Here is a 55,425-nt window from a genome sequence, read left to right as displayed (position 1 = left end):
ACCTGGCGGTTGACCACGGCGACGTGCTTCTGCCCGGCGAGGGCGCGGATGTGCTCGTCGGGCATGCGCGGCGTGGCCAGGAGCAGGCCGTCGACCATGCGCAGCATCCGCTCGGCGCGCTCGTACTCGCGCTCGTCCGACTCCTCCGACTCGGTGAGCACCAGGGTGTATCCGGCGCGGGTGGCAGCGGTCTCGGCGCCGCGGACCACGTCGAAGAACACCGGGTTCGTGATGTCGGAGACCACCAGGCCGATGATCGAAGTGCGTCCGGTGGGCAGCGCACGCGCCATCGGATTCACCTGGTAGTGCAGGGTTTCGGCGGCGGCGCGGATGCGGCGCTCGGTGGCGGCGCTGACGCGTCCCGGACGGTTCAGCGCGCGCGAGACCGTGGAGGGGTTCACGCCGGCGAGGCGGGCGACGTCGTAGATCGTCGCGCTCTCACCGGGGCGCACGTGCTCGCCCGCGGGCGCGCCCGTCGCGGCGTCGACGGTCTCGTCGTCGGCCATCGTCAGCTCCTCACTGCGCCGGCGCGCGGAACCGCGCCGGCGGACATCTCCCCCAGCCTACGGATCTCGCGCTCGATCGCCGCACGCATCGCGGCGGCGACATCGGCATCGTGCCCGGTGAGAAGGGCGTCGAGCGGATGCCCGGATGCTCCGCTCCACCGCATCCACGCGGCGATGGCGGATGCCGGTGCCGACACGCTCGCGCCGGTGCGCACGGCATGCGCGAGCACGGGGACCACGCGATGCCGCAGCTTGATCTCGCCATCCAGGGCGATCTGCGCCAGCGCGTGCCGGATCCGGGGGTTCGCGAACCTGCGGCGGGTCGCGTCGATCGCCTCGTCGAGCTCGTGCCCGGGCAGCGCGCAGCTGTCCGCCGCGGCGACCCAGTACTCCTCGACCTGCTCGCGCACTGCCGGATCGGCGAAGGCGCCGGCCACGTGCTCGTGCCCGGAGAGCAGGCCGCGGTACGCCAGCAGCGAGTGGGCGCCGTTGAGGATGCGCAGCTTGCGCTCTTCGTAGGGCGCGAGGTCGTCGGTCAGGCGCACGCCCGCGCGCTCCCAGTCGGGGCCGGTGAAGCCGCGCTCGATGATCCATTCCGAGAACGGCTCGGTGACGACGGCCGCCTCGTCGCGGAAGCCGGTGGCGCGCTCCACGGCGTCGATGTCGGCGGGCACCGTGCGCGGCGTGATCCGGTCGACCATGGAGGAGCGAAAGCCCACGTTCGCGTCGATCCAGGCGGGCAGTGCGGGGTCGAGCTCGGCGGCGGCCTGCAGTACGACCGTGCGAGTGATCGCGCCGTTGCCCGGCAGGTTGTCGCAGCTGATGACGGTGAGCGACCCGGCATCCGCCGTGCGTCTGGCCGCCAGCGCGGTGGCCAGACGCACGGGGGCCGTCGTGAGCGCGGCATCCGCTCCGCTGTGCGCCACCCGCAGGTCGGCGGCGACGGCGGCGTCCGTCAGGTCGAGGTTCCCGTGCGCATCCGAGCGGTACCCCGCCTCGGTGACGGTCAGGGTGATGAGCCGGGTGTACGGCGCGGCGACGGCGCGCTCCCAGGCGGGTCGGTCTGCGCCGTCGTGGGCGGAGCGGATGCTGTCGATCCGCTCGAACTCGTCGCCGTCGGGGCCGCGGGTGATCAGCGTGTAGACGCCGCCGGATGCCTGCAGCAGCCGCGCCTGCTCGGGGGAGCGCCCGGTGAACGCGACGATGCTCCACGGGTCGTCGGAGGTGGAGGCGCGATGCGTGTACCAGGCCTGATGCGCGCGATGGAAGGCGCCGACGCCGAGGTGCACGATGGTCGATCCGCGGTGCCGATCCGGTCGCTCAGTCATACCCGCCCTCCCCGCGCTTCGAACCGTTTCGAGACGCCCGATGCCCATCCTAATGGCAAACGGTTGCCAAGTCGGAGGATGACCGGTAACGTGCAACCAGGCGCGCGGCCCGCCGCCGCCGTGCACGACCCAGAAGGACCTCATGCTCAGCACCAAGATGCACCCCGACCGCCTGCTTCCCAGCGATCCCTCCACCCGCGGCGTCGCCCGTGAGCTCTACCGGCGGGTCGCCGATGCCCCGATCGTGTCCCCGCACGGGCACGTGCCGGCTTCGCTGCTCGCCGAGGACCGGCCCTTCGCCTCGCCCACCGAGCTGCTGCTCACCGGCGATCACTACGTGACCCGGGTGCTGCACGGGGCGGGGATCTCGCTCGGCGGCGTGCAGGCGCCCGCGGGGGAGCCCGCCGTCGACCCGCGGGAGGCCTGGCGGGTGCTCGCCGCGAACTGGCACCTGTTCCGCGCGAGTTCGGTGCAGTACTGGTTCGAGTACCAGCTCAGCGAGCTGTTCGGCATCGACGAGCGGCTGACGGCCGACACCGCGGATGCCGTCTACGACCGCATCGCCGAGCTGCTGACCGACGACGCGTACCGCCCGCGCGCGCTGTTCGAGCGCTTCGGGGTCGATGTGCTCGCCACCACCGACGACCCGGCAGCCGATCTCGCCGACCACCTGGCGCTCGCCGCCGATCCGACCTTCACCGGGCGGGTGCTGCCGACCTTCCGCGCCGACCGCGCCATGGACCCGTCCGCCCCGGGCTGGCTCCCCGCGCTGGAGCGCCTGGCCGTGGCATCCGAGATCTCCTGCGGCACGTACGCCGGCCTGCTCGAGGCGCTCCGCGCGCGCCGGGCCTGGTTCCGTGCAGCCGGCGGCACCGCGACCGACACCGGGGTGCCGGATGCCTGGGCCGTGCCGCTGCCCGCGGGCGAGGCCGAGCGCATCCACGCCGCAGGGCTCCGCGGCGAGGCGACCCCGGAGGAGGGCACCGCCTACCGGCGCGACATCCTCTACCGCCTGATCGAGATGTCGGCGGAGGACGGCATGGTGATGCAGCTGCATCCGGGCATCCACCGCAACCACCACGTGCCCACGCTGCGGCGCTTCGGGGCCGACACCGGCCACGACCTGCCGGTGCCGATGACCTACACCGAGCCGCTGCGTCGCGCGCTCAACGACTTCGGCACGGGCACGCAGCTGCGCCTGGTGCTGTTCACGGTGGACGAGACCTCGTTCTCGCGCGAACTGGCGCCGATGGCGGGCTTCTACCCCAGCGTGTACGTGGGTGCCCCCTGGTGGTTCCTCGACACCCCGGATGCCATCGAGCGCTACCGTCGCGCGATCACCGACAGTGCCGGCTTCGCGAAGACCTCGGGCTTCATCGACGACACCCGCGCGTTCTGCTCCATCCCCGCCCGGCACGACATGGCCCGCCGCGTGGATGCCGGATACCTGGCGTCGCTGGTGGTCACGCACCGCCTCACCGAGGAGGATGCCGCCGAGATCGCCGACGACCTCGTGCGCCGCGTGCCGTACGAGACGTTCCGCATCCCGCGGGAGTGACCCGGTCTCGCCCGGTGGCCTGTCCGGTCCGTTGCACTCCGGGGGCCGACAGGCCACATTTCGGACGTTTCCCGCGAAATCGTCCGCGATCTGGCGTGTCGGCCCCCGATCTGTGCCTGCCCCGATCCGTGGGCGAGCGCGATTCGGCCTCAGGCCCCGGCCTTCTCCGCGCACGGCACGCACAGCTCCGCCGAGGGCCTGGCTTCCAGGCGTCCCTCCGGGATCGGCCTGCCGCAGGACGCGCAGATGCCGTACGTTCCGGCATCCCAGCGCTGCAGCGCCTCGTCGAACTGCCGCACCTCCAGGTCAGCGGCTTCCGACAGCGCGGTCAGCCGCGACCACTCCGACGACAGGGTCACGCCCTCCGGGTCGTGCTCATCGTCGTCGTTCGAGTCCTGACGGTCGTGCACGAGCACGGCCAGAGCGGATGCCGCGGAGGCGGCGCGCGCGACGGCATCCGCTCTCCGTGAGACGAGCGCCTCGCGACTGATCCGGCTCATCGACTCACAGTAGCGTGAGGGGTGGAAGGGGAGGCAGGATGGCACGACGAGGCGCGGAGCTGCCGCCGACGGCGCGGATGGCGTGGTCGCGCAGCATCGCGGATGCCGTGATCGCCGCCGCCTCTGCGGGTGGGATCGGCATCGCGCTCAGCTGCGTGATCATGCTCATCGCCGCGCTGGGCGGTGCGTCCGATGCCCTGCAGCCGATCGCGCTCGGCATCCTCGCCGTCAGCGCGATCGCCGCGGCGCTCTTCTCGGCGCTGCTCGGGCCCGCGCTCGCGGCCGTGAACCTGGCGCGGATGCGCATGTATCTCGGAGCCGTGCCCGGGTCCGGCCCGCTGCGCAACGCCGTCGAGTTCCGTGGGCAGGCGAGCTCTGCGCCGCTGTTCCCGCTGCAGGTGACGCTGGTCTGCGTCGCCGGGGCCGGGGCGCTCGCGGCGGTCGTCTCCGGGATCCTCTGGTCGCAGGAACCGGACGCTGCCTACCGTGGCGCGACACTCTGCTGCATCGCGCTCGTCGTGCTGGCCGTGCTCGGCGTCCTGATCTGTCGCGGCATCACGCGGAGTCGGATCGCGTCGGTGCTCGCCGACCTGCCTGCGGGGTCGGTCGGGCAGCGCGATGCGGACGAGACGATCCTGGCGGACACCCGCGAGAACCGCCGCCTGCTCGCCGCCCGCGCTCGCCGGCTGAGCACCCCGCTCGACCGGGCGCGGTCCGCGGCCGGCTGGTGCCTGGCCGCCGCCGTCGTCGGCGTCGGCGCGACGGGCCGGCTCCGTCACGACCCGATCTGGTCGTGGCTCGCCGTCGCGACCGCGGTGCTCGCGGCAGCGTGCGTGGCCGCGCTGATCGCGCTGCACCTCGCCCGCTGGACGCAGCTCACCCGTCTGCCCGGTGTGCTCCGCGGGTCGCCGACCGATGCCGAGCGGGAGCGCGGCCGTTCGCTCACGCGTGACCTGCGCGATCAGATGATGGCGACCATGATCCTGTGGTCGCTCACGGCCTTCGCGGGCATGGGGCTCGTCCTCGGTGGGGACGTGGCCGCTGCGAGTTCCGGACGAGCCCTCGGCCTTCTGGGGATCCTCGCGCTCTGGGCTGCGGGGCTGTCGCTGCTCACCTGGCTGCGGCTGCGACTGGAGCGCCTCGGTCCGCTCCTGCGCGAGGAGTTCGGCTACGACGTGCCGGTGCGCACGGCATCAGGCGACTCGTCGCCAGGGCCCGTCTGACCGGACCGTTCGAGCACAGTGATCAGCCGGTCGATGATGCCGGCCATGTCGACGTCGGGCTCGATCATCCACTGCAGCTGCAGCCCGTCGGAGACGGCCTGGATGACGCGCGCGAGCGTCTCGGGGTCGAGGCTCGCGCCCGGTGCGGAGGGGACGGCGTCTGACATCAGCGCGCGCAGCCGTGCGTTGCGCTCCAGGAAGTAGTCGTGCGCCGGATGCGCGGGATCGACGGCGTCCACGGCGAGCCGGGAGAACAGCTCGACCAGCCCCGGCACCTCGGTGTTGTGCCGGACGGTGCGGATGAACCCCGCGCGGGCATCGTCGCTGCCGTCCTCGGCGCGGAGGCCGTCGCGCTCGTCGCGACGGCGCAGCACGGCGGTGAACAGCTCCTCCTTGGTGCCGAAGTAGTGCAGCAGTGCGGCCGGGGTCACGCCGACCTCGGCGGCGATGCCTCGCAGCGACGCGTTCTGGTAGCCGTCGCGGCCGATCACATCGAGGGCGCTGTCGAGGATCTCCTCACGGCGGGCGATGCCCTTCGCGTACGAACCTCTGCGTGCCACGCCCCGAGCCTAATCCTGAACAGTGGTTGATTTCCAGAAATTGAAGGTCGTATAGTTTTCGCATGACAGCGACGTCGCCATGGACGTCCCCATGGAAGGAACGGGCATGACCGAAGCATCCGATCTCACTCTCGAGGAGAAGGCCTCGCTCACCAGCGGTGCGGACTTCTGGACCACCAAGGCCGTCGACCGCCTCGGCGTGCCCTCGATCATGGTCACCGACGGCCCGCACGGCCTGCGCAAGCAGGCCGGCGCCAGCGACCACCTCGGCATCGCCGACAGCGTGCCAGCCACCTGCTTCCCGCCCGCCGTCGGCATCGGCTCGTCCTTCGACCCGGAGCTGATCGAGCGCGTCGGCGCGGCGATCGGCGTCGAGGCGGCGATCGAGGACGTCGCCGTCGTGCTCGGCCCCGGCATCAACATCAAGCGCTCGCCGCTGTGCGGCCGCAACTTCGAGTACTTCTCCGAGGACCCGATCGTCTCGGGCGTGCTCGGCGCGGCATCCGTCCGCGGCATCCAGGCGCAAGGAGTGGGCACCTCGCTCAAGCACTTCGCGGCCAACAACCAGGAGCACGACCGCATGCGCTCCTCGAGCGACGTCGACCCGCGTCCGCTGCGCGAGATCTATCTGCGCGGCTTCGAGCGGGTGGTCAAGGATGCTGCGCCCTGGACGGTCATGTGCTCCTACAACAAGCTCAACGGTGTGTGGACCAGCGAGGACCCGTGGCTGCTGACCAGCGTGCTGCGCGACGAGTGGGGCTTCGACGGGCTGGTCGTCTCGGACTGGGGAGCGGTCAACGACCGCATCGCCGGCATCGCCGCCGGTCTCGACCTGGAGATGCCCGCGTCGGGCGGGCGGACGGATGCCCAGCTCGTCGCCGCCGTGCAGGCCGGTGAGCTCGACGAGAAGGTGCTCGACGTCGCGGCGTCGCGCGCGCTGCAGCTGGTGCGCCGTGCCGGGGAGCGTCCGGCGGTCGCCGGTCCCCTCGACGTCGACGCGCACCACGCGCTGGCCCGCGAGGCCGCCGGCCGCTCGATCGTGCTGCTGAAGAACGAGGGCGGCGTCCTGCCGCTCGCGCCGTCGCAGAAGGTGGCGGTGATCGGCGCCTTCGCCAGCGAGCCCCGCTTCCAGGGCGCGGGCTCGTCGCTGATCAACCCGACCCGTGTGGACGCCGCGCTCGACGCGCTCCGTGAGGTCGGCGGGGATGCTGTGTCCTACGCGCCCGGCTTCGCCGTGAAGGGCGGAGCGGTCGCCGCGTCCGGTCGTTCGGCCGACGACCTGCGCGACGAGGCGGTCGCCGTCGCGGCGTCGGCCGAGGTCGCCGTGGTCTTCCTGGGGCTGCCCGCCTCGCAGGAGTCGGAGGGCTTCGACCGCGAGCACATCGACCTTCCGGCCGAGCAGCTCGCCGTGCTGGATGCCGTGGTAGCCGCGAACCCGAAGACGGTGGTCGTGCTCTCCAACGGCGGCGTGGTGGCGCTGCCCTTCGCCGACCGCGTGCCGGCGATCGTCGAGACCTGGCTGCTCGGCCAGGCCGGCGGCGGTGCGGTCGCCGACGTGCTGTACGGCGCGGTGAACCCGTCCGGCAAGCTGACCGAGACGGTGCCGGTGCGCCTGGAGGACAACCCCTCGTACGGAAACTTCCCGGGCGAGTTCGGCCACGTCCGCTACGGCGAGGGGCTGCTGGTCGGCTACCGCTGGTACGACGCGAAGGGCCTGCAGGTCACCTACCCGTTCGGGCACGGCCTGTCGTACACGACGTTCGAGTACGGCGACGCCGCGGCATCCGTCTCCGCCGACGGCGACATCGTCGTGACGCTGGACGTGACCAACACCGGCGACCGCGACGGCCGCGAGGTCGTGCAGGCGTACACGTCGCTGCCCGGCTCGGTCGTGCAGCGCGCCCCGCGCGAGCTCAAGGCGTTCGCGTCGGTGGCCGTCGCCGCCGGTGAGACTGTGCCGGTCGAGCTGGTCATCCGCCGCGAGGACCTGACGTACTGGGACGTGCGGGTCGACCGCTTCGTGGTCGAAGGCGGCGAGTACGTGATCGAGGTCGGCGCGTCCAGCCGAGACATCCGCTCCTCGGCGACGGCCGTCCTCGAGGGTGACACGGTGCGCCTGCCGCTGGACATGAACTCCTCGATCGGCGAGGTGATGGCGCACCCGTTCGCCGGTCCCATCGTGCAGCAGGCGCTGGCGGGGCTCGCCGAGCCGCAGGACGCCGCGGGCGCCTCGATGATGGAGGGTGACGGCATGGAGAAGATGATGGCGTCGTTCCCGATCGGGCGCATCGTCGGATTCCCCGGCATCCCGGTGACCCGCGAGCAGATCGAGCAGCTGATCGCCGGAGCGAACGCGCAGGGCTGATCCCCGCGCCCTCGTCCGGGAGGACTTCTCCGGGAGGGGAGGAGGATGCGCACGGCATCCTCCTCCCCTCTGTGCGTTCTCCTCCCCAACGCGCGCCGCAGGGAGGATGATGGGAAGGCTGGAACGACGCGAGGAGAAGACATGCAGCTGGGAATGATCGGACTCGGCCGGATGGGCGCGAACATCGTGCGCCGACTGATGAAGGACGGCCACGAATGCGTGGCCTACGACGTGAATCAGGATGCCGTGGCGGCGCTCGCCGCGGAGGGTGCGACCGGGGCATCCGATCTGAAGGACTTCGCAGCCAAGCTGCAGACCCCGCGCGTCGTGTGGATGATGGTTCCCGCTTCGCTGACCGGAAAGGTCGTCGACCAGATCGCCGAGGTGCTCGAGCCCGGCGACATCCTGATCGACGGCGGCAACTCGAACTACCGCGACGACGTGCGTCGCGCCAAGGCGCTGCGCGAGAAGGGCATCGAGTACGTCGACGCCGGCACCAGCGGCGGCGTGTTCGGCCTTGAGCGCGGATACTGCCTGATGGTCGGCGGGTCGGATGCCGCGGTGAACCACATCGAGCCGCTGCTGAAGACCATCGCGCCGGGCGTCGGCGAGATCGAGCGCACCCCGGGCCGCACCGGCGAGCTCACCCCCGAGGAGCAGGGCTACCTGCACTGCGGCCCCTCGGGTGCCGGTCACTTCGTGAAGATGGTGCACAACGGCATCGAGTACGGCATCATGGCGTCGATCGCCGAGGGCCTGAACATCCTGAAGAACGCGGATGCCGGTGTGCGCGAGGCCGAGCACTCGGCCGAGATCGCCCCGCTGGAGGAGCCGGAGTACTACCAGTTCCCGATCGACACCGCGAAGGTCACCGAGCTGTGGCGCCGCGGTTCGGTGATCTCGTCCTGGCTGCTGGACCTGACCGCGACCGCGCTGAACGAGAACCCCACGCTCGACGGGCTCGCCGGCCGCGTCTCCGACTCGGGTGAGGGCCGCTGGACGGTCAAGGCCGCGGTCGATGTGGGCGTGCCCGTGCCGGTGCTCGCGGCATCCCTGTTCGAGCGCTTCGCCTCGCGCGACGAGGACCAGTTCGCCAACCAGGTGCTCTCCGCCATGCGCCTGCAGTTCGGCGGTCACAAGGAGCTGCCCGCGGGCGACTCGCTCGAGGCCGGCGGACGCAAGTCCGAGGTCGGCTGAGCGCGGCCTGCGCAGAGACGCGAGGGCCCGGCATCCGTCGAACGGATGCCGGGCCCTCCTGCGTCCGCGGGATCAGTGAGGTTGGGCGCGCTCAGGCCGAGGCGTCCTCGTCGTCCCGCTCCTCCTGCGGCTTCACCTGCACCGGCGGCTGGTCCATGAGGAAGTCGCGGTCGTCGTTCGGATCGCCCGAACCCTTGTCCAGCCTGTTCTCCAGGGGATCCTCGTTCAGCGGCGCGTCGTTCAGCGTGTCCTCGTTCGGTGATTCCTCGTTCGGTGTGCTGTCGCTCATGCTGGCCTCCAGTCCGTGATCGGTGGAGGCCAGCTTCCGAGCTCCCGCGGGGCTGGACGAGAGGGTTGACAAGGTCGGGTCGGCCGGCGGGGCGGACTATTCCAGCCACTCGGTGATGAAGCGCTCGTTCGCGTGCACGTGCGTGGCCTCGTAGCCGCCGTCGAGCACCTCGAACCGGTGCGACACGAGGGCGGGGAGCACCAGGATCTGCCCGCCCACGGCGACGAGCCGCTCCTCGCCGACCGTGAACAGGGCGCTCCCTTGATGGATGATGAAGGTCTCGGCGTACGGGTGCCGATGCAGGCGCGGGCCACTGCCCGCCGCGGCGGCGTACTCGCGGATGATGCTGACGGGCGAGCCGATCAGATAGCCCTCGAGGTTCTCATCGCGGGCGACGTCGGCGATCTGGATGGTCATGGTGCCTCCGTTCCCGGCTGAGGCTACGCCCTCCGGGGCCGAAGGTGAACGGCATCCGCGGCCGGACCGACCGCCTAGTCGTCGTCGACGGGGCGGTTGCGCGGGTCCTCCAGCGGCACCTTCGGGCCGGTGAAGAACAGCAGCGTCCCGGCGATGAGCACGAGCACGCCGATCGAGATGCCGATGGGTGCGAAGCTCTTCGCGCCGGGCGTGCCCGACAGCAGCGGCAGCACCGCGGGCAGCGTCAGCATCACGCCGAGCGCCCAGAGCACGATCGCCGTGCTCTTGTACGGTCGCTTGCGTCGGGTCATCGCGGTCTCAGCCGAACAGCAGGGTGACGGCGGTCGCCCCGCCACCGCCGACGATGAGCGCGACGATGGTCACCCAGGCGACCAGGCGGATGCGGCGGTTGCGGCGCTCGCCGAGATCGCCGTAGTCCTCGTCGGTGCGGTTCATCGTGCCCGTCACACCGCCGCTGGCTCGGTGACCGTCGGACCGAAGACGGCCGGCAGGGTCGCCTTCGAGGCCTCGCGCAGCTCGGCGACGGTCGCGGTGAACACGTCCTGCACCTCGAGGGTCGGCTCGGAGTCGGTCACGCCGATGCGCAGCACGGGGTAACCGCGACCCTCGCACAGCCCGCGGAACTTCACGTCGTCCTCGCGCGGCACGGTCACGATCACGCGGCCGGTCGACTCGGAGAACAGAGCGGATGCTGCATCCACCCCGTCGCGCTCCATGAGCTCGGTCAGCCAGACGCGGGCGCCCAGACCGAAGCGCATGACGCCCTCGGCGAGGGCCTGGCCCAGGCCGCCCTCGGACAGGTCGTGCGCGGAGGAGATCAGCCACTCGTCGCGGGCGGCGGAGATGAGACCTGCGAGGTCCCTCTCGCGCGCCAGGTCGACCTTCGGCGGCAGGCCGCCGAGGTGGTCGTGCACGACATCGGCCCAGGCGGAGCCGGACAGCTCGGTCGAGGTGGTGCCGAGGAGGTAGATGTTCTGCCCCTCGTCCTGCCAGCCCGACGGGATGCGGCGGGAGACGTCCTCGATGATGCCCATCACGCCCACGAGCGGGGTGGGGTGGATCGGCACGTCGCCGGTCTGGTTGTAGAAAGAGACGTTGCCGCCGGTCACGGGGGTGCCCAGCTCGTAGCATCCGTCGGCCAGACCGTCGACGGTCTGCCCGAACTGCCACATGACCTCGGGGTTCTCGGGGGAGCCGAAGTTCAGGCAGTCGGTGATGGCCGTGGGGTTCGCGCCGGTGACGGCGACGTTGCGGTACGCCTCGGCGAGGGCCAGCTGCGCACCCGCGTAGGGGTCGAGCTGGCAGTAGCGTCCGTTGGCGTCGGTGGCGATCGCGAAGCCCAGGCCGGACTCCTCGTCGACGCGCATCATGCCGGCGTCGTCGGGGAAGGCGAGGGCCGTGTTGCCGCCGACGTAGTAGTCGTACTGGTTGGTGATCCAGCTGGTGTCGGCCAGGTTCGGCGAGCCGAGGATCTTGAAGAACTGCTCGCGCAGCGTGGCGGGGTCATCCGAACGGGGCAGCAGCTCCGCGGCATCCGCCTGCAGCGCATCGATCCACGTCGGGTAGGCGACCGGACGGTCGTAGACCGGGCCGTCGACCGCGACGGTCGACGGGTCGACGTCCACGATGCGCTCGCCCTGCCAGTCGATGACGAGGCGTCCGTCGCCGGTGACCTCGCCGAGCACGCTGGTCTCGACCTCCCACTTGTGCACGACGGCCATGAAGGCCTCGAGCTTCTCGGGGGCGACGATCGCCATCATCCGCTCCTGCGACTCCGACATGAGGATCTCCTCAGCGGTCAGGGTGGGGTCGCGCAGCAGCACGGCGTCCAGCGAGACGCGCATGCCGGAGTTGCCGTTGGCGGCCAGCTCGCTGGTGGCGCACGAGATGCCGGCGGCGCCGAGGTCCTGGATGGCCTCGACCAGCTCGCCCTTGTACAGCTCCAGGCAGCACTCGATGAGCACCTTCTCGGCGAACGGGTCGCCGACCTGCACTGCGGGACGCTTGGTGGGGCCGCCGTCGTCGAAGGAGTCGGATGCCAGGATGCTGGCGCCGCCGATGCCGTCGCCGCCCGTGCGGGCGCCGAACAGCACGACCAGGTTGCCGACGCCGGTGGCGTTGGCGAGCTTGAGGTCCTCGTGGCGGAGCACGCCGACGGCGAGCGCGTTGACGAGCGGGTTGGCCTGGTAGACGGCGTCGAAGACCGTCTCGCCGCCGATGTTCGGCAGGCCCAGGCAGTTGCCGTAGAAGCTGATGCCGGCGGTCACGCCGTGCACGACGCGCGGGGTGTCGGGGTGGTCGATGGCGCCGAAGCGCAGGGCATCCATGACCGCGACGGGGCGGGCGCCCATCGAGATGATGTCGCGGACGATGCCGCCGATGCCGGTGGCCGCGCCCTGGAAGGGCTCGATGAAGGAGGGGTGGTTGTGCGACTCGGCCTTGAAGGTGACCGCCCAGCCCTCGCCCACGTCGACGACGCCGGCGTTCTGCCCCATGCCGACCATGAGACGCTGCTTCATCTCGTCGGAGACCTTCTGGCCGAAGCGGCGCAGGTAGTTCTTGGACGACTTGTAGGAGCAGTGCTCCGACCACATCACGGAGTACATCGCCAGCTCGCCCGAGGTGGGGCGGCGGCCCAGGATCTCCTTGATGCGGGCGTACTCGTCGTCCTTGAGGCCGAGCGCCGCGTACGGCTGCTCCTTCTCGGGGGTCGCGATGGCGTTCTCGACGGAGTCGGGGACGTGAGTGGTCTGGGGCGCTTCGGCGGACACGCGGGCTCCTGAAGAAGAGGAAGGCGGGGCACGGCCAAGTCTACTTGGCGGACCGAAGGCGTGTCCGCCTGGGGCGGGCCGATCGACCGGGGCGCCTGCGGGCGGCGGTGCTCGATGCTCAGTATTCCGCCACGGTCACCTCGAGGCCCCGGATGCGACAGCGGTTCGAAGCGGTGATCGTGAACGACGCCGGCTCTGCGTCGAGGAGCACCTGGTGGCGGATCCGGCGCGGCTGCTGCTCTGCGAGGTGGAAGCGCTGCCGTCCCAGGGTGACCATGGCCTCGCCGTCGAACTCCATTCGGAGGAACAGTCCTCCGAAGCCGGGTCGGGGAGTCGGCGAGGCGAGCGTGAGGGCCGCACCGGCGGGGAGCTGCAGCTCGCCTTCGGCCCAGCGCCCGCCGTGAACGAATGCATCGGGGTCCTGTGCGAGCAACGCGATGCGAGTGCCGCTGGCGACGTCGGGAGCCAGCACATCCGTCGAGATGAGGTCGACGCCGTGTGCGGTGGCGATGGCGAGTGCGTCGATGTCGTCGGCGTGCGCCTCGGTCGGAAGGCCCGCCGCGCGGGCCTGTGCGACATGGTCGGCGTGCTCTTCGCGCGTGTAACGCGCTGTGCTGATCGCCACGGTGACGTCACCGAGGGAGGCGACGTCGCCGAAGTCGACCGCCTGGTGGCGGATGTCCATGAGCGGCACGTCATCCCGGCCCATCCAGCGGATGATGCGGTTGGCCTCCCCGTTGGAGGTGATGACGTAGCCGCCGTGTCCGAGGATGTCGTCCGCCATGGCGAGCACGCGCCGGTAGAAGGCGGGCGGCTCGTCGTGGAGTTTGATCTCGATGAACGGCAGCAGGCCGTTCGCGGCGCATTCGCGCAGGTACTCCTCGAGGGTGGGTACGGGTGTCCTGTTCAGGGCATCACGGGCCTTCAGCCGGAACCCGTCGCGCAGTTGTGCGAACGACACCTCTGCGACGTGCACCGGCGACGCCAGGTCATCGCCGCAGCCATCGGTCGCCGTCCGATCGAGGGTCTCGTCGTGCATCACGACGGGCACGCCATCCGCGGTCAGTCGGATGTCCGTCTCGACGCAGGCGAAGCCCGCACGACGGGCCAGGCGCACCGCCTCGAGCGAGTTCTCCCCGGCGATGGTGCCGCCCAGGTGCACCCCGCGATGTGCGATGAAGCGCCTGGAGGCGCCGCCGGTCGAGACGCTCACGCCATCACGACCAGCCCGAGTGCGGATCCATGCGAGATCTCCCACCCATCCGATCGGTGTCGCAGCACCACCACAGCGCCTTCCATCAATCCGGGCGGCTCGATACCGCAGAGATCGGCGATGACGGCGCTCAGCAGGTGACCGTGCGAGACCACGATTCCATCACCATGGTTCTCGTGCAGCAGGCGCAGGATCGCGTCGACGCCTCGCGCGCGCAGGTTCGGTGCGGGGTCCTCATCGACGTGCTCGGCGAGTGCGGGATGCTCGATGAGCGGAGCGTGCGGGAACTCGACCGCGATCACGCGCGCGGTGGCGACAGCGGGTTCGCTCGGCGAGGTGGCCAGCCAGGACCATCTGCTGCGGGCGAGACGCCCGGTGGCGGTGAGCGCCTGCCGTCTGCCCGCATCGCTCAGACCCGCGCCGTACGACCCCGGCCGATGCTGCAGTCCGAGCTCATCGGCCGCACAGCGCCGCACGAGTGCGAGCCGACGGGGGAGCGTGTCGCCGATCATCCCGGCAGGCTCGGAGAGGTTTCCAGCTCGTCGGCGGACAGCAGTGCGTGCTGCTCGCGGAGAACGGCCTGCAACGCGGCGACGTCGAGACTCCGGGGGCGGATGCCCGAGCGGGCCGCGAGGGCGGCTGCGGCTCCCGCCGCATGTCCGGTCGCGGTGCACGTGGCTCCGACCCGCACGGAGCCGAGCGCTTCGCGATCGGCGGAGATGCAGCGGCCCGCCGCGAGGAGCCCGTCCGTCGTCGCGGGGACGAGTGCGCTGTACGGGATGCCGAAGGGCTCCGGCACGTACATCACATGCGACCCGGCGAAGCCGTCGACGGGGTGCACATCGATCGGCCAGGCGCCGAGGGCGATGGAGTCGTCGGGGCGCACGGCGGCGCGCACGTCGTCGCCGGTCAGAGTCGTCACGCCCACGAGTCGGCGGGTCTCGCGGATCCCGATCGTCGGCGCCGTCTGCTGCAGCCGGGACTCCTCGAACCCCGCCACATTGTCGCGGAGATAGCCGTGCAGCTGGAACGCCTCCCGGCGGCCCTGCACCTCCGCCCGGGTGAGGTCGCGGTTGTCGGTCGCATCGCCGATGACGCGCACGGTGTTGACCCACACCACGTCCTTCTCGAGCCCACCGAACCAGGGGCCGCCGAAGACGGGGAGCTCGCCGCGGGCCTTGGCCTCCCGCATCGTGGCGCGGTCGATGCTGACATCCTGACGAGCGGCCTCCGCGTCCTCCATTCCGTACTGATCCAGCGGACCCGGAAGGGGGCCGGTGCGTATGCGTGCGGGCTCGCCGGCGTCGATTCCCGATGCCGTGCGGACATTCGAGACGTACATCGGCAGTGTCATGGGCTGCAGGGTCTCGCCCTTGATCCAGTCGTCACCCGCACGGGCCACGATGTCGCCGTTGCCGGTCGCGTCCACGGTGACTCTGGCGCGGATCGCCTGGCGCCCCTCGCGCGTCTCGATGATGCAGCCGGTGACGGCGCCGTCGACAACGATCGGATAGGTCGCCAGCACGTGGAGGAGGAAGTCCACGCCGGCGTCGTGGAGCATCTCGTCGGCGACCAGCTTCATCTTCTCCGGGTCGGTCGACAGCACCCAGCCATCGTGGTCGACGGCTCCGCCGATCTCTGTCGCGCGGCGCAGCCACTCCCCGCCCACTCCGTCGACGACGCGCACGCGGTCGGGTCTCAGCCAGCTGTTGTAGCCGGCGAGGGTGATCACGAGTCCCTGAGTCCACATGCCGCCGAAAGCGCCGGTCTCCTCGACGAGGAACACTGATGCGCCCGTGCGGGCCGCGCCGACGGCGGCCCCGATGCCGGCCGGCCCTCCGCCGACCACGAGCACGTCGACGTCGGCGATCACAGGTATCTCGCGAGCGGGTTCGAAGTGGGTCGACGACTCTGTCACGGTGCTGTCCTAGCGGATCTGGCTCAGATGAGCGGAGAGTTGATGATGATGTTCTCAGTGAACATCGTTCTTCAGACTGACCTCAAGGCTTGGCAGAGAATCCGATCGCTCATATGAGCATCAATAAGGAGAGGGTGCGAGGATGGCCACCATGACTGATCCCGATGCCATGATCGAGGCGATCCTGCGCCGCTATTATCTGGATGACGCCACGAAGCTGGAGATCGCTTCCGAGTTCGGCATCTCGCGCTTCAAGGTGGCTCGCCTGCTCGAGGACGCGAAGCGGCGAGGGGCCGTCCGCATCGAGATCACGCCCAGCGCGGCCGACCCCGACCGGTCCGAGCGACTGCGCAGGGCGCTCGGCCTGCGCCGCGCGGTCGTCGTTCAGGACGTCGGGGGGCGGGATCCGAACACTGTGCGCCGCGCCGTCGGTCGTGCGAGTGCGCGCCTGCTCATGGAACTCGCCGGCAGGGAATCCGTCGTGGGGATCTCGGCGAGCCTCGCACTGATCGCGATGGGCGAGGAGATCGAGACGCTCGGCGAGAGCACCGTTGTGCAGCTCTGCGGGGTGCATTCCAAGCAGGCGGCCGGCATCGGCCCGGTCGAGCTCGTGCGCGACATCGCAGCGAAGAGCTCTGGGCGGTCACGCGTGTTCTATGCGCCGTTCGTCACGCCGACCTCAGCATCCGCTCGTGACCTGCGCAGCGATCCGGCAGTGCGCTGGACCATGTCGGCATACGCGCGTCTGGACATCGCCGCCGTCTCGGTCGGAGGCTGGGCGCCCGGCTCGTCGGGGCTGTACGACGCGCTCACGGCGGAGGAGAGCGCCGAGCTGACGGCTTCCGGGGCCGTCGCCGAGGTCTGCGGCATCGTCGTCGACGGCGATGGCGCACCTGTCGCGTCGGCCGCGACGGAGCGCGTGCTCGGCATCTCCTGCGAGGAGCTGCACCGGGTGTCTGAAGTGATCGCCGTCGTGCCGACGCCGGGCCGGGCGGCCGCCGTCCGCGCACTCGCCGCGGGGACACTCATCACGAGCATTGTGACCAGCACGGAGCTCGCCGATGAGATCCTGGCGGGGGATCCTGCCTGAGGCCCGCCAGGATACGTTCAGGCGGAGAGGCGCTGGGGCGAGATGATCGCCTTGACGGAGTCGGGCACGGTCTTGGCGAGCATCAGCGCGTCCGCGGTCTCGTCGAGTGCGAAACGGTGGGTGACGAGGGAGTCGACGTCCACGCGTCCGCTGGAGACGAGGTCGATCGCGATCGGCCAGGTGTGCGCGTACCGGTTCACGAGCCCGATGGTGAGCTCGTTGACGTTCAGGCGCGACAGCGCGAGCGACACGTCCTGCTTCGGCATCCCGACCATCGCGGCGCGGCCGTTGGTGCGCAGCCTCCAGAGTCCGTCGGCGAGCGCCGTCGGCGCGCCAGAGCACTCCAGCAGCACGTCGAAGTCGTCGGCAGTGCCCTCGCCGACCTTCTCGGTGTCGAAGCCGAGCTCGCGCGCCATGTCGAGGCGGAAATCGGCGATGTCGGCGACGGTGACGGATGCTGCGCCGAAGGCGCGCGCGACCTGGGCGGCGAGCAGGCCCACCGGGCCGGCGCCGGTCACGAGCACGCGGTCACCGGGCTCGAGGCCCGCGCGCTTGCAGGCCCAGATCCCCACCGAGAGCGGCTCGCACAGGGCGCCCTGCTCGAAGGTCATCGAGTCGGGCATCGGGAACAGCTGCCGCTCGTCGACCGCCATGCGCTGCACGAGCGAGCCGTCGTACGGCGGGGTGGCGAAGAAGACCAGGTCGGGGCACAGGTGGTAGCGCCCGGCCATGCAGTCGCGGCAGTCACGGCATGGCTTGCCGGGTTCGATCGCGACACGATCCCCGACCTTCACCTGGGTGACCTCGTCGCCGACCGAGATGACCGTGCCCGCGCATTCGTGACCGAGGATGATCGGTCCGTCGACGACGTAGTCCCCGATGCGGCCGACCGTGTAATAGGCGGTGTCCGAGCCGCATACTCCGACGGCCTCGATCTGCACGATGGCGTCCCGGGGCCCGGCGGCGGGCTCGCCGACGTCCTGGATCTCGATGTGCCCGAGCTCGGGCATCACGGCGGCATTGTTCGACATGGACTGTGGCCTTTCAGCGATTCATGGATCCCCGCAGCAGCAGCTCGGGTTGGAAGTACTCGGTCAGGGGTCCCTGCTCGGCGGTCCCGTCGATGAGGTCGAGCAGGCGTCTGGTGGCGCGACGGGCGATCTCGACCGCCGGCAGCCGCATGGTGGAAAGCGGCGGGTCGAGGAAGCGGGAGAAAGGGTAGTCGCCCCAGCCGATCACGAGGGTGTCGTCGGGCACGCGGATGCCGCGTTCGCGGAGCGCCGTATAGAGCCCGAGCCCGAAATAGTCGTTTCCGACCAGGAACGCATCCGGGACCCGTCCGGTGTCCAGCAGGTCGCTGATCACCCGGTAGGCGTCCTCACCACGCCACAGGGACGCGTTGCGGGCGGTGCGGCGGGAGGGGACGAGCACGACCCGGTTCGCATCCGACGGGATGCCGTGGGCGCTCAGCGCCTGATGGAAGCCCTCGAGTCGGTGCGTGACCGTCGAGATCCGCAGGTCCTCCTCGACGAGCACGATGTCGCGCGCGCCCCGTTCGATGGCGGCTTCGACGCTGAGCCGGCGTCCGGTCTCGTTGTCGGTGGAGTAGAAGTCCACGTCGAGTCCGGGGATGTCACGGGCGATGTGGACGAGGGGAATACCGGCCCGTGTCACGGCCTCCCACGGGTTCGAACGGCCCTGGACGGGAACGCCGAGGATGCCGTCCACGCCGGAGCGCAGCGCGGTCTCGACCGCATACTGCTCCCGCTCCGGATCCTCGTCCGAGAGCAGCAGCAGGAGTGTGTAGCCCGCCGTGATGGCGAGTTCCTCGACCGCGCTGATCAGGTCGTTGAAGAAGGGGTTGGCGAGATCGGTGAGGATCACGCCGATGGTCTTGCGGGAGCCGAGCACGAGGGATCGGGCATGCACGTTGGGCACATACCCGATCCGCTCGGCTTCGGCTTTGATGAGTGCTCTGGTGGCAGGGCTCACGCCGGGCTTGTCGTTGAGCGCACGGGAGACCGTGTTGGCGGTGAGGCCGAGGGCTTCGGCGACGTCCTGGAGGGTACGTCTACGCGGCCCGTCTGTTCTGCGCACCATAGCGAGGCTCCGATTACTCCTTGAGCTCGAGGTAGATGCGGAGCATCGGAGCCTCGTCGCCCGACTTCTGCTCGCTCCGCAGGCGGAGCCAGTGTCCGAACCCGGTGACCGGGATGGACAGCAGACCCACTGCCTCGGAGGTCGAGGGAGCGATGCCCTCATGGTCGATCCACGTGAGTCCATCGGGCGAGATCTGCACCCGGAACTCTACCTGGCTGCCCGGCGCGGGACGCAGGAACTGCACGTACCAGCGTGCCTCGCCCGCCCAAGCCACCTCGAACGGCTCGGTCTCGTGGATGCCTTCAAGATCGACGCCGCGTTCGATGACGGCGCTCTGCGACTGACGCATTGTCGATTTCACCAATCTGCCGAGATGACGACGGAGTCGAGGAACAGGAAGTTGCGGTGCGGTCCGAGGGTGCGAACCGAGAAGTAGAAGTTGAGCAGGCTCTCCAGCGACTCGTACTTCTCCGCGTACGGCGGCACGGGCACGTCGCGCAGGTCGTACGTGTCGTTGTTGAACTGCAGCTCGACGTTCGAGCGCGTGTTCGTGTCGATGAGGAAGCGCAGGTAGTGCCAGTTGACCTTGGTGGGCACCTCGTTGTAGCACGCCTCCTGGCGCACGTCGCTGAGGTAGGTCCAGTCGTCGGGGTTCGGCGCCGTGAAGTCGGCGTAGCGACCGTAGTCGTGCTTGCCCTGGAAGCGCTCGTGCGGGGTGGGCTCGGCGACCGTCGGGTACATCCACTTCTGGATGATCCGGCCGTCCTCGTCGGCGTTCTGGAAGCGCATCACGTTGTGGTAGCGGATGCCGTCGTGCGAGAGGTCGGTGGCGACGGTGAACGCGCCGAACTGCGCCTCGGTGGGGTGCGAGTTGGCATCCCAGCTGATGTCGCCGTAGGTGTTCGCCTCTTCGCCGCCGCCCAGGTTGGCCTCGCCCTTCCAGGCGAGGTAGGCCTCGATCTGCAGCAGGCCGCGGCCGCTCATGGTGAGCCGGCGGATGCCTGTGGCGGTGTGTCCTGCGGCCTTGCGGGTCGCCAGCTTGAGCGAGTAGGTCCCGGTCATGCCGCCGTGGGTGCCGACGTCGAAGAAGTTCTGATTCGACAGCATCGGCGGGCGGAAGTCGCGGAAGTGCTCGTCCATCGAGTCGAGATCGCCGCGGCCGTTGTAGTTGCCGCCGAGCTCGACCCAGCCGTGCGCGCCCTGGTTGAAGTCGTCGAAGGTCAGGATCCGGGAGAGCGGATTGAACTTCGACAGACGCAGATCGCTGCTTCTGATCGCTTCCCGCAGATCTGCTGCGGTACTCGCGACGTCAGGGGTGGTCACCTGTGACTCCTTGGGGTTGTGACGTACTCCAGCAGCTGCGCCGGAGCGGTGTGAGCGAAACATTAGCGTTATCGTTTGACGCTGTCAAAGCATGAGGTTCTGTACCGGCGTGGCGCTGCCGATCTCAGAGGTAAGCCCCGGAAAAATAGGGGAGAGGAAGACGGAGTTGACAATCTTGCCGAGATGCGCGAAGTTCATTAGCGATAACGTTCCTGGTGCTCGACGCAGATCCGGGAACCCGAACTCGGGGTCAGCGATGACCCCACGGAGGTGAAAATGCTCGGTTACACGATCCGGCGGGTGCTGCTCGCCGTCTTCGTGCTCTGGGGCGTCGTCACCGTGGTCTTCCTCATCGTCCGGCTCGTTCCGGCCGATCCGGCCGTCCTCGTCGCGGGAATCGACGCGACGCCGGAGCAGATCGCGGAGATACGCGCGAGGATGGGCCTGGACCAACCGCTCATCGTGCAGTACTTCGACTACATCCTGGGAGCCCTCACCGGCGACTTCGGCACGTCGTACACGTACGGCGTGCCCGCGATGGACCTGGTTCTGAAGATGCTGCCGAACACGGCGCTGCTCGCCTTCCTCGGGTGTCTGCTCGCGGTGATCGTCAGCTTCCCGCTCGGCCTGCTGGCGGCGCTGCGCGTGAACCGCCCCACCGACCGGATCATCACCACGTCGAGCCTGTTCACCCAGGCGCTGCCCGGATTCTGGGTGGGCGTCGTGCTCATGCTGGTGTTCTCGCAGATGCTGCGCCTTCTGCCGAGCACCGGTCTGGGCAGTCCCGCCGCGCTGGTCCTCCCCGTCGTCACCGTGGCACTGCCGTTCATCGCCATCCTGACCCGTATGACCCGCAGCGGTCTGCTCGAAGTCGTCGGCGAGGGCTACATCACGACGGCGCGCGCGAAGGGCCTGGCCGAGCGGGTCGTGATCTTCAACCACGCCGCGCGCAACGCGCTCATCCCGGTGGTCACGCTGGTCGGGCTCGAGTTCGGCTCGCTCCTCGGCGGTGCGGTCGTCACCGAGACCGTCTTCAGCTTCCCCGGCGTGGGCAGGCTGCTCGTCTCGTCGATCCTCGCCCGCGACTACAACCTCGTACAGGCCTGCGTGATCATCATCGCCGCCGGCTTCGTGATCGTGAACCTGCTCGTGGACCTGGTCTACGGCTACCTCGACCCGAGAGTGAGGCTCGCGAAATGACCGCCGTCCCTCCCACCATCGCCGTGCAGACCATGCAGCGCGCCGAGCGCGCACGTCGCGGTGTCACGGTGCGCATCACGATCCCCCTCGTGGTCATCGGGCTGTTCATCGTGGGCGCCGTGCTCGTGCCGATCCTGTACGGGTTCGACCCGATGCGCACAGAGATCCTGCTGCGCCTGAAAGCCCCCGGAACCACGCTGCCTGACGGCTCCTTCGCGGTCTTCGGCACCGACCAGGTCGGTCAGGACCTGTTCGCCCAGATGATGATGGGGGTGCGGGTCTCGCTCACCGTCGGCATCTCCTCGCTGCTCGTGGCCGGAGTGGCCGGAGTGCTGCTGGGCCTGATCGCCGGGCACTTCGGCGGCTGGGTCGACAACGTGCTGATGCGCATCGCCGACGTGCAGCTGGCCTTCCCGTCGATCCTGCTCGCGATCCTCCTCGCCTCGGTGCTCGGCCCCAGCCTCTGGAACGTCATCGTGGTCATCTCCATCACCAACTGGGTGGTGTTCGCCCGCGTCACGCGCAGCCAGGTGCTCACCCTGCGCAGTCGGGAGTACGTGGAGGCCGCGAAGACACTCGGCGCCAGCCACTGGCACATCATCTTCCGCACCCTGCTGCCCGGATGCATCGCCCCCATCCTCGTGGTCGCGACCGTCGAGTTCGGCCACGTCGTGCTGCTCGAGGCGGCGCTGTCCTTCCTCGGCGTGGGCGTGCCCCTGGGCATCCCGAGCCTGGGCAGCACCATCAGCAACGGCACCGCCTACCTCGGCACCGCCTGGTGGATCTCGACCCTGCCCGGCATCGCACTCGCAGCCCTCGTGCTCGCCACCGGCGTGCTCGGCGACGCGCTGCGCGACCGATTCGACCCGAAGCTGAGGAGCGCGTGATGACCATCCCCCAGGCATCCGGGGCCGCCTCCCCCGTCGCCCGCCCCGATGAGCTGCTGCTGAGCGTGCAGGACCTGCAGGTGGAGTTCTCCACCTCGGCCGGCGTCGTCCGCGCGCTCGACGGCGTGAGCTTCGACGTGCGGGCCGGCCAGACCGTCGCCATCCTGGGCGAATCGGGTTCAGGCAAGTCCGTCACCGCACAGGCGATCATGGCGCTGCTGCCGCAGCCGGCCGGATCCATCGTCGGCGGACGCATCCTCTACGGCGGGGTCGACCTCGCCGCCGCGCCCGTGCGCACGGTGCGCGAGCTGTGCGCCACCGAGATCGCGATGATCTTCCAGGACCCGCTCAGCTCGCTCAACCCCGTCCACCGTGTGGGCGCCCAGATCGCGGAGCTCTTCCAGCGGCGGCGCGGCACGCCCAAGAAAGAGGCGTGGGCGAAGGCCCTCACGCTGCTCAAGCGCGTCGGCATCCCCGATGCCGAGACCCGCATCCGCGACTTCCCGCACCAGTTCTCCGGTGGGCAGCGTCAGCGCATCATGATCGCGATGGCGATCGCCCTCGAGCCCAAGCTGCTCATCGGCGACGAGCCGACCACCGCACTGGACGTCACGGTGCAGCAGCAGGTCATGAACCTGCTCGCCGACCTGCAGGCCGAGACCGGCATGGGCATGATCCTCATCAGCCACGATCTCGGCGTCGTCGCCGAGGTGGCCGACCGTGCGGCGATCATGTACGCCGGACGGATCGTCGAGGCCGGTGGCATCCGCGAGGTCTACGACAACCCCGCCCACCCGTACACGCAGGGCCTGCTGAACTCGATCCCGAGCAACACGGCGGCCGGCGAACGGCTCAACCCGATCGTCGGATCCCCGCCGAACCTGCTCGCGCTGCCCAGCGGATGCTCGTTCCACCCGCGCTGCCCGTTCGCGACGCAGCTGTGCCGGGAGAAGTCGCCGGCACTGCGGCATCCCGAAGGCTGGGCCGCCGATCACTCCGGCGCGTGCCACCGCACCGAGGAGGTGCTGACCCATGGCTGAGACGACGGCACCCCTGCTGAGCGTGGAGCATCTGAAGGTCTCCTACCCGCTGCGCTCATCGATCCTGATGCGCAGGATCGGCGAGAACGTCGCCGTGTCCGACGTGAACTTCGAGATCCGTCCCGGCGAGACCGTGGGACTGGTCGGCGAGTCCGGGTCGGGCAAGTCGACGATCGCACGCACGGTGATCGGGCTCGTACCCGCCGCCGGCGGTACGATCCGCTTCGAGGGCAACGACATCTCGCGGCTGTCGCTGCGGCAGATGAAGGACATGCGCCGTGACATGCAGATGGTCTTCCAGGATCCGTACGCCTCGCTGAACCCGCGCCTGACGGTGCGGGACCTCATCGCCGAGGGGTGGCGCGTGCACTCCGGCATCGTGCCGCGGGAGCGCTGGACGCAAGAGGCGAAGCAGCTCATGGAGCGCGTGGGCCTGAACCCGGACTACTCCGACCGCTACCCGCATCAGTTCTCGGGCGGTCAGCGTCAGCGCATCGGCATCGCTCGTGCGCTCGCCCTGCGCCCGAAGGTGATCATCTGCGACGAGGCGGTCAGCGCTCTGGACGTGTCGGTGCAGGCGCAGGTGCTCAACCTGCTCGAGGACCTGCAGGCCGATCTGGGGCTGTCGTACCTCTTCATCTCGCACGACCTCTCGGTGATCGAGCACATCTGCGACCGCGTGCTCGTGCTCAACAAGGGCGTCGTCGTCGAGCAGGGCGACACCGAGAGCCTGTTCGCCGACCCCCGACATCCCTACACGCAGGCGCTGCTGTCGGCCGTCCCCGTCGCGCGCCCCTGGCTGAAGGAGACTCCGTGAGTCGCAGCATCGTCGTGCACCTCGTCCGTCACGGGGAGTCGCTGTGGAACGTCGAAGGGCGCTACCAGGGGCAGCAGGACTCGGGGCTGACCGCCGACGGCCGTGCCCAGGCGGCACGGTTCGGCGAGGACTTCGCCCGGCAGGTGACGCGTCCCGACGTCGTGGTCTCGAGTGATCTGCCCCGTGTGCGCGACACCGCGCAGCAGTACGCCGACCGGGTCGGCGCACAGGTCGTCTACGACCCCGCGCTGCGCGAGATGAGCGTCGGCGACTGGGCGGGCATGACGATGGAGGAGGCTGAGCAGCGGCATCCCGAGATCGTCGCCGCCGTCGCAGCAGGTGAGGACCTGCGCCGTGGGGGCGGTGAGACGTTCGGCGAGACCCGCGAACGCGTGGCCGCGGCGATCGAACGCGTCGTCGCCGAGCTCGAGGCGCAGGACGGGGACCGGGTCGGCGTCGTGTTCACCAGCGGCAACCCGATCCGACTAGCGACCGCGCACATGCTCGCGGTCCCCGCGCCCGGCCACATGGCCTTCGGCGCACCCGACAACTGCTCCGTCACGACCTTCCGCCTCAGAGACGGGCGCCGCGAGGTCGTGCGCTACAACCATGACATCGCGCCGGGCCGCCCGGCCGACCAGAGGGAGATCTCGTGACCGCGCCGCTGACCTTCATCGCACAGAGCCACAACCTGTGGGGCGATCATCACGCCGAGGGGCGGGTGGAGGCGATGCGTGCGCTGTACGAGCGCCGCGCCCCCGACCTGCTGGCCACGCAGGAGACGCGCGCATGGTCGCGCGAGATCCTGGATGCCGCGATGCCGGGCCACGAGCGGGTGCACGACGACTTCGCCGGCTGGGAGTCGCAGAGCAACCTGTGGTGGAACAGCGAGCTGTTCAGCGAGGTCGAGCACGGCGCCGAGGATGTCGGCATCCACGACGCGAACGCCCGCCTGTTCTGGGTGCGGCTGCGTGTGGTGGGCGAGGAGCGCACGATCCTGTGGACCACCGCGCACCTGTCGTACTCGGGCAACGCCGTCGAAGTGGAGACCGGGGTGAACCAGCGCACGCCGCAGGCCCACCGGGTGACGGAGGAGCTGGCACGGCTCGCGCTTCCTGACGAGCCGGTGTTCTTCGCCTCAGACACGAACGCGATCGCGACGGCCATCTGGGTGATCGGCAACGCGGGGTACATCGACTCGTTCAGCGCGCTGAACAGGCAGGCCCCGCCGACGCACCCGGTCGTCCCCAACCCGTTCCGCGATGTGGTCGCGACGCCCAAGTCGCCGATCGCGAGCCCGCACAAGACGATCGACTACATCTTCTTCCGAGGTCCTGTGCGCCCGCGCAGCGCCGAGGTCGTCGAGTTCTTCCATCGGGGGATCTCCCCCAGCGATCACTACCCGGTCGCATCCGCATTCACCCTGCCCCAGTGACATCGGGGCGGGTGAGACCGCACCAGAATCCCGCACCACCACATCAAAGGAGATTGCAATGACATCGCTTCGCGCGAGGTTGCGCTCGGTCGCCGCTGTCGCAGCCACCGCCGCTCTTCTGCTCACAGGATGCTCCGCAGGGACAGGCGATGCCGCCGGTTCCAGCGAACCGCTTCCCGACGCGCAGCAGAACCTCACCTACATCCCGTCCTACGGCTGGTCCGGCACGGACATCTCGCAGTACCCGCTGGAGATCGGCGTCCAGATGGCGATCTCGCAGACCATGGAGGCTCTGATCAGCCTCGACAAGGACGGCAAGCCCCAGCCGAAGCTGGCGAAGTCGTGGGAGTGGGTGGATGACACCACCCTGACGTTCGAGCTGCGCGACGACGTCACCTTCAGCGACGGCACGCCGCTGACCGCGGCCGACGTCAAGGGCTCGATCGAGCGCTACATCGCTCAGCAGGGACCGCTGAAGACCGTGCTCGCCCCGATCGTGGAGGTGACCGCCGACGGCGACCACAAGGTCACGATCAAGACGTCCGGCCCCACAGGCACCCTGCTCGGCGTGCTCTCGCTGGTCTACATCGGCCAGGCGAAGTACTCGCACGCCGACCTGACCGCTCAGGCCGACAACGACTACTGGGCCAAGCCGATCGGCACGGGTCCGTTCGTGATCAAGGACTACGTGGCCAACGACCACTTCGCCTTCGAGCGCAACGAGAAGTACTGGGGCGAGAAGGCCAAGCTGAAGACGCTGACCATGAAGCAGGTCACCGACGTCAACGGCAAGATCACCGCGCTCTCCAACGGTGAGGCCCAGGTCATCGGCGACGTGCCGCACGACCAGGTCGAACAGGTCAAGAGCATGAGCGACGTGACCTTCACCCAGCAGAACAGCCTGAACTACTACTTCCTGTGGTTCGACAACAAGAACGAGTACCTCAAGGACCAGCGCGTGCGCGAGGCCATGTGGGCCGCGCTCGACCTGAAGACGATCCAGGAGTCGTTGTTCGGCGACACAGCGGCCGTCATGAAGTCGTACTGCCCCGTCGCGGCCTTCGGCTGCGTCGAGCCGAAGGACGGCATGGTCGAGTACGACCCGAAGCACGCCAAGGAGCTGCTGGCCGAGGCGGGCTACAAGGACGGCTTCACGGTCGACGCGATCTACAGCACCGCGAACGGCGCCGGCTTCGCCAACATGATGCAGGCGTTCATCTCGGCCTGGGCCGAGGTCGGCATCACGGTCGAGCCGAAGTCACTCGACGCGGCGACGTGGCTGAGCACGTTCAGCACGGTCAACGACGACGGCACGCACGCCTGGGACATGGACGTGCAGCCCAACCAGACCATCACGGGCGACGCCGACTACACGATCTACCGTCTGTACAACTGCACGGCCGCGCGCCTCGGGTACTGCAACGAGGAGCTGGATGCGACCACCAAGCAGGCTCAGGTGAGCACCGACCCCGACGAGCGCCTGAAGCTGTACCAGAAGGCGATCGACATCATGCGGGCGGACACCCCGGCGATCCCGCTGTTCGAGATCAACGTGAACGTCGCGATGTCCTCGAAGGTGAAGGGGCTGAAGATCCCCGCCAACGAGTTCATCGACTTCCGCGAGGTGTACCTCACGAAGTGATCGTGATGCGGCGGGGATGCAGTGCGCCATCCCCGCCGTATCCGTGGGCAGCGGCATCCAAGGATCAGGATCATGAAGAAATTCCTCAGCTACGACCGCGGCCTGGAGAGGTTCAATCCGCTGGCCCGCGTCATCACCTATGACGACTTCGACACCGGCTACAACGGCTGGATGGATCTCACCCCCAACTTCGTCTACGACGACTACGAGTCGTTCGACTCGGTCGTGGACCTGACCAGCTGGCCGGCCACCCAGCTCAGCTCGGCGGCCATGCGCTTCGCCTCGTCGCACGGGTCGATGGAGGGCACGTACTCCCTCAAGCTCACGACGGCACCGACCGGGGGTCCGCACACCGAACCCCCGTGGCCGGGCAGCATGGGCCACGCGATCAAACGGCTGTCGCGCTTCGGCGACCCGGAACTGATCCAGATCGAGGCCTGGTACTCGTACACGCCCACGCAGGATCGAGTGGGCATCGGCGAGGACGACATCCGCGCTATCGGGTTCTTCTTCGACGTGCAGGACGCCGAGTACCGGTACATGCCCGGTGTGCGGTACGTGAACGCGCTCGGCGGCAGGCCGGTGCGGCGCTGGCAGTACTACCGGGTCGCCGACGGGGTCACCCCGAGCGACTGGAACTTCGGGGTCGAGGACGGCTGGTGCATGCCCGGAGTGGACAACCAGTGGTACGGGCGGCGGTTCGAGGACGGCTCGGCCGACGGGTACCAGTGGCTCCCCGGCGGTGAGCAGGAGCTGCTGTTCAACGAGAGCCCCGACAAGATCAACTGGCTCTACTTCCGGCTCACGGTGGACGTGCGCCACCGCCGCTACGTGGAGCTGCAGTCGATGGACCAGGTCTTCGACATGCGCGACCTCGAGCCCACGCTCGTGCCGGGGTACAAGTCGATCAGGGACCTCATCAACCCGGTGTTCTTCGTCGAGACCGACACCGATCGCTCGGTGAGCCTGTTCCTGGACTCGGTGGTGTACTCGTGCGAATGACCTCGTCCATCATGGAGCCGGCGCGCGAGACGCCGGTGGTCGGATCCTTTGACGTGATCGTCGCCGGCGGCGGACCCGCGGGGGTGATCGCCGCCGTGGCGGCCGCGCGGAGCGGTGCGCGCACCCTGCTGATCGAGAGGTACGGGTTCGTGGGTGGGATGGCGACGAGCGCCCTGGTCACCCCGATCAGCGAGTTCCGCGTCGACGGGCGGCAGCACATCGGCGGCATCCCCCTCGAACTCATGCGCCTGGCGGCCGAGCTCGGCGGCGCCGAGTTGGAGCGGGACAGCGGCAACTGGCCCGTCAACGACGAGATCTTCAAGCTCGCGGCGCAGCGGATGCTGCTGGATGCCGGTGTCACGCTGCTGCTGCACACCTGGTTCGCCGACGTGGTCGCCGCCGACGGCCGCATCAGCCATGTGATCGTGCAGAACAAGGCCGGGCGGGTGGCCTACGCGTGCGAGGCCGTGGTGGACTGCACGGGCGATGCCGACGTGGTGCGTGCCGCCGGCCTGCCCACGACCAAGGGCGACGTGCTGCAGCCGGCGACGCTGTGGTTCCAGCTCGGGGGCGTCGACACGGATGCCCTTCAGTACGTGTTCGGCGACGCGGTCGACGGCATCCTGCCGGTTTCGGAGTCGATCCGCGCCCGACTGGCCGAGCTGCACGAGGCGGGCGAGGTGCCGCTGTTCGGCGGCCCGTGGATCAACAGCTTCTTCCATGACGGGCTGGTGAGCATCAACGTGCTGCGCGAGCCCACAGACGCGAGCGATCCGGAGTGGTTCTCGCGCACCGAGACCAATCTGCGCGAGAAGATGCACGCGCTCATCGAGGTGCTGCGGCGGGAGTTCCCGGAGTTCCGCGACGCGTGGCTGGCGAAGTCGGGCATCCAGACCGGGGTGCGCGAGACGCACCACATCGTGGGCCTGTACGAGCTCGTGAAGGACGACATCCTGCATCCGAAGGCGTTCCCCGACACTGTCGCGAAGGGGGCGCACACGATCGATGTCCATCACACCGACAGCATCGACCAGAACGACTTCGTGATCCTGCGCCGGCCGTACAACGTGCCGTTCCGCAGCCTGGTGCCGCAGGGCAGCGAGAACCTTGTCACCGCAGGCCGGTGCCTGTGCGCCGATGGGCCGGGCTTCGGGTCGGTGCGCGTGATGGCGACGTGCATGGCGATGGGACAGGGGGCCGGTTCCGCCGCGGCGCTCGCCGTGCAGCACGGGCTGTCGATGTCGGACATGGACTTCGAGATGCTTCGGCGGACGCTGATCGAGGCGGATGCGATCGTCGACTTCGACAACGTCGCGGCGCTCGCGGGCAAGGACTGAGAGGGAGCAGGATGCAGCAGAACAACACGTCCGTCCTGGCACGCAGGATCATCATCGACGGCGGCTACGCCAGCCAGCCGTACGAGGCCGGTTGGGCGAGCGAGGTGGTCGTCTTCGTCCAAGTGGAGGGGGAGCATCCGTCGTTGGAGCTCGCCACGGAGATCTCGCCGGACGGGATCAACTGGATCCGTCGCGGCGAGATCGTCACGCTGACGGCGGACGCCTCGATCGCCGAGCTTCCGCTCACGCGATTCGGCAACTGGGTTCGGGTCACCGTCGCGGGGGCTTCGCCCGAAGCGACCGCCAGGATCCTGATCCATGTGAACGGCAAGGGCTGAGACCCGCGAGTGCGGGAGGAAGGTGCGGATCATGGACGTGGTTCTCGGCGAGCAGGCTCTGCCGTCGTTGGAGGCGGAGGTCGGACGGCCGTCGTACGCGCGGTCCGAGGTGCGCGCCGGGATCGCGCACATCGGGGTGGGCGGCTTCCACCGCGCCCACCAGGCGATGTACGTTGACCGTCTGCTGAACGCCGGCGATGCACGGGAGTGGGGCATCTGCGGTGTCGGGTTGCTCGAGCACGATGTGCGGATGCGGGACGTGCTGGCAGCGCAGGACGGCCTGTACACGCTCATGCTCAAGAGCGCGGGCGGCCACCGTCAGGCGCGGGCGATCGGCTCGATCGTCGACTACGTGTATGCCCCCGATGATCCGGCCGGTGCCGTGGAGCGCCTTGCGGATCCCGCGATCCGGATCGTGTCGATGACCATCACCGAGGGCGGGTACAACGTTCTGCGCTCGACCGGCGAGTTCGATGCACAGGCTCCGGGGATTGCCGGGGATCTTGCGGATCCCGGTCGTCCGCACACGGTGTTCGGGCTGGTCGTCGAGGCGCTGCGGCTTCGGCGGGAACGCGGCGTGGAACCGTTCACGGTCATGTCGTGCGACAACATCCCCAGCAACGGTGGGGTCGCGAAGCTCGCCTTCACGACCTTCGCAGCGCTGCGCGACGCGGAGCTGGCGAGCTGGATGCACGAGAACGTGGCCTTTCCGAGTTCCATGGTGGACCGCATCACTCCGGTGACCGCGCAGCACGATATCGACGAGCTGAGGACGCGCTTCGGGGTGGTGGATGCCTGGCCGGTAGTGGCCGAGCCCTGGGAGCAATGGGTTCTTGAGGACCACTTCCCAGCGGGACGGCCGGAATTCGGAGAGGTGGGTGTTCAGCTGGTCGACGACGTCATCCCCTACGAGCTGATGAAGCTGCGCCTGTTGAACTGCACGCATCAGGCGATGGCCTATTTCGGCCATCTGTTCGGGTATGTCTACGCGCACCAGGCGGTGGCCGACCCCATCATCCGCAAACTGCTCATCGAGTACATGGACCGGGAGGCGACGCCGACGCTCCTGCCCGTCCCAGGAATCGACTTGGACGCCTACAAGGCGTCGCTCCTGGATCGCTACGTGAACCCGGATGTCCGCGATACGCTGGCGCGTCTCTGTGCTGACACGACCGATCGGATCCCCACCTGGCTCGTGCCCGTCATCCGGGAGCAGCTGGGCAGCGGCGGCGAGATTCGTCTGTGCGCGGCCGTGGTCGCGAGCTGGGCGCGCTACGCCGAGGGAGTCGATGAGCACGGTGAACCGATTGACGTCGTGGATCGGCTGAGAGCTCGGGTCATGGCGGCCGCCGTTCGCGACCGATCGGAACCGGGGACTCTTCTTGAGGAGCGGGAATTGTTCGGTGATCTCGCCGACAGCACACGATTCGTCGATGCTTACATCGAGGCGGTCGGAATGATCCGTGAACTCGGTGCCCGGGAGGCGCTTCGGAGGATCGTCACCGGCTGACGTCCAGCACCAACTGAGATCAGCCGACCCTGCGAGCCGGTCGCGCGTCCCGGCATCCTCTGGGACACTCGCCTCATGGCATCCGACAGGCGGAATCCGTACGTCACGGCGACACGGCCGCGGCGCTGGCCGGCGTTCCTGGCCGGGGTGGGCGCGACGCTGGTCGTGATGGCGCCCTGGTGGCTGACCGGCGGACGACTGCAGGTGCCCACCCGGTGGGATGCCGAGCGACTGACCGGCCGTGGTCCGTTCGCGTTCCTTCCCCTCGACCTAGACCATGTGTTCCCGCTGTTCGCGACGCTCGTGCTGGGCGGCGTGGTCGCGGGGCTGATCGTGCGGATGCTGCGCCGCAGACGTCCCGTGGCGGTCTGGCCCGCAGCGTGGGGCGTGCTGCTGGCGCAACTGGCGACGGCGGTGCAGAGCTTCATCGCGCTGCTCGGACGGCTGGGGATCGGCGGCGGCTCGGAGCAGGCGGTCGGCGCGATGCTCATGGACGGCACCCAGCTGCTCTACCTGCTCGGGCTGGTTCTGGTGGTCGTCGTCGGGGTGCTGTTCGCTCAGCTGGGGCTGCTGTTCGCGACGCGGAGGTCGCCCGCGTTCGGTGCGCTCGCCGTGATGCTCGCCGCTCCTTTGGTGACGAACTGGATCGGCGGGCCGCTGGTCGTGTTCGTGTCGATCGACGGCTATCCGATGTGGCTGGCGATGGTGCTGCGGTGGCTGCCGGCGGTGATCGTCGGTCTCGCACTGGTGTGGTGCGGGGTGCGCCCGTGGGGTCGCCTGGTCGTGTGGGCGATCGGGCTGGCCGCCCTGTGGGTCGTGCCGGCCGCGATCATCGCGGTCTCGTACACGGTCGGCATCCGGGCGATCCAGAACGATCCGCAGGAGATCCCGCGTGCGATCGCACAGTACTTCGTGCCGGCGCTGAACGCCGGCGTCGCGCCCGTCGTGATCGCGTTGGTGATCGGCGTGGTCGGGACGGCGTTGCGGATGCTGGTGGGGAGGAGTCCCGTGAGCCCTCCGGTCGCACCCGGAGACGCGGGCGCCGGAGCGGGGGAGATCGGATGAGGTGAGCAACCCGTCCACGGCGGCGACGGCCTGCTCTTGATCGATGTCTCATCTTGGTTGTACGGTCGATCTCATGTCCGCCGTCCGCACTCGCAGCGCCGCCCGTCAGGGCGCTGGTCGGAGTGCGCGGACGCCTGCGTGCGCAGCATCCGTCCGTCGAGAGCTACCGAGGCAAGAAGACCTGCAGTCGTGACTGCGGGGCCGCCCAGCGGCCCGCCTTCTTGTCATCGTTCACTCACGACAGGAGTCTCTGCCATGCCCGAAATCGACTGGAGCAACGACCAGCTCCGCACCTTCCTCACTTCGCTGCGCTCCGGCGGCGTCTTCGACCGCGGCGTCGATGTGGATCAGGATGAGCGCGATCGCTTCCTGGCGCAGGCGCAGCGCCGCATCGTGCCCGATATCCGCGCCCGCGTGCTCGCGGAGGTCGGGGCCACACTCGATCCCCGCGGTGTCGCCGCGATCGTGCTGGAGGTGCTCGAGGACAACACCTGGGGCGCCGAGCGCACCTGGCTGATGGTCACCGAGGATCCGTGGGGCTACCTCACCGAGTTCGTCGCCACCGAGATCCGCAAGGCGTATCGCAAGGCGCTGCACCGGAGTGCCGACGACAAGGCGCTGAAGGGGATCGAGCAGGCCAGCAGCCGCCGCGCGATCGATGCGGGAGGGGATGCCGCGGACGTGGCGTGAGCGGGGGGCGGAAGCGCGGGGCATCCGCACTTCCGCCCCATGGCCAGTGCTTACTGCACCGACCACCCGCCGTCGGAAGCGAGGATCGCGCCGTTGATGTTCACGGCGTCGTCGCTGAGCAGGAAGGTGATGGACGCTGCGAGGTGCTCGGCGGTCGCAACGGTCGGGATCGCCTGCTGGAACGGGGCGAGGCGGGCGGAGCCGTACTCGGACATGTGCGGCGGCATCGGGATGCCGGTGGCGACGCCGCCCGGGGCGACCGAGTTCACGCGGATGCCCTTCGGCCCGTACATGACGGCGGCCGAGCGGGTGACGCCGATGATGCCGTGCTTGCTCGCCGTGTAGGCGTTGCCCGAGGCGTTGCCGCGCAGGCCGGCCTCGCTGGAGACGTTGAGGATGGCGCCGAAACCTCTGGCCTCCATGATCGGCAGTACCGCGCGCATGAGCTTGAAGGGCGCGGTGAGGTTGATCGCGATGACGCGGTCCCAGACGGCATCCGTGGTCTCGCCGGCGGGCGAGAAGTCGTCGTTGATGCCGGCGACGTTCGCCAGCCCGTCGATGCGATCGCCCGCGGCGGCGACGACGGCGTCGATCGCGTCCTGCTGGGTGAGGTCGCCGGCGACGGTGACGATGCCGGGGAACTCGTCCTTGAGGGCGTCGAGCTTGTCGGCGGAGATGTCCGCGGCGATCACCCGCCCGCCCTCGCGGGCGATGCGGGATGCCGTGGCACGGCCGATCCCGGATGCCGCGCCCGTCACGATGACGGTCTTGCCGGTGAAGCGACCGGAGGTGATGTTCTCGACCCAGCCGGTGGGTTCGGTGTCTTCGGGGATCTCGCCGCCGTTCGCCGTGCGGACGAGGTCGTCGACGACCGACTGGGGCAGTGCGCCCTGGCTCATCGCGACGAGCTGCTGCAGGGGGAGGCCGAGCACGGGGGTGAGGAGCTCGGGGTCGGCGCCGGTCTGCTCGAAAAGGCCGCGGATCAGCGGCCCGCCGGTGGCGTCGTTCATCCACTCGCCGATGGTGGAGTGCGCGGTCAGTGCCATGGTGTCTCCTCTGTTGATTGGGTCGCTGAGCCCGTCGAAGCGATAACGCAACGCTACGTCCAGTTATTTCACTCTACGCCCGATACGCTGATCCCGTGCCTCGTCCCCGCAGTGAGAAAGCCCGCCAGGCCGTGCTGGCGTCGATGCTGCGCGCTCTCGCCGCGGACGGCTACGCGGCCGTCACGATCGAAGGCCTTGCGGCCGAGGCCGGGGTCTCGAAGCAGACGATCTACCGCTGGTGGCCGTCCAAGGCCGCGATCCTGGGCGAGTCGCTGCTGGAGGGGGAGTTGCCCGCGTTCGAGTTGCCGGTCACGGATGATCTGCGCGCCGACTTGCGCGCGGTGCTGTCCGCGCAGAGTCCGGATACCGTCGCAATCGCGCGCGCCCTGATCGAGGTGACTGCGACGGACGCCGAGCTCGGCCTGAAGCTCAACGCGCGCCTGGCGGCGCCCATTCGCGAGTGGACTGCGGTGCGGCTGGCACAGGCGGTGGATGCCGGGGACGTGCGCCCGGAAGTGGATGCCGCGGTGGTGGCCGATCAGCTGATCGCGATCGGGTCGTACTCGGCGCTGGTGGGCGGGCCGATGGACGCCGGGAAGGTCGACGGAATTGTCGATGTGATCCTGCGGGGGATCGGAGCCTGAGGCGAGGCCGGCTAGTCGCGGTTGGTGCCGCGCCGGAGTTGGCTGAGGAGCCCGCGCAACCGCTCCCGCAGCCCGTCGTCACACACGTACACGTACGTCCCGAGCATCCCGCGGGTGAGTAGCACGCCATAGATGTTGCGGATGAAAACCAGCAGGTCGGCGTCGGTGAAAGCGCCCTTGAGATGGCCGGTGTCCTCCTTGCCCTTCTTGTCGCGGTAGGCGTCGCGGTCGGCGACGATCTCGCCGGAAGGTGACAGTCGCAGGTCGGGGCCGATGATCACTCCGGCGTAGTTGAGGTCGTAGCCCTGCACGGTGTGGATCGAACCGACCTCGTCGAGGGATCCGTGGGAGTTGATCCAGTCCTTGTCGGTGCTGTTCCACCGCATCCGCTCGCCGTCGATCTCGATGTCGAAGGATGCGGGGTCGCGACGTGACTTCCAGTCCCAGGCGTATCCGGCGACCAGCCGCGACAGGCCGACCTTGCGATCCTTCTCGCGGATGGCTCGTCTCATCTCGCCGAGATCGTCGAAGAACCGCAGGTCGTAGTCACCGAGGTCGGGGCGCGCGACGGGTGCTCCGCGCAGCAGCATCCGGATGTATTCGACGTAGTCGGCGCCGGCCTTCACCCGCATCTGGGTGGTGAGCGGGTAATGCCGGTGCGCGTTCTTCGCGCTGGTGAGCTCAGCGGTGAGGGCTGCAGGGGAGAGGTCGTGCGGACGCACGGTCTGCGCGCCGTCGATGAGCAGCAGCCGATGCCGGCTGCGGGCCTTGATCCAGTCGAGCTGCGTGTGACGCGGATCGTCCGCGCCGAAGAGGCGCTCGTTGATCTGCCGGAACTTCTTGTTCTGCACGCCAGACGCCTGGTTCGCGCGCTGGTTCAGGCGGTGGGTCTCATCGACGAGGACCAGGTCGAAGTCGGCATCCGACTCCCCCACCTGGAACGGCGTCAGCACCATCGCCGGGTCGAGCTTCGGCGTCTTCTTGAAGACCTTCTTCACCGAGAGGCGAAGCGACTGCTGCGGGATGACGAGCGCCATCCGCAGGTCCTGCAGCAGGGCGGCACTCTCGGGCGTGAAGAACTCGGCGAACATCGAGTCGGGCTCGACGTCGTCGTGGCTGCGGAAGTCGCGGATGTCGGCGAGCAGCTTCATGAGGAAGATCGCGATGATCGTCTTGCCGGTGCCGGGCGCACCCTCGACGACGAGGGTGGATGTTCTCGTCGGGTCGCGCAGGTCTTCGAGGATGCCGGAGACGATGTCTTCGACGGCGATCGCCTGGTCGGGGGTGAGCGCCTTGAAGGGGGAGAGCTTGAAGAGATCGCTGTTCTCGATCTGCGGGATGCTGCGGCTGAACAGGCCCTCGGCGCGCAGCGCCTCGAACACGTCGCGGAACGACTTGCGGTATTCGTCTCTGCGGTAATAGCGCGCGTCGGTGAGGCCGTCGTTGCCGTTGAGGATGTCATAGCGGCCGTCGCCGTGGAACCAGCGGATCAGATGCGATTCGAGGTCGAGGCAGACCGACTTGTTGTAGCGCTCGTCGACGACGACGCGGATGTCGGTGAGGTTCTCGTTCTTCTTGGAGCTCGCGAGATGCTGGCGCATTCGCTTGTGCGCACTGGTCGTCTCGCCGACGTAGAGCTTCTTGCTTCGGCTCGCGCCGTCCAGCACGTAGACGACGGGCCAGTTCGTGAGTTCCTGGTCGGTTCTGCTCCAGTCGTCGACGTGGGTTCGATCGAACGGGACGCGGCGGATGCTGAAGCTCACGGCTCGGCACTCTTGTTGATTTCGCCCTGGTTGAGTTCGACCGGGTACTTGGCGCGTGTCTTCTCGAGCTTGCTGAGGATGATCTCGTCGATGTCGAGGTTCAGACGGCTGGCGAGATGGATGCAGTAGGTGAGCACGTCGGCGAGTTCTTCCTCCACGCGCTCCGGGGCCGGAGTCTGGCCCCACTGGTATAGCTCGAGCAGCTCCGCGGCTTCGATGGAGATCGACTTCGCGAGGTTCTCCGGCGTGTGGAACTGGTCCCAGTCACGCTCGGCGACGAAGGTGCGGAGGGCCTGCAGCGTTGCGGGGGAGGGCATGAGGTGAACGTATCAGGATGACTCACTCATGATGGACGACCAGACCGCTAAGGTTCAGTCACGGATCGACGCAAAACCGAATCAACTGTGCGTGCGTGTCTCGCACGGCCATGGGCAATCAAGAGACCCACGCTGCGGGTCGCAGAAGGGGAAATGATGGCAGACACACAGGCCGGCTGGTACGACGACGGATCCGGCACGATGCGGTGGTGGGACGGGCAGCAGTGGACCGACCAGGTTCAGCCGCCCGCGCCGCAGCAGCCGGGTCTCGACGGGTTCATCAATCGAGCCCGAGCGGAAGCCGAGGCCGGCGCGCAGCCGCGTCCCGCACCGCAGGGCATGAGCTACGTCGTGCTGCAGGTCGTGCTCAAGGAGAAGTTCTTCGGCAGCGGCTCAGGTAATCTCACCGAGCTCGAGGGTGTGATCAACCGGCAGGCTGCGCTGGGCTATCGCCTGCATACGATCACGACCGCGTCCTCCGGGAGTACCGGCTTCGGCGGCGGCGACCGCATCCAGGCGACGATGGTGTTCGAGAAGCTCGTCTGAACAGGCCCGCTCAGTTGCAGGCGATACCGTCCTTGTTGCGATCGAGCTGATAGACGTCCCGTCCGACGACCTGCGCCGTCCCGGAGAGGAATGCGGGGCCATTCCCGCCGCCGCCAGCGCAGTCCACATCCTCAGCGATGGGCACGCAGGCGCCCGCATAGTTCGAGTCGCAGCCGCCGCCACCTGTCTGCACAAGGGGTGCCGGTTTGGTGACGGGCTGTGGCTTGAGTGTCCCACGGGTCGTCACTTCGCTCACCGGCGCCAGGACGACGGCCTCGCTGATGACCTCGCGCGAGACCTCCGCGCCATCGACGTACATGACCCGATAGGTCGTCCGCTTCGTGCCGTCGACACCGGCGGTGGTCACGACGGTCGTGCCCTCCGCGATCGTCGGGTCGTCGGCGGTGGTCCGCTCGAACGGGATCGCGGTATCGAGGTAGACCTCATCGAATGTCGTCGGTGTGGGCTTCGGGGTAGGAGTCGATCTCTCGACCTGAGCGGTTGCATCGAGCTTCGGCACGGTATCTACGAAAGCGGCAGGAGCCTGCGAAGGGGCCGACGTAGCGGCGCCGGCCACGCCGCCACCAAGGAACAACAGTGCGGCCGTTCCGAGTGCAACCAAGCCAGACTTTCGGGAACGCATCCCCACTCGTGGAGCCGCTCCCTTGAACAGCGTGAACAACCCCAGCCCGGCGCTGAGCAGCACGGCGATGACAAGCAAGGGTGACGCCACCCGAGCGAGTACGCCACCAAGAATCAGCACGCCAAGGATCACAGCCAGCACGAGCCAGCCGCGCCGACTTTTCTTCTTCGCTCCTTGGGCGGGAGGCTTAGTAGCCATGAGTACCTACGTTCGGGCAGGGTCGAGCGGGCGCGCCGAATACGGATTGCGCACTTGCGACAGATGGGTGGAGCCGGGGGAACTCCATCAATCGGTGCTTACCGATTGATCGACACCATAGCGCTGAAACGCCGATGGCGGGGAGGTTCTTTCCTCCCCGCCACCGGCATTCGTCTTGCCCGGCATCCGCCTTACGGCTTGACGAACACCTCGTCCGCGAGCAGACCGGGCGTCACCCGCACGACGGCGGCGTCGCCGTCGGGCACGGCGAACGCCACCGAGCCGGTGGCCGATGCGCCCTTGTACATCTCGTCGAGGCCGAAGCCGTCCTTCAGCATCACGAGGTTGTCGTAGCTGTTCACGACGTTGCCGGCGCTGGTGACCATCGCGACCTGCACCTCGGCGGCGAGGCCCTTCTTGCCGCCGTTGTACGTGACCGTGTAGTTCACGATCTCGTAGTGCGAGCCGGCCGGAGCCTGGTCGTTGAACTGGTTCGCGTCGGCGACGACGGGGTTGCCGTCGGTGTTGACGCTGTTGACCACGACGGTCCAGTCGTCGTTGCTGATCTGCGACGACAGCGGGTACGGGTTCTCCCTGGTGCCCTGCGCGGCCTCTGCGGGCTTCTTCTCATCCGCGCCCTTCGCATCGTCGGCAGGCTTCTCGACGGGCTGCGACACCGTCGTCTCGCCACTGCCGAACGCGTTGTTGAACGACGTGGCGACCACGGCGAAGAACACGATGAAGCCGACGATCGTCCCGACGACCGCCACGATCAGACCCACGATGCCCATCCACTTGCGGTCGCCCTTCAGGAACAGCGACACGATGCTGAGGATGAACGCGATCGGCAGCAGGATCCAGCCGACGATCAGAGCGCCGGGAATGCACGCGAAGATGAAGCCGACGATCGCGACGATCATCGCCACCATGGCCACGACGTTCGTCTTCTTCGGGGTGGGCGGCTGCACTCCGACCGGAGGCACGGGCGGGGGAAACTGCGGCGCGGGGGCACCGGCGGGCGGGTTGGGGATGGACATGCGGATCTCCTTCGGAGAAGGTGCGCAGAGCACCGGTCTGACCCACGACGGACGTCGCAGGCAGCCGGTCCCCGCGCACTCCGATCAGCGCCCTCCCAGTGGGCGTCGAGCGTGGAGTCGGGGGAGATCTCCGTGGTCCGCGAGGACCGGCTGAATCGAACTATAGCGACTGTCGGGGACGTTGATCTCCCCGCGTAGATCGCCGGTTTCGCGGCGAAGCGTCGGTGAGGTCCTCCTTGGCCGACGGGAGCGAAGGCATCGCCGCGAAACGATGTCCGCCCGCGTTGCGGGTGCAGGCGAGATCAGACGCTGCGGCGGTCAGTTCTCCGGCGCGGCGCGTGCCGGGGCAGGTTTGAGCAACCATGATGCCCGTGGGATCAAAAAGACAAGTCGCTAACCCGCCAGAGTCATCTAATGCTCACAACAAAGGTCAATACTATTGTCACTTTGATCCCAGATTTTGCCTGACATCGATGCCAGGCGGATACTCATCCCGTCATGAGCACCTCTCCGGATGCCTCCGAAACCTCCCGAACGACCATCGCCGTCATCGGCGCGGGCCGTCTCGGCGGCGTGCTCGCACGTGCGCTCACGCAGGCCGGATTCACCGTGTGTGGCCCGTTCCGAAAGCACGAACAACTCCCGGCATCCGACATCGCCCTGCTCTGCGTTCCGGATGCCAAGATCGCGACCGCCGCGAGGGCAGTCCGGCAGCACGCGACCTTGCTCGGCCACGTCTCCGGCGCCACCCCCCTCGACGACGTCGACTTCAGCATGCATCCGCTGCAGACCTTCACCGGCACCGAGGCGCTTGACGTGTTCCACGGCATCGGCGCCGCCATCGCCGGCCGCACGCCGGAGGCCGAGCACCAGGCCGAGCGGCTCGCGCGAGCCCTCGGCGCCCACCCGTTCCACATCTACGACGCCCACCGCGCCGGCTACCACGCCGCTGCGTCGATCGCGTCGAACCTCGTCCTTACCGTGCTCGACGCCGCCGAACAGGTCGCCCGGGCCTCCGGCATCCGCTCGGGCGAGGCGCGCGACCTGCTGACCCCTCTCGTCACCCGCACCGTCGAGAACTGGCGCTCCCACGGCGCGAAGAGCGCGCTCACCGGCCCGATCGCCCGCGGCGACGAGCAGACCGTGGCCCGCCAGCGCGCCGCGATCGCCCAGCAGACCCCCGCGCTTCTCCCCCTGTTCGACCAGCTCTGCGACAGCGCCCGCGCACTCGCGACCCCGAAGGGCTCCGCATGAAGATCGTCCGCACCATCCCCGAGATCCGCGCCGCCGTCCGCGACGCTCGACTCGAAGGCCGCCGGGTCGGCCTCGTCCCCACCATGGGCGCCTTCCACGAGGGCCACCTCTCCCTCATGCGCGCTGCGCGCGCGGCATCCGACCTCGTCGTCGTCTCGCTGTTCGTCAACCCCACCCAGTTCGGTCCTACCGAGGATCTCGCCGCCTATCCGCGCGACGAGGCCCGCGACGCTGCGCTCGCCGAGCAGCAGGGCGTCGACATCCTCTTCGCCCCCGAACCCGCCGAGATCTATCCCGACGGCTTCGCCACCAGCATCCATGTCGGAGGCGTCACCGAGGTGCTCGACGGCGCCTCCCGCGGTGCCTTCCACTTCGACGGCGTCGCGACCGTCGTCACCAAGCTGTTCGGCATCGTCCGCCCCGACGTCGCCTTCTTCGGACAGAAGGACGCCCAGCAGGTCATGGTCGTGCGCCGCGTCGTGCGCGATCTCGACCTCGACGTGCGCATCGAGGCCTGCCCGATCATCCGCGAGGCCGACGGGCTCGCGATGAGCTCGCGCAACGTCTACCTCGACGCGGATGCCCGTCAGCAGGCCACCGCGCTGAACCGCGCCCTCGACGCGGCGGCCGACCTGCACGCGCGCGGGGAGCGGGATGCCGCGAGGATCGTCGCCGCCGCCGAACAGGTGCTGGCGGATGCCGGCATCCGACCCGACTATCTCGAGCTGCGCTCGAACGACGATCTCAGCCCGCTCGCCCACGTCGACCGCGACGCCCTGCTGGCGGTCGCCGCCCGCGTGGGCGCCGCTCGTCTGATCGACAACCACGTCCTGATCGCGGAGCCGGCCGCCACCGGCATCCGCTCCGAAGCCCATCAGAGAGGCGGCGAATGATGCGACGCACCATGCTGAAGTCGAAGATCCACCGCGCGACCATCACCGGCAGCGACCTGAACTACGTCGGCTCCATCACGATCGACGCCGACCTGCTCGACGCGTCCGACATCCTCGAGCACGAGCAGGTGACGATCGTCGACGTGAACAACGGCTCGCGCTTCGAGACCTACACGATCGCCGGCGAGCGAGGCACCGGCGTGATCCAGGTGAACGGTGCGGCCGCCCGCCTGGTGCACTCCGGCGACACGATCATCATCATCTCCTACGGCGAGTACTCCGCGAAGGACCTGAAGACGTACGAGCCGACCGTCGTGCACGTCGACCGCTCCAACCGGATCATCAGGATCGACGACGCCGTGGACCAGCTGCTCACCGAGGCGACGGCATGCGGTGCACTGAGCGACCGAAGGGAGACGAAGTGAGCGCGCAGGCCGCCGCCCGCCCGCTCGGGCTGGGCGATCTGGCCGCGAAGAAGGAGGCCGGCGAGCCGATCGTCATGGTCACCGCCTACGACCACCCCAGCGCCCAGGTCGCCGAGGAGGCCGGCGTCGACATGGTGCTGGTCGGCGACTCCGCGGCCATGACCGTGCTCGGATACGACTCGACGGTGCCGGTCACGATCGACGAGATGCTGATGCTCACGCGTGCGGTGCGACGCGGACTGTCCCGGCCGCTGCTCGTCGGCGACCTGCCGTTCGGGTCGTACGAGGCATCCGACTCCCTCGCCGTGCAGACCGCCCAGCGCTTCGTGAAGGAGGCCGGCTGCGACCTGGTCAAGATCGAGCGCGGCGGCACCACGGTCGACCGGGCACGCGCGATCGTCGCCGCCGGGATCCCCGTGGTCGGGCACGTGGGCCTCACCCCGCAGAGCGTCACCGCGCTCGGCGGCTACCGTGCGCAGGGCCGCACGGCCGAGGCCGCGCTCGCCGTGATCGATGACGCCCTCGCCCTGCAGGACGCGGGCTGCGCGCTGATCGTCGTCGAAGCGGTCCCGTCGGAAGTGACGGCGCTGCTCGTGGAGCGCCTGCGGATCCCCATGATCGGGATCGGCGCCGGAGCGGATGCCGACGGCCAGGTGCTCGTGTGGCACGACCTGCTCGGCATCTACGACGGGCCCGCGGCGAAGTTCGTCAAGCGGTACGCCGACGTGCGGGCCGCGTCGGTGGCTGGCGTCGGCGCGTACGCCCGCGAGGTGCGGTCGGGGGAGTACCCGGCGCCGGAGCACGGGTACGGGATGCCCGCGGAAGAGGCCGCGCGGCTGAAGGAGCTGCTCACGGGGCGGTGAGCCGACCGCCACTCGCCGTGCGCTTCGCGCGGGAATGTGCGCTCGCCGCGGACGGATGCCGGGGATTCGTCCGCGCGAAGCGCACATCTCCGCGGCTGGTGCACGGCTGATAGCCGTGGCCCGGCATCCCCCCGGGCACCGAGCCACCCGCACCGTCAGCGCTGCTGAGCCTTCTTCGCCCGCCGCAGCGCGTGCAGCAGCGGCTCGGTGTAGCCACTGGGCTGCGTGGCGCCCTCCAGGATCAGGCGACGGGCGGCCGTGTAGGCGATGCCCGGCTCGGCATCCGGTCCGAACGCGAGCGGCTCGTAGGCGGCATCCCCGGCGTTCTGCTCGTCGACCACCGATGCGAGGCGCTGCAGCGCAGCGTCCACCTCGGCATCGGTGATCACGCCGTGCTGCAGCCAGTTCGCGAGCAGCTGGCTCGAGATGCGCAGGGTCGCGCGGTCCTCCATGAGCGCGATGCCGTGGATGTCGGGCACCTTCGAGCATCCGACGCCCTGGTCGATCCAGCGCACCACATAGCCGAGGATCGACTGCACGTTGTTGTCGAGCTCAGTCGCGACGATCTCGGGCGTGAGGTCGCCGTCGGATGCCAGCGGCGGCTGCAGCAGCACGTCCAGAGACGCCGGGTCGTACGCCGGCAGCGTCGGGCGCACCGCGAAGGGGTCGACCTGGTGGTAGTGCAGGGCGTGCAGGGTCGCGGCGGTCGGCGAGGGCACCCAGGCGGTGGATGCCCCGGAGCGCACGTGCCCGATCTTCTGCTCGAGCATGTCGTGCATCAGGTCGGGCATGGCCCACATGCCCTTGCCGATCTGCGCGCGGCCGTCGAGGCCGGCGGCCAGGCCGATGCGCACGTTGCGGTCCTCGTAGGTGCCCATGAACGGCTGCGACTTGATGCCGCCCTTCGGCAGGAACGGACCGGCGTGCAGTGAGGTGTGGATCTCGTCGCCGGTGCGGTCGAGGAACCCGGTGTTGATGAACACGACGCGATCGGATGCCGCGGCGATCGCCGCGGTGAGGTTCGAGGAGGTGCGGCGCTCCTCGTCCATGATCCCGACCTTGAGCGTCCGCTCCGGCAGCCCGAGCAGCTGCTCGACCCGTCCGAACAGCTCGGCGGCGAACGCGGCCTCCGCCGGACCGTGCATCTTCGGCTTGACGATGTACATCGAACCCGTGCGGCTGTTCGCGCCTCGGTTCGGTCCGGTCAGCTCGGGCAGCGCACCGAGCGCGGTCATGATGGCGTCCAGGATGCCCTCGTACACCTCCTCGCCATCGCGGTCGAGCACGGCATCCGTGCGCATCAGATGACCGACGTTGCGGATGAACAGCACCGAGCGGCCCGGGAGCGTGAGCTCGGCGCCGTCGCGGCCCGTGTAGGTGCGATCGGCGGCCAGGCGGCGGGTGAACGTGCGCCCGCCCTTGCTGACCTCCTCGCTGAGGGTGCCGTCCATCAGCCCGCGCCAGTTCGCGTAGCCGAGAGCCTTGTCCTCGGCATCCACCGCGGCGACGGAGTCCTCCAGGTCGACGATCGTGGTGATCGCCGACTCCAGCACGATGTCCTGCACTCCGGCGGCATCCGTGCGCCCGATCACGCCGTCGCGGTCGATGACGATCTCGACGTGCAGGCCGTGGTGCTGCAGCAGGATCGCGGTGGGGGCGTCGGCGTCGCCGGTGTGGCCGACGAACGCCGCCGGGTCGGCGAGACGACGGATGCCCGTGGCGGTGTCGACCGCGAGTCCTTCGGCGTCCACGCGGTAGGCGGTGGCGTCGGTGTGGGACCCCTCGGAGAGGGGAGCGGCCTGGTCGAGCAGGGCGCGGCCGCGGGCGATGACCTCCGCGCCGCGGACCGGGTTGTAGCCCTGGCCGGGCGCGAGCTCGCCGGTCTGGTCGATGGCATCCGTGCCGTACAGCGCGTCGTACAGCGAACCCCAGCGGGCGTTCGCGGCGTTCAGTGCGAAGCGCGCGTTCAGCAGCGGGACCACCAGTTGCGGGCCGGCCATCGTGGCGATCTCGGGGTCGACGTTCTCGGTCGTGATCGCGAAGGGGGCGGGCTCGGGGACGAGGTAGCCGATCTCGGTGAGCAGCGCGCAGTAGGTCTCAGGGTCGGGACGGCCCGGGTTCGCGCGGTGGAAGTCGTCGATGCGGGCCTGCAGCTCGTCGCGGGTGCGCAGCAGCTCCGCGTTGCGCGGGCCGAGGTCGTGCACGATCCTCGAGACGCCGGCCCAGAACGCGTCGGCGTCGAGCCCGGCATCCGCCAGGGATGGCTCGGCGAACTCGACGATCTCGCTCGCGACCCGCAGGTCGGCGCGGTCGAGGTAGGTGGTCTCAGCGGTGAGGGTGGTGTCGGGCACGATGCCGCTCCTTCGGTCTGGGGGCTCGCTGTCCACGGTAGAGATCTCGTTGAGTTTCGGAGCGCGGATTCCGTATTGTGAAAGTTATGCCCTCTGCCCTCACCGCTTCCAAGGCGCCCGGTTCCGTCCAGTCGGTCGCGCGCGCCTTCGCCCTGCTCGAAGCGCTCGCCGCGGCCGGCGGCGAGGCCGCGCTGGCATCCCTGGCATCCGCGACCGGACTCGCGGTGCCCACCGCGCATCGCCTGCTGGGCACGCTGCACCAGCTGGGCTATGTGCGTCAGTTGGAGGACCGGCGGTACGCATTGGGGGCGGGGTTGATCGGGTTGGGGCGGCAGGCGGTGCCGCAGGTGGCGGATGCGGCGATGCCGTTGCTGGCGGGGTTGGAGGAGGCTTTCCACGAGACGGCGAATCTGGCGGTGCTGGATGGTGACCTGGTGCTGTATGCGGGGCAGGTGCCGTCGCGGCAGCGGATGCGGATGTTCACGGAGGTGGGGCGGAGGGTGCTTCCGCATTCGACGGGGGTGGGGAAGGCGATGCTGTCGACGATGCCGGAGCCGCAGGTGCGGGCGCTGATCCTGCGGACGGGGCTGCCGAGGTTCACGCCGCAGACGCTGGTGGATGCGGACGCGTTCATCGCGGATCTGCGCCGGTCGCGGGCCCGCGGGTTCGCGGCAGACGACAGCGAGCAGGAGGTGGGTGTGCGCTGCATCGCCGTCGCCGTCCCCGGTCTGGGGCAGCCGGCTGCGATCTCGGTGTCCGGGCCCGCGGCGCGGATCACGGATGCCGTGGTGCCCGAGGTCGTGAAGGCGCTGCACGCCGCGGCGGTGGAACTCGCGCAGGCGGCCCGCTGAGCCCAGGCTCTGCACTTGCCGGTCCAGGTATCAACTTCGGTGGCTATTCGGCTGTCGATAACAGCAGAACTTGATACCCGGAGTGCCAGCGGCGGCTGCACCCGGCTCGGCTGTGGGGCAACCTCGTGAGGATGCTGGGAGCCTCACACCACCCCTTGCCGAACGACAGCTAGCGACATATCGTTAACCATCGTTCACGTCTGAGGAGGCATCATGAACGGAACATTCCCCTCCGGTGGTTTCGGGTTCGGCGCGAGCAACGGGTCGGGCAACCCGCTCGCCGGCGTCTGGGAGGCGATGGACCAGCTGCGCACGCAGTTCGAGCAGCGCACCGGCGGTTCCCGCATGGCGCGCGGCGACGTGCGCGCGGCTGTCATCAGCCTGCTCGCCGAGCGGCCCATGCACGGCTACCAGATCATCACCGAGATCGCCGACCGCTCCGGCGGCGCTTGGAAGCCCAGCGCCGGGTCCGTCTATCCCACGCTGCAGCAGCTCGCCGACGAGGGCCTGATCACCGCGGAGGAGCAGGGCGGACGCAAGACATACTCGCTCACGGATGCCGGTGTCGCAGCATCCGAGGAGGCCGCCGACAAGCCCGCGCCCTGGGAGTCGGTCGGCGGACGGCCCGGCGGGCATCTCTCGGCGCTCCCCAAGGCGGGCATGGAGCTCGCGCACGCCACCGCCCAGCTGGCCCGCACCGGCACTCCGGAGCAGGTCGCCGACGGTGTCGCCGTGCTCGAAGACGCCCGGCGTAGGCTGTACGCCATCCTCGCTGAGGGGTGACGAACACAGAGGGGGCTCGCATGACTGAAGCTCTGCCGGGCCCCACCGGTACGGCGCATCGCGCCCGCTATCGTCGCATCCTGGCGTTCGCCGCGCGCGTGTTCGTGCAGGTGTGGTGGTTCGAGCTCGTCCTGCCCCGCCTCGGCCTGACCAGGGTCGCCGACCGCGGCCGGAACGAGCGGATGCTGCGCCTGGCCCGGCGTTTCCGCGACCTCGCCGTCGACCTCGGCGGCCTGATGATCAAGGTCGGGCAGTTCCTCTCGTCGCGCCTCGATGTGCTGCCCCCGGAGATGACCGCCGAGCTCGCCGACCTGCAGGACGAGGTGCCCGCGGTCGCGTTCGCCGAGATCCGCGCATCCGCTGAGTCCGAGCTGGGGATGCCGCTGGAGCGCGCCTTCGCGTCCTTTGACGAGACGCCCCTCGCCGCGGCATCCCTCGGCCAGGCGCACCGCGCCACCCTCGCCGCGACCGACGCGGCCGACACCGGACTCGACCGCGTCGTCGTGAAGGTTCAGCGGCCCGGGATCGACGAGATCGTCGCGGTCGACCTCTCGGCGCTCCGCCGCGTCGCGCGCTGGGCGCAGCGCGTGCGGATGGTGCGCGACCGGGTCGACGCCCCGGCGCTCGTCGAGGAGTTCGCGCAGACCTGCCGCGAGGAGATCGACTACCTGCACGAGGCCGCGAACGCCGAGCGCTTCGCGGCCTGCTTCGAAGCGGATGCCAGGGTCGCCGCGCCTGCGGTCGTCTGGGAGCGGACGACCCGCAAGGTGCTCACCCTTGAGGACGTCACGGCCATCAAGATCAACGACACCGACGCGCTGCGCGCGGCCGGCATCGATCCGGCCGAGGTCGCGCAGGTGTTCGGAGACGTGATGCTCGACCAGGTGTTCACGCACTCCTTCGTGCACGCCGACCCGCATCCGGGGAACGTGTTCGTGACCCCCGTGCAGGGCGACGCGGGCGGACACCCCTGGCGCCTCACGTTCATCGACTTCGGGATGATGGCCGAGGTCCCCGACAGCATCCGGGCAGGGCTTCGCACACTGGTGATCGCTGTCGCCGGGCGCGACAGCCACGGTCTGGTCGAAGCGGCGCAGCAGATCGGCGTGCTGCTTCCCTCCGCCCGCACGGCCGAGCTCGAGCGCGCCCTGACGGTCCTGTTCGCGCGCTTCGGCGGCATGGGGTTCCACGAGCTGCGCGACGTCGATCCGCGCGAGCTGACCGACTTCGGCGTCGAGTTCGGCGAGACCATGCGGTCGCTGCCCGTGCAGTTCCCGGAGCGGATGCTGCTGCTCATCCGCGCCGTGTCGCTCACGTCCGGGCTGTGCAGCGCGCTGGACCCGACCTTCAACATCTGGGAGCCCGTCGAGCCGTACGCAGCGCGGCTGCTGCGCGATCAGAGCGGAGGGCTGCTGAAGGACGTCGGCGCGCAGACGGCAGCCAACCTCGGGAGCCTCTGGCGGCTGCCCGCGCGCGTGGACTCGACCCTCGACAGGTTGGATGCCGGCACACTCACCTTCGACATCTCCAGCCTGGAGAACCGCCTCGACCGGATCATCCGGGTGGCGTACCGCGTGGTGTCGGCGGTGCTGTTCGGCGGCCTGCTGATCGGAGGGGCGCTGCTGCTGGCGACCGCTCCTCCGCTCGGGATCGTGCTGATGTGCATCTCGGCTGTGCCGCTGCTGCACGCGCTGTTCGGGCGGCGTTGACCGTATACGTATTCAGAATGGGAAGATTTCCCTAAAATAGGCTTTCCTAACCTTGATGCATACGTATACCATCAGGGCATGGCAAAGATGACTACCCGGGCACTCCCGGCACTCGCACTGGCGATCTGCGCGACTGTCGCCCTCACCGCTTGCGGTGCGGGATCCCGCACCGACAACGAGAACGCGACGAAGGTGTCGTGCTCGTACAAGGCCCCAGCGGAGAAGACGACGGTCAACGTCCTCGCATACAACTCCTCGGCGATCGACCCGTTCACCGACACCATGGTCAAGAGCTGCACGACCGACAAGGTGGCCCTCAAGCACGACCCGATCGACTTCGGCGGGCAGGTGACCAAGACGACCGCCACGCTCGCCGGCGACACCGGCACCTACGACATCCTCGAGACCTACGGCTTCGTGATTCCCGGCTTCGCCGCGGACAAGAAGCTCGTGCCGCTCGACGACCTCTACAAGAAGTACGCCGCTGACTACGGGCTCGACAAGATCAGCGAGTCCATGCGCGCGGGCATGTCCTACGACGGCAAGCTCTACGCGATCCCGATGCAGGCGCAGATGTACGTGCTGGCGTACCGCACCGACATCTTCAAGGAGCTCGGCCTCGAGGCGCCCAAGACCTTCGACGACATGATCGCGGATGCCGAGAAGATCAAGGCCGCGGGCAAGATGGAGTACCCCATCGCCCTGCCGTGGCTCGCCACCGCAGACGTCGCCACCAGCTATGGCGCGGCGATGAACTCGCTCGGCGTCGACTTCGCCACGGCGGACGGCAAGGTCACGCTGAACACTCCCGAGGCCAAGCAGGCTCTGGAGTCCCTCCTCGCGCTCAAGCCCTACATGGACCCGCAGGTGACCACCTTCGACCAGCCGAAGGTCCAGCAGCAGCTGTTCAACGGCACGGCGGCGATGGCCGTCATGTTCTCGGGTCGGATGATCGATCTGACCAAGGAGAGCAACACCAAGCTCGCGTCGAACTTCGGCTTCGCCGGGGCTCCCAAGGTCACCGCCGACGCGAAGTACTCCTACAACCGTCTCTCCATCGACGGCTGGTCGATCCCGTTCAACACCAAGCTCGACCACGACATGCTGTTCCAGATGATGGCATCCGCCGTCAGCGAGGACGCATCGAAGGCCTCCGTCCCGGCGGCTTACCCGGCCCGCGAAGGCATGGTCACAGCCGACAACTCGCCGTACGGCGCGGCTGCGAACGACTCCATGGCCACGGCGATGCCGCCGATCGTCTCTCCCGTGCTCGCCGACGTGACGAACGCCATCCGCCCGATCCTGGTCGACGTGCTCAACGGCAAGACCTCCGTCGACGACGGACTGGCCAAGATGCAGGCCGCCGGCGAGCAGGCCGCGGGCTGACCGGCTGAGACATGATGATCACTGCGGTCCGGGCCCGGCGCCCGGACCGCAGCGACCACGAGGAGGCGATACATGAAGGCGCGTGAGTTCTGGCTCCTGTTCTTCCCGAGTCTGGTGGTGATGGGCGGCCTGCTGGTCCTGCCTCTGCTGCGCACGGTCCAGTGGAGTCTCGAGAAGGTGCACTACGGCACCCCCGGCACTTTCGTCGGCATCGAGAACTTCACCGCTGCGCTGACCGACGCACGTTTCGGACGGGCAGTGCTGTTCACCGTCGTGGTCACCGTGATCACCACGGCGATCCTGCTGGTGTTCGGCTACATCGTGGCCACCGGCATCAACCGGCTCACCAAGTCCCGCCCCCTGGTGCTGGGCATCATGCTCGTCTCGTACGTGCTCCCCAACCTGGTGGGCGCCGTCGCGTTCTCCTGGCTCTTCGACGACAACTTCGGGGGCGTGGTCAACCGCCTCATCGGATTCTTCTCCGGCACGCAGGTGCTCTGGTTCACCGATCAGGTGCCCAACGCGGTGCTCGTGATCGCCAACACCGTGTGGCACATGCTGCCGTTCGCGATGCTCATCATCCTCGCCGGTCTGCAGGGAGTGCCCGCCGAGCTGCGCGAGGCGGCCACGATCGACGGCGCCAACGCCTGGCAGACGCACCTCAGCGTGATCATCCCGACCATCCGAGGCGTGCTCGGCTTCGTCACCCTGATCACGATCATGGACGTGCTGCGCATGTTCGACAACCTGATCCCCCTGTCCCCTCAGGCGCAGTCGATCGGCAACGAGTCGATCATGATGTACGTCTACTCGGTGGCGTTCGCCGACGGGGCTCAGAAGCTCGGTCTCGGCAGCGCGATCAACGTGCTCACGATCATCCTGATCCTCGTGATGCTGATCCCCTTCATCCGGGGAATCTTCAAGGAAGCGAAGGCGGAACGATGACGCTGCCCGATCTCGATCTCTCCACCCGGGCGGTCACCACCGGGCGTCCTGCGCCGCGCGGCCGTGCGATGAACCGCTCCAAGCGGCCGGTCATCACCGGCATCCTGCTGGCGATCCTCTGCCTCGTCGTGCTCAGCCCGTTCATCTGGATGACGCTCTCGGTGACCAAGCCCACCGACGTGGCCTTCGCGAACCCGCCGGTGCTGTCGGGCTACGAGCCCACCCTGAAAGCGTTCGTGGACCTGTGGGAGACGACGTACTTCGCCGACTACCTCGTCAACACCATCGTGGTCGCGGTCGTCTCGACGGTGATCGCGCTGGTCATCGGCATCCCGGCCGCCTACGCCCTGTCGCGATTCCCGAGCTACGTCTCCGCGCTGCTGCTCGTGCTCGCGCTGATCTTCCGGGCGCTGCCTCGTTTCGCCGTGGTGCTGCCGATGTACGACATCAGCCGCGCTCTCGGGATCTATGACACGACCTTCGCTCTCGCCATCGCCCTGGTGGCGATCAACCAGCCGTTCACCATCTGGCTGCTGCGCAACTTCTTCGCCGACATCCCGCGCGAACTCGACGAGGCGGCGATGATCGACGGCTGCAGCAGGATCGGGATGCTGCGTCGGGTGATGATCCCGCTGATGGGCCCCGGAATCCTGACCGCCGGCATCTTCGTGTTCCTGTTCGCCTTCCAGGAGTACCTCACGGCGCTCGTGCTCACCGACACGTCGTCGAAGACGGTGCCGGTGTTCATCGCCACGCAGCTGGGGCAGACCCTGCCCATGCTGCAGCAGGCGGGGGCTGCGTCGATGCTGCTGACCATCCCGGTGTTCGTGATCGCGTTCATCGCGCAGAAGTACCTGGTGGCAGGGCTCAGCGACGGCGCCGTGAAGGGTTGACCGTGCACCCCCTGGTGCTGCTCCCCGGGATGAACTGCACGGCCGACCTGTGGGCGGGGACCGGGCTGGACCCGGCGCTCACCCCGGCCCTCGACGCGTCGGATGTCGACGGCCAGGTCGAGCGGCTGCTCGCCGAGCTCCCTGCGACGTTCGTGCTCGTCGGTCTCTCGCTGGGTGCCATCGTCGGCATGGCACTCGCGCAGCGCGCGCCGGAGCGCGTGGCGGGACTGTGCGTCATGTCGGCGAACGCCAAGGCGCCGACCGACGCCCAGCGGTCCGGATGGAAGGACTGGCTCGATCGCATCGACGCGGGGGAGAGCGCGAGGTCGCTGCAGCACAGCATCCTTCCCGCCCTGCTTTCTGCGGATGCCGCGGCCCGGCCGGCCCTCGTCGAGCGCACGCTCGAGATGGGGGAGCACACGGGCGCAGACGTCCTGCGGGCGCAACTGCGCATGCAGGCGACGCGTACCGATCTGCGCCCGGGGCTCGCCCGACTGCCGATGCCGATGCTGGTCATCAGCGGGCAGCACGATGTGATCTGCCCGCCGCAGTTCCACGCCGAGATCGCCGGAGCGGTGCCGCACTCGCGTTCCGTCTCGATCGACGGCGGGCACCTGCTCGCGCTCGAACGTCCCGCCGAGATCGGCTCCCTGGTGCGCAACTGGCGCAAGCAGAACCGGATCTGACGGGACGTTCGAGCAGAGCGATCAGCGCTGGGTCGGCGTCGGGCCCGTGGGCGTCCGGCGCGGCCAGGGCCTGCCTTCGACAAGATGCTCGAGGTGGTTCATGAGCGAATGCGCGAGGTTGTAGACGACCAGCTGCGCGCCGTCGGCGAACGCCGCTTGCGCGGCTGCGGCGTCGCCCACGATGTCCATTCGCAGGCGGCCCTCCGCGCGCAACGCGGCGTCGACCTTCGCGGTGGCTTCCGGCAGCGATGGGTCGGAAGGGCCGGATGCTGCGGCGAGGTCGGACGGCCCGATCATCAGGCCGTCCAGCCGGTGCGCTCCGGCGATCTCGCGCACGGCGGCGACCGCGTCCGGCGACTCGATCATCCCCAGCACCAGAGTGTTCTCCAGGAACCAGGCACGGTGCTCGGCCGCCGGAACGGTTCCGAACCGTCCGGCCCTGCTGTAGGTCGCGAAGCCGCGCGTGCCGTCCGGTGGGTAGAGCGCGGCGGTGACCACGGCATCCGCCTGCTCACGGGAGTCGATGTGCGGCACCAGAACTCCCTGGGCCCCCTGATCGAGCACCCGCAGGATCTGTCCTGGATCGTCTTCGCCGACTCGAACGATCACGGGCACGCCGTGAACCGAGGCGAGCACGATGTGATGCCGCAGCGCGATCACGTCCGCAGGACCGTGCTCGCAGTCGATCAGCACGAAGTCCATGCCGGCCACCGCCGACATCTCCACCAACTCTTCCGAAGGCATGCGGAGCAGAGCGCCGATGAGGCGGTCTCCGCGCAGCGCGCGCTGACGCAGCGAGGCCGCCATCACGCCACCATCCCGGCGGAGAGATCCACGTCCGCGCCGCACATGCCGGGCATCCCGAGCATGGCGACCACCGCGGCACCGACCTCTTCCTCAGTGATCATCCGGCCCAGCGCGGCGCGGGAGACGAACGCCTGCTCGGCATCTGTGATCGACGTTCCCGATCGCTCCGCTTCGAGGCGGAAGTTGCGCTCCATGCGCGGCCCGGCGACCGGTCCCGGTGAGAGCGTGTTCACCCGCACGCCCGCGGGGCCGACCTCGAACGCGAGGGTCGAGGTCAGCCCGATCACCGCCATCTTCGAGGCGCAGTACGGGGTGCGATGGGCGAGCGGTCGTTTGCCCGAGACGGATGCCACGTTGATGACGTCTCCGTCACCGCGTTCGACCATGCCGGGAAGAAAGGCGCGGCACAGCAGGAAGGTCCCGCGCACGTTCACGTCGAACACCTCATCCCAGTCCGAGGGATCAATGTCGGTGAGAGCGGCGACGGGTCCGGGGATGCCGGCGTTGTTGACGAGGATCGAGACGTCGGTGCCGGTCAGCGCCTCACGCAGCGCGTCGACGGATCCGGCATCCGCCACGTCGCAGGTCAGTGCGCGGCAGCGTTCGCCGAGTCGGCGGACCACCTCCGTGAGCTTGGCCTCGTCCCGCCCGACGACGACGACCTGTGCGCCGGCGTCGTGCAGCGCGGTCGCGATCGCGGCGCCGAGTCCGCTGCCCCCGCCGGTCACGACGGCGGTGCGTCCGCGCAGCGAGGTCACGACGTCGCCCGAGCCGCGCCGGTCGTCGCGAGTGCGGCATCGATCCAATCGAAGCTCTTGCCCTCGTGCCGCCAGACGCGCGCGTCTCCTGAGCGGGCGTGCCCTTCGAAGAGCTCCACCCGGGCCGCACGGCCGAGCACGTCGCCGAGCTGCGCGGAGGATGCCGTGTCGACGACCTCCTGATACGTGACGGTGCGGAGGTACTTGCCGACCCAGAGGCCGCCGGTGTAGCGCGCGGCGCCGAGAGTCGGGAGCACGTGGTTGGTGCCGATCACCTTGTCGCCGTAGGAGACGCAGGTGTTCTCTCCGAGGAAGAGCGCTCCGTAGTCGTGCATCTTCGTCAGTGCCTCCCGCGGCGCCGCGGTGAAGATCTGCACATGCTCGGAGGCGAAGCCGTCGGCAATGCGGTACGCCTCGTCGAGGTCGTCGGCGACGATCACCTGGCCCCAGTCGCGCCACGCGACCTCGGCGTAGTCCCTGGTCGGCATGTCGGGCAGGATGCGGTCGATCAGCTCGAGCACCTGGTCGGCGAGCTCGCGCGAAGTGGTGACGAGCACTGCCGGCGACTCCGGCCCGTGCTCGGCCTGCGAGAGCAGGTCGACGGCGGTGAAGAACGGGTCCGCGGTCTCGTCGGCCACGATGAGGATCTCGGTCGGGCCGGCGAACAGGTCGATGCCGACCTCGCCGAACAGCTGGCGCTTCGCCTCGGCGACGTACGGGTTGCCGGGGCCCGCGATCATGTTCACCGGGGCGATCGTCTCGGTGCCGACGGCCATGGCCGCCACCGCCTGGATGCCGCCCAGGATGTAGATCTCGTCGGCGCCGGCCATCTTCATGGCGGCGACGGTCGCTGCGGGGATCTCGCCGCGGATCGGCGGCGTGCAGGCGACCACGCGGGGGACGCCCGCGACCTTGGCGGTGATGATCGTCATGTGGGCGGACGCCGTCAGCGGGTACTTTCCACCCGGGATGTAGGCGCCGGCGGCCTGGACGGGGACGTGCTTCTGGCCCAGCAGCACGCCGGGGAGCGTCTCGACCTCGATGTCGATGAGCGTGTCGCGCTGCGCCTGGGCGAACCGGCGCACCTGCGCCTGGACGAACTCGATGTCCGCGATCACCTGGGGGTCGAGGGTGCCGATGATGCGTTCGATCTCCTCGTCGTCGAGGCGGTAGGAGTCCCGGCTCCAGCGATCGAACTTCTCCGCATAGCGGCGGACGGCGGCGTCCCCATCGGCGCGAATGTCGGCGATGACCGCGCTGACGGCTTCGGCGACGTCGTGCTGGG

At 69.0% G+C, this 55,425-nt stretch carries 56 protein-coding genes (2 of these 56 running past the window's edge); 31 read left to right on the top strand and 25 right to left on the bottom strand.

The window, feature by feature from the left end:
- Together ACTJJ4_RS10210 and ACTJJ4_RS10205 are read right to left on the bottom strand one after the other, a co-directional pair.
- Positions 1-506 carry the start of a LacI family DNA-binding transcriptional regulator gene (locus ACTJJ4_RS10210; RefSeq protein ID WP_292698965.1) on the bottom strand. It extends 541 nt beyond the left edge of the window, so the window shows 506 of its 1,047 coding nt (coding positions 1-506); it begins with the start codon at positions 504-506; its stop codon lies off the left edge, out of view.
- A 2-nt stretch (positions 507-508) separates the two neighbouring features.
- Complete coding sequence (locus tag ACTJJ4_RS10205; RefSeq protein ID WP_440943200.1) at positions 509-1,834, bottom strand: mannitol dehydrogenase family protein; 1,326 nt, start codon at positions 1,832-1,834, stop codon at positions 509-511.
- Positions 1,835-1,976: 142 nt separating this feature from the next.
- Here ACTJJ4_RS10205 and uxaC point away from each other — a divergent pair, with 142 nt between their 5' ends.
- Positions 1,977-3,392: a glucuronate isomerase gene (uxaC, locus tag ACTJJ4_RS10200; RefSeq protein ID WP_440943199.1), complete on the top strand. Its 1,416-nt coding sequence runs from the start codon at positions 1,977-1,979 to the stop codon at positions 3,390-3,392.
- 149 nt (positions 3,393-3,541) lie between these two features.
- Here the strand turns inward: uxaC and ACTJJ4_RS10195 are convergent, their stop codons facing one another.
- On the bottom strand, positions 3,542-3,892 hold the full coding sequence (locus ACTJJ4_RS10195) for a TraR/DksA family transcriptional regulator (RefSeq protein ID WP_440943198.1): 351 nt from the start codon (positions 3,890-3,892) through the stop codon (positions 3,542-3,544).
- A 38-nt stretch (positions 3,893-3,930) separates the two neighbouring features.
- Here ACTJJ4_RS10195 and ACTJJ4_RS10190 point away from each other — a divergent pair, with 38 nt between their 5' ends.
- Positions 3,931-5,115: a hypothetical protein gene (locus ACTJJ4_RS10190; protein ID WP_440943197.1), complete on the top strand. Its 1,185-nt coding sequence runs from the start codon at positions 3,931-3,933 to the stop codon at positions 5,113-5,115.
- Here ACTJJ4_RS10190 and ACTJJ4_RS10185 read toward each other — a convergent pair.
- The gene (locus ACTJJ4_RS10185) at positions 5,061-5,675 is read right to left on the bottom strand and encodes a TetR/AcrR family transcriptional regulator (RefSeq protein ID WP_440943196.1); all 615 of its coding nucleotides are present in this window, start codon (positions 5,673-5,675) and stop codon (positions 5,061-5,063) included. The two genes, ACTJJ4_RS10190 and ACTJJ4_RS10185, sit on opposite strands and share 55 nt — an antisense overlap.
- A 106-nt stretch (positions 5,676-5,781) precedes the next feature.
- Here ACTJJ4_RS10185 and ACTJJ4_RS10180 point away from each other — a divergent pair, with 106 nt between their 5' ends.
- Positions 5,782-8,040 (top strand): glycoside hydrolase family 3 C-terminal domain-containing protein, encoded by a 2,259-nt coding sequence (locus ACTJJ4_RS10180; protein WP_440943195.1) that lies wholly within the window; start codon positions 5,782-5,784, stop codon positions 8,038-8,040.
- Positions 8,041-8,181: 141 nt separating this feature from the next.
- Positions 8,182-9,237, top strand: a complete 1,056-nt coding sequence (gene gnd, locus ACTJJ4_RS10175; RefSeq protein ID WP_440943194.1) for a phosphogluconate dehydrogenase (NAD(+)-dependent, decarboxylating) — start codon at positions 8,182-8,184, stop codon at positions 9,235-9,237.
- Positions 9,238-9,328: 91 nt separating this feature from the next.
- Here the strand turns inward: gnd and ACTJJ4_RS10170 are convergent, their stop codons facing one another.
- The 8 genes from ACTJJ4_RS10170 to ACTJJ4_RS10135 form a co-directional block, all read right to left on the bottom strand.
- Positions 9,329-9,526 carry a hypothetical protein gene (locus ACTJJ4_RS10170; protein WP_440943193.1) on the bottom strand — a complete coding sequence of 66 codons (198 nt, stop codon included), beginning with the start codon at positions 9,524-9,526 and terminating at the stop codon, positions 9,329-9,331.
- Positions 9,527-9,622: 96 nt separating this feature from the next.
- Positions 9,623-9,943 (bottom strand): cupin domain-containing protein, encoded by a 321-nt coding sequence (locus tag ACTJJ4_RS10165; RefSeq protein ID WP_440943192.1) that lies wholly within the window; start codon positions 9,941-9,943, stop codon positions 9,623-9,625.
- A gap of 74 nt (positions 9,944-10,017) precedes the next feature.
- A complete protein-coding gene (locus ACTJJ4_RS10160; protein WP_440943191.1) occupies positions 10,018-10,254 on the bottom strand; it encodes a hypothetical protein in 237 nt (78 codons plus the stop codon).
- A gap of 7 nt (positions 10,255-10,261) precedes the next feature.
- Positions 10,262-10,399: a hypothetical protein gene (locus ACTJJ4_RS10155; RefSeq protein WP_440943190.1), complete on the bottom strand. Its 138-nt coding sequence runs from the start codon at positions 10,397-10,399 to the stop codon at positions 10,262-10,264.
- An 8-nt stretch (positions 10,400-10,407) separates the two neighbouring features.
- Complete coding sequence (gene purL / locus ACTJJ4_RS10150) at positions 10,408-12,735, bottom strand: phosphoribosylformylglycinamidine synthase subunit PurL (protein ID WP_440943189.1); 2,328 nt, start codon at positions 12,733-12,735, stop codon at positions 10,408-10,410.
- Positions 12,736-12,853: 118 nt separating this feature from the next.
- Entirely contained in the window at positions 12,854-13,948 is a 1,095-nt protein-coding gene (locus ACTJJ4_RS10145) for a glycerophosphodiester phosphodiesterase (RefSeq protein WP_440943188.1), read from the bottom strand.
- Complete coding sequence (locus ACTJJ4_RS10140) at positions 13,945-14,460, bottom strand: histidine phosphatase family protein (protein WP_440943187.1); 516 nt, start codon at positions 14,458-14,460, stop codon at positions 13,945-13,947. The genes ACTJJ4_RS10145 and ACTJJ4_RS10140 overlap by 4 nt, the downstream gene beginning before the upstream one ends.
- A complete protein-coding gene (locus ACTJJ4_RS10135) occupies positions 14,457-15,866 on the bottom strand; it encodes an FAD-dependent oxidoreductase (RefSeq protein WP_440943186.1) in 1,410 nt (469 codons plus the stop codon). The genes ACTJJ4_RS10140 and ACTJJ4_RS10135 overlap by 4 nt, the downstream gene beginning before the upstream one ends.
- 151 nt (positions 15,867-16,017) lie before the next feature.
- On the opposite strand from ACTJJ4_RS10135, the gene ACTJJ4_RS10130 reads away from it, so the two are divergent.
- Complete coding sequence (locus ACTJJ4_RS10130; protein ID WP_440943185.1) at positions 16,018-16,956, top strand: sugar-binding domain-containing protein; 939 nt, start codon at positions 16,018-16,020, stop codon at positions 16,954-16,956.
- Positions 16,957-16,973: 17 nt separating this feature from the next.
- Here the strand turns inward: ACTJJ4_RS10130 and ACTJJ4_RS10125 are convergent, their stop codons facing one another.
- From ACTJJ4_RS10125 to ACTJJ4_RS10110, 4 genes are read right to left on the bottom strand one after another with little or no spacing between them, the layout of a single operon-like run.
- Positions 16,974-17,987 (bottom strand): NAD(P)-dependent alcohol dehydrogenase, encoded by a 1,014-nt coding sequence (locus ACTJJ4_RS10125; RefSeq protein WP_440943184.1) that lies wholly within the window; start codon positions 17,985-17,987, stop codon positions 16,974-16,976.
- A gap of 13 nt (positions 17,988-18,000) precedes the next feature.
- Positions 18,001-19,056: a LacI family DNA-binding transcriptional regulator gene (locus ACTJJ4_RS10120; RefSeq protein ID WP_440943183.1), complete on the bottom strand. Its 1,056-nt coding sequence runs from the start codon at positions 19,054-19,056 to the stop codon at positions 18,001-18,003.
- Positions 19,057-19,069: 13 nt separating this feature from the next.
- Positions 19,070-19,405 carry a hypothetical protein gene (locus ACTJJ4_RS10115; protein WP_440943182.1) on the bottom strand — a complete coding sequence of 112 codons (336 nt, stop codon included), beginning with the start codon at positions 19,403-19,405 and terminating at the stop codon, positions 19,070-19,072.
- Between the two features lie 8 nt (positions 19,406-19,413).
- Positions 19,414-20,379: a DUF6772 family protein gene (locus tag ACTJJ4_RS10110; protein WP_440943181.1), complete on the bottom strand. Its 966-nt coding sequence runs from the start codon at positions 20,377-20,379 to the stop codon at positions 19,414-19,416.
- A gap of 276 nt (positions 20,380-20,655) precedes the next feature.
- On the opposite strand from ACTJJ4_RS10110, the gene ACTJJ4_RS10105 reads away from it, so the two are divergent.
- The 13 genes from ACTJJ4_RS10105 (at position 20,656) to ACTJJ4_RS10045 (ending at position 33,342) form a co-directional block, all read left to right on the top strand.
- Positions 20,656-21,579, top strand: a complete 924-nt coding sequence (locus tag ACTJJ4_RS10105; protein WP_440943180.1) for an ABC transporter permease — start codon at positions 20,656-20,658, stop codon at positions 21,577-21,579.
- Positions 21,576-22,466 (top strand): ABC transporter permease, encoded by an 891-nt coding sequence (locus ACTJJ4_RS10100; RefSeq protein ID WP_440943179.1) that lies wholly within the window; start codon positions 21,576-21,578, stop codon positions 22,464-22,466. The genes ACTJJ4_RS10105 and ACTJJ4_RS10100 overlap by 4 nt, the downstream gene beginning before the upstream one ends.
- The gene (locus tag ACTJJ4_RS10095) at positions 22,466-23,506 is read left to right on the top strand and encodes an ABC transporter ATP-binding protein (protein WP_440943178.1); all 1,041 of its coding nucleotides are present in this window, start codon (positions 22,466-22,468) and stop codon (positions 23,504-23,506) included. Before ACTJJ4_RS10100 ends, ACTJJ4_RS10095 begins: the two co-directional genes overlap by 1 nt.
- Positions 23,499-24,323, top strand: a complete 825-nt coding sequence (locus ACTJJ4_RS10090) for an ABC transporter ATP-binding protein (protein ID WP_440943177.1) — start codon at positions 23,499-23,501, stop codon at positions 24,321-24,323. The genes ACTJJ4_RS10095 and ACTJJ4_RS10090 overlap by 8 nt, the downstream gene beginning before the upstream one ends.
- On the top strand, positions 24,320-24,979 hold the full coding sequence (locus tag ACTJJ4_RS10085; RefSeq protein ID WP_440943176.1) for a histidine phosphatase family protein: 660 nt from the start codon (positions 24,320-24,322) through the stop codon (positions 24,977-24,979). The genes ACTJJ4_RS10090 and ACTJJ4_RS10085 overlap by 4 nt, the downstream gene beginning before the upstream one ends.
- Positions 24,976-25,758 (top strand): endonuclease/exonuclease/phosphatase family protein, encoded by a 783-nt coding sequence (locus tag ACTJJ4_RS10080; protein WP_440943175.1) that lies wholly within the window; start codon positions 24,976-24,978, stop codon positions 25,756-25,758. Before ACTJJ4_RS10085 ends, ACTJJ4_RS10080 begins: the two co-directional genes overlap by 4 nt.
- 58 nt (positions 25,759-25,816) lie before the next feature.
- Positions 25,817-27,400, top strand: a complete 1,584-nt coding sequence (locus ACTJJ4_RS10075) for an ABC transporter substrate-binding protein (protein WP_440943174.1) — start codon at positions 25,817-25,819, stop codon at positions 27,398-27,400.
- A 72-nt stretch (positions 27,401-27,472) separates the two neighbouring features.
- A complete protein-coding gene (locus ACTJJ4_RS10070; protein ID WP_440943173.1) occupies positions 27,473-28,402 on the top strand; it encodes a DUF6772 family protein in 930 nt (309 codons plus the stop codon).
- Positions 28,399-29,739 carry an FAD-dependent oxidoreductase gene (locus tag ACTJJ4_RS10065; RefSeq protein ID WP_440943172.1) on the top strand — a complete coding sequence of 447 codons (1,341 nt, stop codon included), beginning with the start codon at positions 28,399-28,401 and terminating at the stop codon, positions 29,737-29,739. The genes ACTJJ4_RS10070 and ACTJJ4_RS10065 overlap by 4 nt, the downstream gene beginning before the upstream one ends.
- Before the next feature lie 11 nt (positions 29,740-29,750).
- Positions 29,751-30,077, top strand: a complete 327-nt coding sequence (locus ACTJJ4_RS10060) for a DUF6385 domain-containing protein (protein WP_440943171.1) — start codon at positions 29,751-29,753, stop codon at positions 30,075-30,077.
- 31 nt (positions 30,078-30,108) lie between these two features.
- Positions 30,109-31,587 (top strand): mannitol dehydrogenase family protein, encoded by a 1,479-nt coding sequence (locus ACTJJ4_RS10055; RefSeq protein WP_440943170.1) that lies wholly within the window; start codon positions 30,109-30,111, stop codon positions 31,585-31,587.
- Positions 31,588-31,662: 75 nt separating this feature from the next.
- Positions 31,663-32,652 carry a hypothetical protein gene (locus tag ACTJJ4_RS10050; protein ID WP_440943169.1) on the top strand — a complete coding sequence of 330 codons (990 nt, stop codon included), beginning with the start codon at positions 31,663-31,665 and terminating at the stop codon, positions 32,650-32,652.
- Between the two features lie 255 nt (positions 32,653-32,907).
- Complete coding sequence (locus ACTJJ4_RS10045) at positions 32,908-33,342, top strand: hypothetical protein (RefSeq protein WP_440943168.1); 435 nt, start codon at positions 32,908-32,910, stop codon at positions 33,340-33,342.
- A 50-nt stretch (positions 33,343-33,392) separates the two neighbouring features.
- Here ACTJJ4_RS10045 and ACTJJ4_RS10040 read toward each other — a convergent pair whose 3' ends face one another.
- Positions 33,393-34,388, bottom strand: coding sequence for an SDR family NAD(P)-dependent oxidoreductase (locus tag ACTJJ4_RS10040; protein ID WP_440943167.1), 996 nt, complete (start codon positions 34,386-34,388; stop codon positions 33,393-33,395).
- Positions 34,389-34,483: 95 nt separating this feature from the next.
- On the opposite strand from ACTJJ4_RS10040, the gene ACTJJ4_RS10035 reads away from it, so the two are divergent.
- Positions 34,484-35,032 (top strand): TetR/AcrR family transcriptional regulator, encoded by a 549-nt coding sequence (locus tag ACTJJ4_RS10035; RefSeq protein WP_440943166.1) that lies wholly within the window; start codon positions 34,484-34,486, stop codon positions 35,030-35,032.
- Positions 35,033-35,043: 11 nt separating this feature from the next.
- Here the strand turns inward: ACTJJ4_RS10035 and ACTJJ4_RS10030 are convergent, their stop codons facing one another.
- Both ACTJJ4_RS10030 and ACTJJ4_RS10025 read right to left on the bottom strand, forming a co-directional pair.
- Positions 35,044-36,795: a DNA/RNA helicase domain-containing protein gene (locus ACTJJ4_RS10030; RefSeq protein WP_440943165.1), complete on the bottom strand. Its 1,752-nt coding sequence runs from the start codon at positions 36,793-36,795 to the stop codon at positions 35,044-35,046.
- Positions 36,792-37,112 (bottom strand): nucleotide pyrophosphohydrolase, encoded by a 321-nt coding sequence (locus ACTJJ4_RS10025; RefSeq protein ID WP_440943164.1) that lies wholly within the window; start codon positions 37,110-37,112, stop codon positions 36,792-36,794. The genes ACTJJ4_RS10030 and ACTJJ4_RS10025 overlap by 4 nt, the downstream gene beginning before the upstream one ends.
- Before the next feature lie 156 nt (positions 37,113-37,268).
- On the opposite strand from ACTJJ4_RS10025, the gene ACTJJ4_RS10020 reads away from it, so the two are divergent.
- On the top strand, positions 37,269-37,658 hold the full coding sequence (locus tag ACTJJ4_RS10020) for a DUF2510 domain-containing protein (protein ID WP_440943163.1): 390 nt from the start codon (positions 37,269-37,271) through the stop codon (positions 37,656-37,658).
- Positions 37,659-37,668: 10 nt separating this feature from the next.
- Here the strand turns inward: ACTJJ4_RS10020 and ACTJJ4_RS10015 are convergent, their stop codons facing one another.
- The gene (locus ACTJJ4_RS10015; RefSeq protein WP_440943162.1) at positions 37,669-38,499 is read right to left on the bottom strand and encodes a G5 domain-containing protein; all 831 of its coding nucleotides are present in this window, start codon (positions 38,497-38,499) and stop codon (positions 37,669-37,671) included.
- Positions 38,500-38,690: 191 nt separating this feature from the next.
- Positions 38,691-39,536, bottom strand: a complete 846-nt coding sequence (locus ACTJJ4_RS10010; protein ID WP_440943161.1) for a hypothetical protein — start codon at positions 39,534-39,536, stop codon at positions 38,691-38,693.
- Between the two features lie 498 nt (positions 39,537-40,034).
- On the opposite strand from ACTJJ4_RS10010, the gene ACTJJ4_RS10005 reads away from it, so the two are divergent.
- Genes ACTJJ4_RS10005 through panB form a run of 4 tightly spaced genes read left to right on the top strand, consistent with a single transcriptional unit; the run spans position 40,035 to position 42,971 of the window.
- On the top strand, positions 40,035-40,790 hold the full coding sequence (locus ACTJJ4_RS10005; protein WP_440943160.1) for a Rossmann-like and DUF2520 domain-containing protein: 756 nt from the start codon (positions 40,035-40,037) through the stop codon (positions 40,788-40,790).
- Positions 40,787-41,683: a pantoate--beta-alanine ligase gene (gene panC, locus ACTJJ4_RS10000; protein WP_440943159.1), complete on the top strand. Its 897-nt coding sequence runs from the start codon at positions 40,787-40,789 to the stop codon at positions 41,681-41,683. The genes ACTJJ4_RS10005 and panC overlap by 4 nt, the downstream gene beginning before the upstream one ends.
- Complete coding sequence (gene panD / locus ACTJJ4_RS09995; RefSeq protein WP_292700034.1) at positions 41,683-42,108, top strand: aspartate 1-decarboxylase; 426 nt, start codon at positions 41,683-41,685, stop codon at positions 42,106-42,108. The genes panC and panD overlap by 1 nt, the downstream gene beginning before the upstream one ends.
- Complete coding sequence (panB, locus tag ACTJJ4_RS09990; protein WP_440943158.1) at positions 42,105-42,971, top strand: 3-methyl-2-oxobutanoate hydroxymethyltransferase; 867 nt, start codon at positions 42,105-42,107, stop codon at positions 42,969-42,971. The genes panD and panB overlap by 4 nt, the downstream gene beginning before the upstream one ends.
- A gap of 155 nt (positions 42,972-43,126) precedes the next feature.
- On the opposite strand, the gene ACTJJ4_RS09985 is transcribed toward panB, so the two are convergent.
- Positions 43,127-45,322 (bottom strand): malate synthase G, encoded by a 2,196-nt coding sequence (locus ACTJJ4_RS09985; protein WP_440943157.1) that lies wholly within the window; start codon positions 45,320-45,322, stop codon positions 43,127-43,129.
- A gap of 86 nt (positions 45,323-45,408) precedes the next feature.
- Here ACTJJ4_RS09985 and ACTJJ4_RS09980 point away from each other — a divergent pair, with 86 nt between their 5' ends.
- From ACTJJ4_RS09980 to ACTJJ4_RS09950, 7 genes are all read left to right on the top strand, one after another.
- Positions 45,409-46,173, top strand: coding sequence for an IclR family transcriptional regulator (locus ACTJJ4_RS09980; RefSeq protein ID WP_440943156.1), 765 nt, complete (start codon positions 45,409-45,411; stop codon positions 46,171-46,173).
- Positions 46,174-46,386: 213 nt separating this feature from the next.
- The gene (locus tag ACTJJ4_RS09975; RefSeq protein WP_440943155.1) at positions 46,387-46,956 is read left to right on the top strand and encodes a PadR family transcriptional regulator; all 570 of its coding nucleotides are present in this window, start codon (positions 46,387-46,389) and stop codon (positions 46,954-46,956) included.
- Positions 46,957-46,976: 20 nt separating this feature from the next.
- Positions 46,977-48,665 carry an ABC1 kinase family protein gene (locus tag ACTJJ4_RS09970; protein ID WP_440943154.1) on the top strand — a complete coding sequence of 563 codons (1,689 nt, stop codon included), beginning with the start codon at positions 46,977-46,979 and terminating at the stop codon, positions 48,663-48,665.
- Positions 48,666-48,743: 78 nt separating this feature from the next.
- Positions 48,744-50,051, top strand: a complete 1,308-nt coding sequence (locus ACTJJ4_RS09965) for an ABC transporter substrate-binding protein (protein ID WP_440943153.1) — start codon at positions 48,744-48,746, stop codon at positions 50,049-50,051.
- Positions 50,052-50,123: 72 nt separating this feature from the next.
- Positions 50,124-50,996: a carbohydrate ABC transporter permease gene (locus ACTJJ4_RS09960; protein WP_440943152.1), complete on the top strand. Its 873-nt coding sequence runs from the start codon at positions 50,124-50,126 to the stop codon at positions 50,994-50,996.
- Entirely contained in the window at positions 50,993-51,889 is an 897-nt protein-coding gene (locus ACTJJ4_RS09955; RefSeq protein WP_440943151.1) for a carbohydrate ABC transporter permease, read from the top strand. Before ACTJJ4_RS09960 ends, ACTJJ4_RS09955 begins: the two co-directional genes overlap by 4 nt.
- A 2-nt stretch (positions 51,890-51,891) precedes the next feature.
- Positions 51,892-52,575 carry an alpha/beta fold hydrolase gene (locus ACTJJ4_RS09950; RefSeq protein WP_440943150.1) on the top strand — a complete coding sequence of 228 codons (684 nt, stop codon included), beginning with the start codon at positions 51,892-51,894 and terminating at the stop codon, positions 52,573-52,575.
- 21 nt (positions 52,576-52,596) lie between these two features.
- Here the strand turns inward: ACTJJ4_RS09950 and ACTJJ4_RS09945 are convergent, their stop codons facing one another.
- The 3 genes in view from ACTJJ4_RS09945 to hisD are tightly spaced (each overlapping or abutting the next) and all read right to left on the bottom strand, a layout consistent with a single transcriptional unit that may run on beyond the window.
- The gene (locus ACTJJ4_RS09945; RefSeq protein WP_440943149.1) at positions 52,597-53,382 is read right to left on the bottom strand and encodes an HpcH/HpaI aldolase family protein; all 786 of its coding nucleotides are present in this window, start codon (positions 53,380-53,382) and stop codon (positions 52,597-52,599) included.
- On the bottom strand, positions 53,382-54,140 hold the full coding sequence (locus ACTJJ4_RS09940; protein WP_440943148.1) for an SDR family NAD(P)-dependent oxidoreductase: 759 nt from the start codon (positions 54,138-54,140) through the stop codon (positions 53,382-53,384). The genes ACTJJ4_RS09945 and ACTJJ4_RS09940 overlap by 1 nt, the downstream gene beginning before the upstream one ends.
- Positions 54,137-55,425: the 3' portion of a histidinol dehydrogenase gene (gene hisD / locus ACTJJ4_RS09935; protein ID WP_440943147.1), read on the bottom strand. The gene runs 49 nt beyond the window's last position; 1,289 of the gene's 1,338 nt are visible here — the last part of the coding sequence; its start codon lies beyond the right edge, outside the window; its stop codon occupies positions 54,137-54,139. The genes ACTJJ4_RS09940 and hisD overlap by 4 nt, the downstream gene beginning before the upstream one ends.

It is taken from the genome of Microbacterium sp. 22195, assembly GCF_052056515.1.
Lineage (GTDB): Bacteria > Actinomycetota > Actinomycetes > Actinomycetales > Microbacteriaceae > Microbacterium.
This window is presented reverse-complemented; position numbering and strand designations above follow the sequence as displayed.

Excerpts from the sequence above, each read along its gene's own strand:
- ACTJJ4_RS10205 (WP_440943200.1), bottom strand. The coding sequence starts at position 1,834 with ATGACTGAGCGACCGGATCGGCACCGCGGATCGACCATCGTGCACCTC.
- uxaC (WP_440943199.1), top strand. The coding sequence starts at position 1,977 with ATGCTCAGCACCAAGATGCACCCCGACCGCCTGCTTCCCAGCGATCCC.
- ACTJJ4_RS10195 (WP_440943198.1), bottom strand. The coding sequence starts at position 3,892 with ATGAGCCGGATCAGTCGCGAGGCGCTCGTCTCACGGAGAGCGGATGCC.
- ACTJJ4_RS10190 (WP_440943197.1), top strand. The coding sequence starts at position 3,931 with ATGGCACGACGAGGCGCGGAGCTGCCGCCGACGGCGCGGATGGCGTGG.
- ACTJJ4_RS10180 (WP_440943195.1), top strand. The coding sequence starts at position 5,782 with ATGACCGAAGCATCCGATCTCACTCTCGAGGAGAAGGCCTCGCTCACC.
- gnd (WP_440943194.1), top strand. The coding sequence starts at position 8,182 with ATGCAGCTGGGAATGATCGGACTCGGCCGGATGGGCGCGAACATCGTG.
- ACTJJ4_RS10170 (WP_440943193.1), bottom strand. The coding sequence starts at position 9,526 with ATGAGCGACAGCACACCGAACGAGGAATCACCGAACGAGGACACGCTG.
- ACTJJ4_RS10165 (WP_440943192.1), bottom strand. The coding sequence starts at position 9,943 with ATGACCATCCAGATCGCCGACGTCGCCCGCGATGAGAACCTCGAGGGC.
- ACTJJ4_RS10160 (WP_440943191.1), bottom strand. The coding sequence starts at position 10,254 with ATGACCCGACGCAAGCGACCGTACAAGAGCACGGCGATCGTGCTCTGG.
- ACTJJ4_RS10155 (WP_440943190.1), bottom strand. The coding sequence starts at position 10,399 with ATGAACCGCACCGACGAGGACTACGGCGATCTCGGCGAGCGCCGCAAC.
- ACTJJ4_RS10140 (WP_440943187.1), bottom strand. The coding sequence starts at position 14,460 with ATGATCGGCGACACGCTCCCCCGTCGGCTCGCACTCGTGCGGCGCTGT.
- ACTJJ4_RS10130 (WP_440943185.1), top strand. The coding sequence starts at position 16,018 with ATGACTGATCCCGATGCCATGATCGAGGCGATCCTGCGCCGCTATTAT.
- ACTJJ4_RS10125 (WP_440943184.1), bottom strand. The coding sequence starts at position 17,987 with ATGTCGAACAATGCCGCCGTGATGCCCGAGCTCGGGCACATCGAGATC.
- ACTJJ4_RS10120 (WP_440943183.1), bottom strand. The coding sequence starts at position 19,056 with ATGGTGCGCAGAACAGACGGGCCGCGTAGACGTACCCTCCAGGACGTC.
- ACTJJ4_RS10115 (WP_440943182.1), bottom strand. The coding sequence starts at position 19,405 with ATGCGTCAGTCGCAGAGCGCCGTCATCGAACGCGGCGTCGATCTTGAA.
- ACTJJ4_RS10105 (WP_440943180.1), top strand. The coding sequence starts at position 20,656 with ATGCTCGGTTACACGATCCGGCGGGTGCTGCTCGCCGTCTTCGTGCTC.
- ACTJJ4_RS10100 (WP_440943179.1), top strand. The coding sequence starts at position 21,576 with ATGACCGCCGTCCCTCCCACCATCGCCGTGCAGACCATGCAGCGCGCC.
- ACTJJ4_RS10095 (WP_440943178.1), top strand. The coding sequence starts at position 22,466 with ATGACCATCCCCCAGGCATCCGGGGCCGCCTCCCCCGTCGCCCGCCCC.
- ACTJJ4_RS10090 (WP_440943177.1), top strand. The coding sequence starts at position 23,499 with ATGGCTGAGACGACGGCACCCCTGCTGAGCGTGGAGCATCTGAAGGTC.
- ACTJJ4_RS10075 (WP_440943174.1), top strand. The coding sequence starts at position 25,817 with ATGACATCGCTTCGCGCGAGGTTGCGCTCGGTCGCCGCTGTCGCAGCC.
- ACTJJ4_RS10070 (WP_440943173.1), top strand. The coding sequence starts at position 27,473 with ATGAAGAAATTCCTCAGCTACGACCGCGGCCTGGAGAGGTTCAATCCG.
- ACTJJ4_RS10065 (WP_440943172.1), top strand. The coding sequence starts at position 28,399 with ATGACCTCGTCCATCATGGAGCCGGCGCGCGAGACGCCGGTGGTCGGA.
- ACTJJ4_RS10060 (WP_440943171.1), top strand. The coding sequence starts at position 29,751 with ATGCAGCAGAACAACACGTCCGTCCTGGCACGCAGGATCATCATCGAC.
- ACTJJ4_RS10055 (WP_440943170.1), top strand. The coding sequence starts at position 30,109 with ATGGACGTGGTTCTCGGCGAGCAGGCTCTGCCGTCGTTGGAGGCGGAG.
- ACTJJ4_RS10050 (WP_440943169.1), top strand. The coding sequence starts at position 31,663 with ATGGCATCCGACAGGCGGAATCCGTACGTCACGGCGACACGGCCGCGG.
- ACTJJ4_RS10045 (WP_440943168.1), top strand. The coding sequence starts at position 32,908 with ATGCCCGAAATCGACTGGAGCAACGACCAGCTCCGCACCTTCCTCACT.
- ACTJJ4_RS10040 (WP_440943167.1), bottom strand. The coding sequence starts at position 34,388 with ATGGCACTGACCGCGCACTCCACCATCGGCGAGTGGATGAACGACGCC.
- ACTJJ4_RS10025 (WP_440943164.1), bottom strand. The coding sequence starts at position 37,112 with ATGCCCTCCCCCGCAACGCTGCAGGCCCTCCGCACCTTCGTCGCCGAG.
- ACTJJ4_RS10020 (WP_440943163.1), top strand. The coding sequence starts at position 37,269 with ATGGCAGACACACAGGCCGGCTGGTACGACGACGGATCCGGCACGATG.
- ACTJJ4_RS10015 (WP_440943162.1), bottom strand. The coding sequence starts at position 38,499 with ATGGCTACTAAGCCTCCCGCCCAAGGAGCGAAGAAGAAAAGTCGGCGC.
- ACTJJ4_RS10010 (WP_440943161.1), bottom strand. The coding sequence starts at position 39,536 with ATGTCCATCCCCAACCCGCCCGCCGGTGCCCCCGCGCCGCAGTTTCCC.
- ACTJJ4_RS10005 (WP_440943160.1), top strand. The coding sequence starts at position 40,035 with ATGAGCACCTCTCCGGATGCCTCCGAAACCTCCCGAACGACCATCGCC.
- panC (WP_440943159.1), top strand. The coding sequence starts at position 40,787 with ATGAAGATCGTCCGCACCATCCCCGAGATCCGCGCCGCCGTCCGCGAC.
- panD (WP_292700034.1), top strand. The coding sequence starts at position 41,683 with ATGCGACGCACCATGCTGAAGTCGAAGATCCACCGCGCGACCATCACC.
- ACTJJ4_RS09980 (WP_440943156.1), top strand. The coding sequence starts at position 45,409 with ATGCCCTCTGCCCTCACCGCTTCCAAGGCGCCCGGTTCCGTCCAGTCG.
- ACTJJ4_RS09975 (WP_440943155.1), top strand. The coding sequence starts at position 46,387 with ATGAACGGAACATTCCCCTCCGGTGGTTTCGGGTTCGGCGCGAGCAAC.
- ACTJJ4_RS09970 (WP_440943154.1), top strand. The coding sequence starts at position 46,977 with ATGACTGAAGCTCTGCCGGGCCCCACCGGTACGGCGCATCGCGCCCGC.
- ACTJJ4_RS09965 (WP_440943153.1), top strand. The coding sequence starts at position 48,744 with ATGGCAAAGATGACTACCCGGGCACTCCCGGCACTCGCACTGGCGATC.
- ACTJJ4_RS09960 (WP_440943152.1), top strand. The coding sequence starts at position 50,124 with ATGAAGGCGCGTGAGTTCTGGCTCCTGTTCTTCCCGAGTCTGGTGGTG.
- ACTJJ4_RS09955 (WP_440943151.1), top strand. The coding sequence starts at position 50,993 with ATGACGCTGCCCGATCTCGATCTCTCCACCCGGGCGGTCACCACCGGG.
- ACTJJ4_RS09945 (WP_440943149.1), bottom strand. The coding sequence starts at position 53,382 with ATGGCGGCCTCGCTGCGTCAGCGCGCGCTGCGCGGAGACCGCCTCATC.